General features: G+C 42.8%; 58 protein-coding genes (2 of these 58 cut by a window edge). 17 read left to right on the forward strand and 41 right to left on the reverse strand.

Going from position 1 to position 57671, the window contains the following annotated elements:
• The 3 genes from B9T34_RS15555 to thiM form a co-directional block, all read left to right on the forward strand.
• Window positions 1–70, forward strand: partial view of a hypothetical protein gene (locus B9T34_RS15555; protein ID WP_086214048.1) — the final stretch only. It extends 194 nt beyond the left edge of the window; the window shows 70 of its 264 coding nt (coding positions 195–264); its start codon lies beyond the left edge, outside the window; the stop codon is at window positions 68–70.
• A gap of 212 nt (window positions 71–282) precedes the next feature.
• Window positions 283–1449, forward strand: a complete 1167-nt coding sequence (locus B9T34_RS15560) for a hypothetical protein (RefSeq protein WP_086214049.1) — start codon at window positions 283–285, stop codon at window positions 1447–1449.
• A 56-nt stretch (window positions 1450–1505) separates the two neighbouring features.
• Window positions 1506–2387, forward strand: a complete 882-nt coding sequence (thiM, locus tag B9T34_RS15565) for a hydroxyethylthiazole kinase (protein ID WP_086214050.1) — start codon at window positions 1506–1508, stop codon at window positions 2385–2387.
• A 15-nt stretch (window positions 2388–2402) separates the two neighbouring features.
• Here thiM and B9T34_RS15570 read toward each other — a convergent pair whose 3' ends face one another.
• Both B9T34_RS15570 and B9T34_RS15575 read right to left on the reverse strand, forming a co-directional pair.
• On the reverse strand, window positions 2403–3134 hold the full coding sequence (locus B9T34_RS15570) for a hypothetical protein (protein ID WP_086214051.1): 732 nt from the start codon (window positions 3132–3134) through the stop codon (window positions 2403–2405).
• Between the two features lie 316 nt (window positions 3135–3450).
• Window positions 3451–4974, reverse strand: a complete 1524-nt coding sequence (locus tag B9T34_RS15575) for a TerC family protein (RefSeq protein WP_086214052.1) — start codon at window positions 4972–4974, stop codon at window positions 3451–3453.
• A gap of 474 nt (window positions 4975–5448) precedes the next feature.
• On the opposite strand from B9T34_RS15575, the gene B9T34_RS15580 reads away from it, so the two are divergent.
• Window positions 5449–5913, forward strand: a complete 465-nt coding sequence (locus B9T34_RS15580; protein ID WP_086214053.1) for a MarR family winged helix-turn-helix transcriptional regulator — start codon at window positions 5449–5451, stop codon at window positions 5911–5913.
• 13 nt (window positions 5914–5926) lie between these two features.
• Here the strand turns inward: B9T34_RS15580 and B9T34_RS15585 are convergent, their stop codons facing one another.
• The 5 genes from B9T34_RS15585 to B9T34_RS15605 form a co-directional block, all read right to left on the reverse strand.
• Window positions 5927–6586 (reverse strand): SOS response-associated peptidase family protein, encoded by a 660-nt coding sequence (locus B9T34_RS15585; RefSeq protein ID WP_086214054.1) that lies wholly within the window; start codon window positions 6584–6586, stop codon window positions 5927–5929.
• A 106-nt stretch (window positions 6587–6692) separates the two neighbouring features.
• A complete protein-coding gene (locus tag B9T34_RS15590; protein WP_086214055.1) occupies window positions 6693–7175 on the reverse strand; it encodes a hypothetical protein in 483 nt (160 codons plus the stop codon).
• Between the two features lie 74 nt (window positions 7176–7249).
• On the reverse strand, window positions 7250–9412 hold the full coding sequence (locus B9T34_RS15595; protein ID WP_086214056.1) for a malate synthase G: 2163 nt from the start codon (window positions 9410–9412) through the stop codon (window positions 7250–7252).
• A gap of 379 nt (window positions 9413–9791) precedes the next feature.
• Complete coding sequence (zapE, locus tag B9T34_RS15600; protein ID WP_086214057.1) at window positions 9792–10937, reverse strand: cell division protein ZapE; 1146 nt, start codon at window positions 10935–10937, stop codon at window positions 9792–9794.
• A gap of 83 nt (window positions 10938–11020) precedes the next feature.
• Window positions 11021–12028, reverse strand: coding sequence for a helix-turn-helix domain-containing protein (locus tag B9T34_RS15605; RefSeq protein WP_086214058.1), 1008 nt, complete (start codon window positions 12026–12028; stop codon window positions 11021–11023).
• A gap of 165 nt (window positions 12029–12193) precedes the next feature.
• On the opposite strand from B9T34_RS15605, the gene B9T34_RS15610 reads away from it, so the two are divergent.
• Together B9T34_RS15610 and B9T34_RS15615 are read left to right on the forward strand one after the other, a co-directional pair.
• Window positions 12194–13705 (forward strand): flavin-containing monooxygenase, encoded by a 1512-nt coding sequence (locus tag B9T34_RS15610; RefSeq protein ID WP_086214120.1) that lies wholly within the window; start codon window positions 12194–12196, stop codon window positions 13703–13705.
• Window positions 13706–13755: 50 nt separating this feature from the next.
• Window positions 13756–14664 carry a lysine exporter LysO family protein gene (locus tag B9T34_RS15615; RefSeq protein WP_086214059.1) on the forward strand — a complete coding sequence of 303 codons (909 nt, stop codon included), beginning with the start codon at window positions 13756–13758 and terminating at the stop codon, window positions 14662–14664.
• Window positions 14665–14746: 82 nt separating this feature from the next.
• Here B9T34_RS15615 and pyrF read toward each other — a convergent pair whose 3' ends face one another.
• The 28 genes from pyrF to B9T34_RS15755 all read right to left on the reverse strand — a co-directional run bounded on the left by pyrF (window position 14747) and on the right by B9T34_RS15755 (window position 36965).
• Complete coding sequence (gene pyrF, locus B9T34_RS15620) at window positions 14747–15427, reverse strand: orotidine-5'-phosphate decarboxylase (RefSeq protein ID WP_086214060.1); 681 nt, start codon at window positions 15425–15427, stop codon at window positions 14747–14749.
• 194 nt (window positions 15428–15621) lie between these two features.
• Complete coding sequence (locus B9T34_RS15625) at window positions 15622–15987, reverse strand: lipopolysaccharide assembly protein LapA domain-containing protein (protein WP_086214061.1); 366 nt, start codon at window positions 15985–15987, stop codon at window positions 15622–15624.
• A gap of 17 nt (window positions 15988–16004) precedes the next feature.
• A complete protein-coding gene (locus B9T34_RS15630; RefSeq protein ID WP_086214062.1) occupies window positions 16005–16310 on the reverse strand; it encodes an integration host factor subunit beta in 306 nt (101 codons plus the stop codon).
• Window positions 16311–16472: 162 nt separating this feature from the next.
• Window positions 16473–18149 (reverse strand): 30S ribosomal protein S1, encoded by a 1677-nt coding sequence (rpsA, locus tag B9T34_RS15635; protein WP_086214063.1) that lies wholly within the window; start codon window positions 18147–18149, stop codon window positions 16473–16475.
• 107 nt (window positions 18150–18256) lie between these two features.
• Window positions 18257–18940: a (d)CMP kinase gene (gene cmk, locus B9T34_RS15640; RefSeq protein WP_086214121.1), complete on the reverse strand. Its 684-nt coding sequence runs from the start codon at window positions 18938–18940 to the stop codon at window positions 18257–18259.
• 18 nt (window positions 18941–18958) lie between these two features.
• Window positions 18959–19390, reverse strand: a complete 432-nt coding sequence (locus tag B9T34_RS15645; RefSeq protein WP_086214064.1) for an SRPBCC family protein — start codon at window positions 19388–19390, stop codon at window positions 18959–18961.
• Window positions 19391–19445: 55 nt separating this feature from the next.
• Window positions 19446–19970, reverse strand: coding sequence for a tRNA adenosine(34) deaminase TadA (tadA, locus tag B9T34_RS15650; protein ID WP_086214065.1), 525 nt, complete (start codon window positions 19968–19970; stop codon window positions 19446–19448).
• A 15-nt stretch (window positions 19971–19985) separates the two neighbouring features.
• Window positions 19986–21110 (reverse strand): enoyl-CoA hydratase/isomerase family protein, encoded by a 1125-nt coding sequence (locus B9T34_RS15655; protein WP_086214066.1) that lies wholly within the window; start codon window positions 21108–21110, stop codon window positions 19986–19988.
• The gene (gene ung, locus B9T34_RS15660; protein ID WP_086214067.1) at window positions 21107–21820 is read right to left on the reverse strand and encodes a uracil-DNA glycosylase; all 714 of its coding nucleotides are present in this window, start codon (window positions 21818–21820) and stop codon (window positions 21107–21109) included. The genes B9T34_RS15655 and ung overlap by 4 nt, the downstream gene beginning before the upstream one ends.
• 45 nt (window positions 21821–21865) lie before the next feature.
• Window positions 21866–22462, reverse strand: coding sequence for a 6-pyruvoyl trahydropterin synthase family protein (locus tag B9T34_RS15665; protein ID WP_086214068.1), 597 nt, complete (start codon window positions 22460–22462; stop codon window positions 21866–21868).
• A gap of 121 nt (window positions 22463–22583) precedes the next feature.
• The gene (gene gspK, locus B9T34_RS15670; RefSeq protein WP_416202723.1) at window positions 22584–23549 is read right to left on the reverse strand and encodes a type II secretion system minor pseudopilin GspK; all 966 of its coding nucleotides are present in this window, start codon (window positions 23547–23549) and stop codon (window positions 22584–22586) included.
• A 5-nt stretch (window positions 23550–23554) separates the two neighbouring features.
• Window positions 23555–24247, reverse strand: coding sequence for a type II secretion system minor pseudopilin GspJ (gspJ, locus tag B9T34_RS15675; protein WP_171265227.1), 693 nt, complete (start codon window positions 24245–24247; stop codon window positions 23555–23557).
• Between the two features lie 110 nt (window positions 24248–24357).
• Window positions 24358–24828 (reverse strand): type II secretion system minor pseudopilin GspI, encoded by a 471-nt coding sequence (gene gspI, locus B9T34_RS15680; RefSeq protein ID WP_086214071.1) that lies wholly within the window; start codon window positions 24826–24828, stop codon window positions 24358–24360.
• Between the two features lie 31 nt (window positions 24829–24859).
• The gene (locus B9T34_RS15685) at window positions 24860–25420 is read right to left on the reverse strand and encodes a type II secretion system protein (protein ID WP_086214072.1); all 561 of its coding nucleotides are present in this window, start codon (window positions 25418–25420) and stop codon (window positions 24860–24862) included.
• Between the two features lie 12 nt (window positions 25421–25432).
• Entirely contained in the window at window positions 25433–26044 is a 612-nt protein-coding gene (locus B9T34_RS15690) for a TetR/AcrR family transcriptional regulator (protein ID WP_086214073.1), read from the reverse strand.
• A gap of 44 nt (window positions 26045–26088) precedes the next feature.
• Window positions 26089–26862, reverse strand: a complete 774-nt coding sequence (locus B9T34_RS15695) for a TatD family hydrolase (protein WP_086214074.1) — start codon at window positions 26860–26862, stop codon at window positions 26089–26091.
• Window positions 26863–26893: 31 nt separating this feature from the next.
• Window positions 26894–27235: a PilZ domain-containing protein gene (locus tag B9T34_RS15700; protein WP_086214075.1), complete on the reverse strand. Its 342-nt coding sequence runs from the start codon at window positions 27233–27235 to the stop codon at window positions 26894–26896.
• 12 nt (window positions 27236–27247) lie between these two features.
• Entirely contained in the window at window positions 27248–28231 is a 984-nt protein-coding gene (locus B9T34_RS15705) for a DNA polymerase III subunit delta' (protein WP_086214076.1), read from the reverse strand.
• A 12-nt stretch (window positions 28232–28243) separates the two neighbouring features.
• Entirely contained in the window at window positions 28244–29005 is a 762-nt protein-coding gene (gene kdsB, locus B9T34_RS15710) for a 3-deoxy-manno-octulosonate cytidylyltransferase (RefSeq protein WP_086214077.1), read from the reverse strand.
• Window positions 29005–30021, reverse strand: coding sequence for a tetraacyldisaccharide 4'-kinase (lpxK, locus tag B9T34_RS15715; RefSeq protein WP_086214078.1), 1017 nt, complete (start codon window positions 30019–30021; stop codon window positions 29005–29007). The genes kdsB and lpxK overlap by 1 nt, the downstream gene beginning before the upstream one ends.
• Before the next feature lie 3 nt (window positions 30022–30024).
• Window positions 30025–31749: a lipid A export permease/ATP-binding protein MsbA gene (gene msbA / locus B9T34_RS15720; RefSeq protein WP_086214079.1), complete on the reverse strand. Its 1725-nt coding sequence runs from the start codon at window positions 31747–31749 to the stop codon at window positions 30025–30027.
• Window positions 31749–32171, reverse strand: coding sequence for an ExbD/TolR family protein (locus B9T34_RS15725; protein ID WP_086214080.1), 423 nt, complete (start codon window positions 32169–32171; stop codon window positions 31749–31751). The genes msbA and B9T34_RS15725 overlap by 1 nt, the downstream gene beginning before the upstream one ends.
• A gap of 9 nt (window positions 32172–32180) precedes the next feature.
• The gene (locus B9T34_RS15730; RefSeq protein WP_086214081.1) at window positions 32181–32822 is read right to left on the reverse strand and encodes a MotA/TolQ/ExbB proton channel family protein; all 642 of its coding nucleotides are present in this window, start codon (window positions 32820–32822) and stop codon (window positions 32181–32183) included.
• Window positions 32823–32853: 31 nt separating this feature from the next.
• A complete protein-coding gene (locus tag B9T34_RS15735; RefSeq protein WP_086214082.1) occupies window positions 32854–33741 on the reverse strand; it encodes a ParB/RepB/Spo0J family partition protein in 888 nt (295 codons plus the stop codon).
• On the reverse strand, window positions 33738–34520 hold the full coding sequence (locus tag B9T34_RS15740; RefSeq protein WP_086214083.1) for a ParA family protein: 783 nt from the start codon (window positions 34518–34520) through the stop codon (window positions 33738–33740). Before B9T34_RS15740 ends, B9T34_RS15735 begins: the two co-directional genes overlap by 4 nt.
• Before the next feature lie 25 nt (window positions 34521–34545).
• On the reverse strand, window positions 34546–35178 hold the full coding sequence (gene rsmG, locus B9T34_RS15745) for a 16S rRNA (guanine(527)-N(7))-methyltransferase RsmG (RefSeq protein WP_086214084.1): 633 nt from the start codon (window positions 35176–35178) through the stop codon (window positions 34546–34548).
• Between the two features lie 84 nt (window positions 35179–35262).
• A complete protein-coding gene (gene murU / locus B9T34_RS15750; RefSeq protein WP_086214085.1) occupies window positions 35263–35952 on the reverse strand; it encodes an N-acetylmuramate alpha-1-phosphate uridylyltransferase MurU in 690 nt (229 codons plus the stop codon).
• Complete coding sequence (locus B9T34_RS15755; protein WP_086214086.1) at window positions 35952–36965, reverse strand: aminoglycoside phosphotransferase family protein; 1014 nt, start codon at window positions 36963–36965, stop codon at window positions 35952–35954. The genes murU and B9T34_RS15755 overlap by 1 nt, the downstream gene beginning before the upstream one ends.
• Window positions 36966–37085: 120 nt before the next feature.
• On the opposite strand from B9T34_RS15755, the gene B9T34_RS15760 reads away from it, so the two are divergent.
• Window positions 37086–39572, forward strand: coding sequence for an LPS-assembly protein LptD (locus B9T34_RS15760; RefSeq protein ID WP_086214087.1), 2487 nt, complete (start codon window positions 37086–37088; stop codon window positions 39570–39572).
• The gene (locus B9T34_RS15765) at window positions 39572–40885 is read left to right on the forward strand and encodes a peptidylprolyl isomerase (protein ID WP_086214088.1); all 1314 of its coding nucleotides are present in this window, start codon (window positions 39572–39574) and stop codon (window positions 40883–40885) included. The genes B9T34_RS15760 and B9T34_RS15765 overlap by 1 nt, the downstream gene beginning before the upstream one ends.
• A 109-nt stretch (window positions 40886–40994) precedes the next feature.
• Here the strand turns inward: B9T34_RS15765 and hfq are convergent, their stop codons facing one another.
• The 4 genes from hfq to tsaE form a co-directional block, all read right to left on the reverse strand.
• Complete coding sequence (hfq, locus tag B9T34_RS15770; protein WP_086214089.1) at window positions 40995–41525, reverse strand: RNA chaperone Hfq; 531 nt, start codon at window positions 41523–41525, stop codon at window positions 40995–40997.
• 92 nt (window positions 41526–41617) lie between these two features.
• Window positions 41618–42562, reverse strand: coding sequence for a tRNA (adenosine(37)-N6)-dimethylallyltransferase MiaA (miaA, locus tag B9T34_RS15775; RefSeq protein WP_086214090.1), 945 nt, complete (start codon window positions 42560–42562; stop codon window positions 41618–41620).
• 6 nt (window positions 42563–42568) lie between these two features.
• Window positions 42569–44563: a DNA mismatch repair endonuclease MutL gene (gene mutL / locus B9T34_RS15780; RefSeq protein WP_086214091.1), complete on the reverse strand. Its 1995-nt coding sequence runs from the start codon at window positions 44561–44563 to the stop codon at window positions 42569–42571.
• Window positions 44560–45030, reverse strand: coding sequence for a tRNA (adenosine(37)-N6)-threonylcarbamoyltransferase complex ATPase subunit type 1 TsaE (gene tsaE, locus B9T34_RS15785; RefSeq protein WP_086214092.1), 471 nt, complete (start codon window positions 45028–45030; stop codon window positions 44560–44562). Before tsaE ends, mutL begins: the two co-directional genes overlap by 4 nt.
• Before the next feature lie 135 nt (window positions 45031–45165).
• On the opposite strand from tsaE, the gene B9T34_RS15790 reads away from it, so the two are divergent.
• From B9T34_RS15790 to B9T34_RS15800, 3 genes are all read left to right on the forward strand, one after another.
• Window positions 45166–46071, forward strand: coding sequence for a pseudouridine synthase (locus B9T34_RS15790; protein WP_086214093.1), 906 nt, complete (start codon window positions 45166–45168; stop codon window positions 46069–46071).
• A gap of 123 nt (window positions 46072–46194) precedes the next feature.
• Window positions 46195–46545, forward strand: coding sequence for a type II toxin-antitoxin system RelB/DinJ family antitoxin (locus tag B9T34_RS15795; protein ID WP_086214094.1), 351 nt, complete (start codon window positions 46195–46197; stop codon window positions 46543–46545).
• Window positions 46546–46636: 91 nt separating this feature from the next.
• Window positions 46637–47080, forward strand: a complete 444-nt coding sequence (locus tag B9T34_RS15800; RefSeq protein WP_086214095.1) for a GNAT family N-acetyltransferase — start codon at window positions 46637–46639, stop codon at window positions 47078–47080.
• A gap of 72 nt (window positions 47081–47152) precedes the next feature.
• On the opposite strand, the gene B9T34_RS15805 is transcribed toward B9T34_RS15800, so the two are convergent.
• Window positions 47153–47869: a pseudouridine synthase gene (locus B9T34_RS15805; protein WP_086214096.1), complete on the reverse strand. Its 717-nt coding sequence runs from the start codon at window positions 47867–47869 to the stop codon at window positions 47153–47155.
• Window positions 47870–48039: 170 nt separating this feature from the next.
• On the opposite strand from B9T34_RS15805, the gene B9T34_RS15810 reads away from it, so the two are divergent.
• The gene (locus B9T34_RS15810) at window positions 48040–48501 is read left to right on the forward strand and encodes a DUF441 domain-containing protein (protein ID WP_086214097.1); all 462 of its coding nucleotides are present in this window, start codon (window positions 48040–48042) and stop codon (window positions 48499–48501) included.
• Window positions 48502–48682: 181 nt separating this feature from the next.
• Here B9T34_RS15810 and B9T34_RS15815 read toward each other — a convergent pair whose 3' ends face one another.
• The gene (locus B9T34_RS15815; RefSeq protein ID WP_086214098.1) at window positions 48683–50593 is read right to left on the reverse strand and encodes an FUSC family protein; all 1911 of its coding nucleotides are present in this window, start codon (window positions 50591–50593) and stop codon (window positions 48683–48685) included.
• 278 nt (window positions 50594–50871) lie between these two features.
• On the opposite strand from B9T34_RS15815, the gene B9T34_RS15820 reads away from it, so the two are divergent.
• The 5 genes from B9T34_RS15820 to phnD form a co-directional block, all read left to right on the forward strand.
• Window positions 50872–53028 carry a TonB-dependent siderophore receptor gene (locus B9T34_RS15820; RefSeq protein WP_086214099.1) on the forward strand — a complete coding sequence of 719 codons (2157 nt, stop codon included), beginning with the start codon at window positions 50872–50874 and terminating at the stop codon, window positions 53026–53028.
• Between the two features lie 66 nt (window positions 53029–53094).
• The gene (locus B9T34_RS15825; protein WP_086214100.1) at window positions 53095–53706 is read left to right on the forward strand and encodes a DUF4198 domain-containing protein; all 612 of its coding nucleotides are present in this window, start codon (window positions 53095–53097) and stop codon (window positions 53704–53706) included.
• 369 nt (window positions 53707–54075) lie between these two features.
• The gene (locus B9T34_RS15835; RefSeq protein WP_086214102.1) at window positions 54076–55629 is read left to right on the forward strand and encodes a PepSY-associated TM helix domain-containing protein; all 1554 of its coding nucleotides are present in this window, start codon (window positions 54076–54078) and stop codon (window positions 55627–55629) included.
• Window positions 55630–56314: 685 nt separating this feature from the next.
• Window positions 56315–57037 (forward strand): phosphonate metabolism transcriptional regulator PhnF, encoded by a 723-nt coding sequence (phnF, locus tag B9T34_RS15845; RefSeq protein WP_086214104.1) that lies wholly within the window; start codon window positions 56315–56317, stop codon window positions 57035–57037.
• Between the two features lie 36 nt (window positions 57038–57073).
• Window positions 57074–57671, forward strand: partial view of a phosphonate ABC transporter substrate-binding protein gene (gene phnD / locus B9T34_RS15850; protein WP_086214105.1) — the 5' portion only. It continues 275 nt past the right edge of the window; 598 of the gene's 873 nt are visible here — the first part of the coding sequence; its start codon is at window positions 57074–57076; its stop codon lies off the right edge, out of view.

The following is a 57671-nucleotide window of genomic DNA, read 5'->3' on the forward strand; positions in this document are numbered from 1 at the left end:
CCAAGCGCTCATTCATGCAAAACACATTGGACAGGAGGATGAATCACTGCCGTGCCCAGCGGCATACTGAAGCTTTAACATAAAACAATCCGTCTATTCAGATTGTTTGCCCATTTGTAGAAGTTGTCATTATTCATCCCAGACAGAGCTGAAACATTCAGCTCTTTTTTATTGTGCGGCATGAAACTGTACACGGCCTATATTTAAGCATTCAAACTGCTTTGCCGGCTGCATTGCTGTGTATAATGAAAACCCATTCAGCAAAAAGACACAGTCCTCCTTATGCTTCAAATACTGCAAAGAAATTTAGATGAAAGTACACACTGCCCACTGTGCCGTGCATCTATGTTTTGGGTAGAAGCAGAACAATATGGACAAGAGATTAACTACCATGAATGCAGCTACTGCGAACACAAAGTCTTTCTAGATAAAACATTGAACTGCCATTGCAGCGCCTGCCAAAACAACCGTAAAAAGCTGATTAAAGAAGCGCTGCATCAAGAAAACTACAAACAAAAAATGAAAGGGAAAGACAAGGACTTTATAGAAGTTGGACTTTCTCAAATCAGCTTTATTCAAAAATTATATTTATTGTCTATTTTGGATGATCAAGTTTTTGAAAACTCGCAGCATAATGAGTATATAGATTGGGAAAAAATAAAATACGCGCCTATTTCCCCCAATTACCTATACCAAAAAAGCCTGACAAAACGCCTGATTGATCAGCATGTGCTGAGTTTAAAAGATGATGCATCAGAATCTGGACAATACTATATTAATGTCCGTTTAGACGGCTATTCAGAACCTAGCTTATACAGTATTACGCATCGTTTGCGCTTATGGTTTTATGAAAATCTGTCACACGGCATTCCATTCAAAAGCTCAGATGAAGTCAAAGATGCAATTTATGAATTGCTGTATGAAAAAATTGTTCAATTCATTCAATTCTACTGCAAGCTCTGGCAAGTACAGATTTCCGGCAACAGCGGATTAAGGACGCTATGCTACCGTTTGCTGGACAGTCTCGCTGTAGGGCAAATTTTTTATTTAATGCAGACAGCTTTGGATTATTTGCATCAGCAAAAGCTGCTGCAGCCGCGCAATGAAAAATTCATCAATACCAATTTATTAAAAAAAACAGTGCAGCAATACCGTGAGCGCAGCATTGCTGAAAAATGGGTAACAACCACTCTACCGCATCCGCCGCAGCTGCAAATGTCTAAAATGATAGAGGTTTTATTCTTTAGATTTTTAAACTGCGACGAATCCGTCTTTGTGCAGCCCATTTGGAAAATTTGGGAAAAAGTTGAACCCCGTTTAAAGTTCTATGCCCTCAAACGCTGTATGCACTGCGGTTCAGATGAACTGGATGTAGACTTTGATGCAGACAATCATGTGTCCTTATTCTGCAGGAACTGCAAACAGCAAGACCACTATTTTACCCGCTAAAATTTTCACTTATTATAAATCTGTGCATCACTTCAATTGCGCAAGGAACACGCCCAATGAATCAACCTGAACAGCTGCAGAGCACTCTAGATCAAGAGACTAAAACTAAGCTGCATGATTTAACTGCCCCCCTATTGCAGCAAGTCATCGATGCATGGATAGAACTGCGCATTCAGCAGCCGCTAATTCACATCATAACCAATGGCGTAGCCAACAATTATGTGGCGAATGTATTGCTGGCTGCGGGCGCCTCCCCAGCCATGATTGACAATCCTTTTGAAGCTGAAGGCTTCGCCAGTATTGCAAGCGCCATTAATTTAAATTTAGGCATGCCCAGTTCAGAGCAGATGCAAGCCATGCAGATCGCAGCGCAAACAGCGCAAAGCCTTGGCAAAATTTGGGTGCTGGATCCCGTAGGCTATGGCCCCGTTTTAAAATGGCGCTCTGAAATGACTGACAGCCTTTTGCAGTACAAGCCCACCATTATCCGCGGCAATGCATCCGAAATAGCGGCCTTAGCTGGCAGTCAAATTCAATCTAAAGGCGTGGACAGCACCATCAGCAGTGAATCTATTTACTTGCAGGCACAGTCCCTCCTTGAGCATGCTGAATGCATTGCTATTTCAGGTGAATCTGACTTTATATTATCTAAAGAGCTGAAAGCCGTTATTCAAGTGAATGGCGGTTCATATTTACAGCCTAAAATAACAGCTTCAGGCTGTGCGCTTGGCGCCTTAACTGCAGCCTATTGCGCTGTCAGCAGTACGGTTACGGCTGGAAGCATGGCGGCACATATACATTTTGCTATCGCAGGCAAGAAGGCTTATGAACGCGCCAATACCGTAGGCAGCTTCAATGTCGCTTTTTTAGACGAAATCTATAGCCTCAATGAAGATGATTTCATTCAATACAGCGATTTCAGCATACTTCCGCTTTAGTACAGCGCTGCATAATTAGCGGACTTTTCTGCCTATAGCTAAATTAAAGATGGTTTCACATATTGTCACTATATCTAATTTAGATACACACATCAGGCCCATGCCATCAAAATAGTCTGGCACATGCTGCAGGAAAAATTGATTATGTGAATCTGCACGGTTACGCAAACGCACCAATTGTTCTGGAGTCACTTTAGGCATATCGCAGGCATGCACAAAAATGTTGTCACCGCGCACCTGTGCCTCTATACGATGATGCTGCATCATATACAGCACCTCAGCATGCTGTTTAGGCATAACCCTCCCTACCCGCGGATAAAAATGCATAGAGCGGGAAGCAAATAAGGTATATACCTTCGGCTGCATTAATGTCGTTACAAACCAGAGCGGCGTTGCTGGATGACGGAGCTTAAAACCCAATGCAATGCGTATTGCAGAATTCAGGCTCAAATTTCGCCTGCGGTATTCTGTCAAAAATCCAGCTCTAGAGCTGATGACAAATACAGGCTCTCCCTCTAATTGCAGTTTTAAAATTGGAATAATATTCTGACCGACCAACTTGCCGCGATGAAAATAATGCACGATTGGAATAGAAACAGCTGACACATCATAAATATAGCTATAGAGCTGTTCAATGGTTGAGTTTGGGAAAATCAGATGATCAAACTCCCATATTTTCTGGAATTGGATATGCTTTTCTGCTTGTGATAATTGGACAAAATCAATCACAGTTTCTGTAATTTTCATTAGAGAATTTCCAAATTTGTTATTGAGTGCATGATTTTCAAATTTATGCATCTTGTTTTAGTTCACTGCCGCGGTGCTCTATTGAGTATGAGCAATAAAAACACGCCCTGCGCAGACAGGTGAATTTGTTTATTTTTTAATCCAATGATTATATTCGTAATATCGAAAAATTTATACGCTACATAGAAGCAAAATGTAACAGCTTGGTTTACGCTAAATTATTTTTTTCAGTCAATGCAATTCATCAAGTCAAAAAAAACCAGCCTATATACATAAGCTGGTTTTTTTCAAATCATCAAATGATGAAATTTAAAAATTACACTTGGATATGTACCGTCTTAATCCGGTTGCCATCCATCTCAGTCACTTTGAATTGAACACCTTGGTAATTCAACTCCGTGCCAAGCTCAACATTGCCTTGCATCTTATCGAGAATCAAGCCAGATACGCTGATATAGCCAGCATCGTCTTCAACCAAATCCAGCATGCCTAATTCAAGTTCTAGCTGATAAACGTCCAGCATGCCTGAAGCCTGCCATTCGCCGTCTGCAATTTTGATCAGATCCAGCTGTTCGTCCGCATCTGGGAATTCACCCGCAATCGCTTCAAAAACATCCAGCGGAGAAATCAGACCCTGCACATTGCCAAACTCATCAGACACCATCACCAATGAACCTTTTGAAGTACGAAGTGTATTGATGGCGTCAATCACTTTCATTTTTTCAAAAATATAAATTGGGCGATGCTTTTTGATCAGATCTTTTAATTCAGCTTCATCATCCAATACATCCAGCAGCTCTTTTGCACGAACTATACTGATGACTTTATCCATACTGCCGCGGCAGACTGGAAATAAGCTGTGCGGTACAGACAGGACCTGCTCACGGATTTTCTCAGGTGAATCATTGAGATCGACCCAAGAAATCTGGCTGCGCGGTGTCATGATAGAAGCCACTGAACGCTCTGCTAGCGTCAATACACCGCCGATCATGTAGCGCTCTTCAGCAGCAAATGCTTCCTGCGCCTGCAATTGACCTGCATCGGCAGTTTCAGTTTCTACTTTGCCGCCCATCATTTTCAGAATACTGTCCGCTGTCCGGTGGCGCAGTGGAATTCTAGATTCATGCTTTGCAACATTACGCTGACCAAATTGGTTAAAGGCTTCAATCGCAATCGCCACACCAATACCTGAATAGATATAGCCTTTAGGAATATGGAAGCCAAAACCTTCTGCAATCAAGCTAATACCGATTAACAATAAGAAGCTTAAACACAAAATCACCACAGTTTGGTGACGGTTTACAAACGCAGTTAATGGTTTAGAAGCCAATAGCATTACAGCCATAGCAACAATCATCGCTGCCATCATAATGCGGATATCATCCACCATACCAATCGCGGTAATGACTGAATCTAAAGAGAATACTGCATCGAGCACGACAATTTGCGCGACAACGGCTGCAAAGCTCGCATAGACCACATTATTCGAAACTTTGACTTCCGGCTTACCTTCAATTTTTTCATGCAATTCAGTCACGGCTTTATACACGAGGAATAAACCACCGCCTAAAAGGATGAGGTCACGCCCAGAAAAACTATGATCAAATATATTAATGAGGGGTTCGGTCAGTGTGACTAACCAAGAGATAGCGAACAATAAACCTAATCGCATAAATAATGCGAGCGATAAGCCAAGTACACGGGCTTTATCACGCTGTTCAGGAGGGAGCTTTTCAGCCAAAATTGCAATAAAAACGAGGTTATCAATCCCCAATACAATTTCAAGAATAATTAAAGTAATTAAGCCAACCCATAAACCTGGGTCCATTAAAAATTCCATTATTGTTTATCTCCAAAGCTAAAAGTTGTGAAGCGCGCTTGAAGAAACTTAGACAGACCTACGCACGGCGAGGGATCCATAGATATAACCTATTCAACTGTAGATAAATTAATTATGCACAAAGTTTGAATTTTGTATCTAGTTTTTTGTAATGATTCTTTAAAAAATATCGATCTTGTCATCTTCAAGCTGTAATTGGCTACTATGCGACCAGCACAGCTGGTATTAGAAAAATACAATTTACAATCAAGTCATTATCCTGATCATTAAACATGCAGCATCAATAAGTAAATGCAGATTTTGTTACCCATTTTCTATGCATAAATCTTAAGACACAGCTCAAAGGCAGCTGAAGTCCAAGAACACTTAGCAATTCTTTAATATATTTGATAAAAATCTATTGATATTGCACCAATATTTTTCATAAAATGTCGACTCGTTAAAATAAAATTACAAAAAAATTGGGGACGTTTAATGACGAAAAAATATGCAAAGTTTTTGCCAAGTGGCGATGACTTCAATTTAGAAGACTTTCCATATTATTGGGTCACTCAAGTGCATGCTCAATATGTGTTAAATGTCGATCATGCTTTGAAAAAATATGGAGTTGATAATTCCCGGAGGCGTATTTTACTTGCGTTGAAGTCCAAACCAAATGCAAGTGTTTCTGATTTGTCCGAAATGGTGGTCTCTAAGATGTCTACCACCACTAAAATTGTATACCGCCTCAAAGATGAAGGTTTTGTAAATACCTATTCTTGTGAAGATGATGCACGCATAACCCGTGTCATCTTAACGGAGAAAGGGAATCAGATGACGCAAAAAATCAATGATTTAACGAATGTTGTTTTAGAGCAGTCATTCGAAGGCTTAACACCGCTGCAAATTGAAAAAACGATGGAAAGTTTGAAGCACATTTTCAAAAACCTTTCACGTTAATTCAAAGCAATAATTAATCGAAAAAATTCAGTTGGGGGCTGATTTTTTCGATTTTTATTTTAGGAACATGCGAGCATTCAAATTCTTCTACTGGAAAACCCGTAATAAAACTAGAAATATTCGGAGATTTCCAATTCAGCCATGTCTCAAGCTGCTCATGCGGAATAACAATGACTGAGCGCTTTACATTGCCGGGTTCATGAAATTCTTTCATCATTGGATGGTCTATCGCATCCATGGTCAGCATTGTGGATGATCGAATAATTTCTTGCCCTTTTTGGCAAATCTCATATAAAGCTGCTATATAAAACGCCTTGCCATCTTTGCGTCTTACACCCCATCGCTGCGGTTTATTGTCTATATATTTAGATTCATAAAATTCTGCAACTGGAATCACGCCAAATTTGCATTTATTAACCGCATTTTGAAAGGTCGGCTTTTGCTGTAAAGTCTCGCTTCTCGCATTGTAAGTTTTAAGCGCAATTGAGGTGTCATCGGCCCATTTCGGGATCATGCCAAAATGAACTTTGCGCCATTCCAGCCCTAGCGGCGATTGAAAAAGTAAAGGCAGTTCATAATTTGGATAAATTTCATCTGGACATTCAAACCCCAAGTCAGGCAAACCCAACTGATGCAGTTGGGCTAAAGTTAAGGGCTTGAAGTTTGCACACATGATTTAAAACATTCAAATTGTCTGACGAACATTATATCGCACAGGAGGAATCGTTCAAATTCAGCGGCATTTATAGTGCTAAATTTTAACTAGCAACCTGACCTGCTTAGGGAGCCAGCGGTTTATTGACCAGCTGCATTGCTTTATAAATCCGCCAATACACGATAAAAGAAAAAATAGGATCTAAAATTGTTTCTAAATATTGGTCAATATAATTTTTCACCTGACCGTCAATCAGATGTGCGCCCAAAGACCAAACGGCTGCAAACATCATTAACACGACCAAATACACTACAGCAATACGTAACACAATGGGGAAATACAGCGCCACAAATCGGTTTAAAAAGTTTTTGCCCTGCTCTGCGCCATTCGCTTTAAAAATGGCGTTGGTCCAGCTAATTAATAAACCGACATTAATCAAAAATACAGCAAAATTTATTCTTAAAGGCTGCTCTGGACTAACAATCACAGCAAAGAAAGAAAATAGAATTAATATACTGCTGGCAATATAGTAATTTTTATATTGGACCGCCGTTACTTTATTGAGCCTTAAGTCTTCTATCAGCTTTTGCAAGTTCCAGAAATACATCTATATAGCGTCCTGTTTTATGAATGAACAGCAATGAAAAAAAGCCTCCGAAGAGGCTTTTTTAGATTTACAGATTAGTCACCTGTATAACCTTTTAATTTCAAACGCGCTGCATGCAGAAGCGGCTCTGTATAACCCGATGGCTGCTCGCCGCCTTTGAATACCAAGTCATAAGCAGCTTGATATGCATAACCGTCAAAGCCTGGCGCCATTGGCGTGTAAAGCGGATCATTCGCATTTTGCTCATCCACAATTTTCGCCATGCGCTTGAATACTTCTTCTACTTGCTCAGCAGTCACAATACCGTGACGCAGCCAGTTCGCAACGTGCTGTGAAGAAATACGCAGTGTTGCGCGGTCTTCCATCAAACCTACGTTGTTGATGTCTGGCACTTTCGAACAGCCCACACCCAAGTCAACCCAGCGAACCACATAGCCCAAAATACCTTGCAGGTTATTTTCAAGCTCTTTAGTTTTCTCTTCTTCAGACCAGTTTGTATCTGTCGCTAAAGGCGGAGTTAACAAGTCATCTACAGACAACGCTTCAGTTTTTAGAAGTTCTTGCTGACGGTTAGATACGTTGCACTGATGGTAGTGAATCGCGTGAATTACAGCGCCAGATGGAGACGGAACCCAAGCACAGCTTGCGCCCGCTTCAGGATGCTCAATCTTGGTTTTGTACATATCAGCAAGCATATCTGGTTTTGGCCACATGCCTTTACCAATTTGCGCTTTGCCGCGTAAGCCCGCTTGAAGACCGATCATTACATTACGGTTTTCGTATGCTGGGAACCAGATTTGCGACTTCACTTCGCCTTTACGCACGAATGGGCCTGCTTCCATGAACGTATGGATTTCATCACCAGTACGGTCCATAAAGCCTGTATTAATGAAGATCGTACGATCTTTCGCTTGCGCGATACAGTTTTTCAAGTTCACAGATGTACGGCGCTCTTCATCCATGATCCCGATTTTAAGCGTTTTTTCAGGCAAGCCCAGCGCTTGTTCAGCACGTGAGAACAGTTCTACGGCAAATGCAACTTCTTCCGGACCATGCATTTTTGGCTTCACGATGTACATCGAACCTTTACGAGAGTTCTTAATCGTGTTTTCGCCTTTAATATCTGCAAAAGTCAGTAAAGGAGTAACCAATGCGTCCATAATGCCTTCGTAGATTTCAGCGCCGTCTACAAGGATCGCAGGGTTTGTCATCAAGTGACCCACGTTGCGAAGCAGCATCAATGAACGGCCATGAAGCTTCGTTTCACCGCCAATCAAGTTTTTGTGCGTACGGTCTTGGTTCAATGTACGAGTTACAGTTTTACCGTTTTTCTCGATTGATTCAGACAGTGTACCGCGCATTAAACCTAACCAGTTGCGGTAGCCTTCTACTTTTTCTTCTGCATCAACCGCTGCAATTGAGTCTTCTAAATCTTGAATCGTGGTTAGAGCAGCTTCGAGTACTAAATCTTTAACGCCAGCAGCATCAGTTTTACCGATTGGGCTGTTTGCATCAATTTCGATAACAACATGCAAGCCATTGTTCAGTAATACGATTTCTACAGGAGTGGCTTCATCACCATTAAAGCCAACAAACTGAGCTTCATGCGCTAAAGTTGTTACCGTACCGTCTTTCAGCGTTACTGCAAGCTTTTTGCCTTCTACCGCATATTGAGTCGCATCTGTATGAGAACCTGCAGCCAGCGGGAAAGTTTCATTTAAGAAATTTTTAGCAAACGCGATTACTTTGTCGCCGCGCACTGGGTTATAGCCCTTGCCTTTTTCTGCGCCGCCTTCTTCTGAAATGACGTCAAAGCCGTAAAGCGCATCATATAAAGAGCCCCAGCGAGCGTTTGCAGCGTTTAAGCAGTAACGTGCATTACGCACAGGTACTACAAGCTGCGAACCAGCCAATAATGCGATTTCTTCGTCTACATTTTCTGTGCTGATTTGGAAATCTTCTACTTCTGGTAATAAGTAGCCAATTTCGGTAAGGAAAGCTTTATAAGCTTCGAGTTCAAATTTGTTGTTGCGGTGCCATTCATCAATCTTCGCTTGAATGTCGTCACGCTTAGCCAATAGTGCTTTGTTCTTTGGGCTAAGATCGACAACGACTTGTTCAAAGTTTTTCCAGTAAGTTTCACTGTCCAAACCTGAACCTGGAAGTGCTTCATTTTCGATGAAATCGTAAAGTTCTTTAGCAATCGCTAACTTGCCTTTTTGAATACGTGCAGTCATTGTCTTTCCTGATATTGCTACTTTTTATAACAAGAGATTCCAGTATACCTATTTATACTTAGCTGAATAGCACTATCACATTACTAAATAACGATCATTTTTTAACAAATAAATACCCTCATTTACCTGCTAAAGATGATGTTGGGCAATGCAATATCACCAGCTTGAATGCTCTTTTACAGTTTATAAAGTTTTTGAAATGTCGAAATTAGACTTAAGTGCAGAGTTATGCTGTAAAACTGAGCAAACCTGATTATTTTATCTACTCGAAGCCTTGATTAAGCCATGAAATACAAGAAATGTCGATAAACTGTACGGCCTATTTTGCATAAAAAAAGCGCCTATTTTCAGCGCTTTTTCCCAAATTACTGACTAAAAATTACTCAGCAACCTCAGAAGCGCTGATTTGGCGATGTGCAGAATTTAAGTAATCATCTGACTGCATTTCCAGCAAACGTGAACGCGTGCGTTCAATTTCAAAGGCTAATTTTTCACCTTGATAGATATCAATAATTGTATCTTCAGAAGTTAACAGCAATTTCACACCTCGGTCGTAAAACTCATCGACCAGATAAATAAAGCGGCGTGTACCCTCAGATAAGTAGTCCGTCATATGCGGCACATTACTCACCAGAACCGTGTTATACACATTCGCGATTTCAATGAAGTCGGCTGGACTGCGCGGCTTTAAGCAAAGTTCTGAATATTCACACCACAGCACATCTTCAGTATGGCCTATTGTTTCAACAATACGTTTATTGATGATGATCGGCTCTTGTGACTGCACTTGAGTCTGCGTCAATGCGGTAAATCGCTGCGCCATCCAAAGCTTATTTTCATGGGTTAACGGCGATTTAAATAATTGCGCCTGTTTCAGTACACGCAGACGGTAATCCACCCCTGCATCTACATTCAGCACGACGCAGTTCTTTTTCACCATTTCAATGGTAGGCAGAAAACGGTCACGGTGAATGCCATTTTTATACAAGCCATCTGGCGCAATATTTGAGGTTGCTACCAAAGTTACGCCGCGGGTAAACAATTTTTGGAATAAATCGCTCAGAATCATCGCATCTGTTACGTTGGATACAAAGAATTCATCAAAACAGATCACCACAGCTTCTTTATAAATTTGATCTGCAACCATTTCTAAAGGATTGCGCTGACCCGAAAGCTTGTTTAATTCACGGTGTACATGCTGCATAAAATGATGAAAATGCATGCGGGTTTTGCGGCGGAACGGCACAGATTCATAGAACTGATCCATCAGCCAAGTTTTACCGCGGCCGACACCGCCCCACATATACACGCCGCGCGGTGATGTTTGACGGCGGAAACGGCGAAAGGCTTTTTTAGATGCTTTGAAACGCTGAATCAGTTCCTGCCAAACGCGGTCCAGTTCATGCACCGCAATTGCCTGTTCTTCATCTGGCAAAAATTGACCTGAAGCCAGCGCTTGCGCATAGCGCTCTGCGGGTGAAATGGGAGTAAAAGCCGTGCTGTGGTGAGTTTGAAAGTCAGACATATCTTTAATACTATTTAGGGCTATAGCAAGTATAGCGAAGATTGAACCGTAATATATAACACTTTGGGATGATCATACTTAGGCTATTTGGTGTATTTACGTGGACTTTGACCAAACCAGCGTTTGAAAGCGTGATTAAATGCCGCAGGCTCTGAATAGCCTAATAACTCTGCAATCATTTCAATTGAATACTCCTTGTACTCCATCAGCCTTAAAGCCTTGTCCTTAATAATATCTTCACGGATTTGCTTATAGCTGGTATTCAGCTGCTGCAATTGATGCCTTAAAGTCCTTTCTGGCACATTCAGCGCCTGCGCCGTTTCCGCCATGCTTGGCATTAAGCCTGTTTGCAGCTCGAGATAGTCCTGCACCCGCTGAATCAGCGATGGCGCATCCTCATCCGACATTAAACGCTCAAGCTCCGCAATGCATTTTGCTTCGTATAACCTGAATGTAATGATATCTGCCGAAGGAATTTTTACATCAAAGACTGATTCGTCAAACCAAAAACATGCGCTAGCCGCGCCAAATTTTACCTGAGTTCCATAATAATCATGGTATACCGCCAACTGTTCCGGATCTTGCGGCGCTTGGAATGGCAAATCGATCTGCACTTGAGGAGATGCCAAGCCCATCATTTTGTATAAATCCCGAATAAATTTATATGTTCCAGAAATTTCACACTGAGCCAGCAATAGACCTAATTCTATTTGGATATCCTGCGGCTGGTAGCATAAGGCCATTTTTGAATCTAAGACTTGCAAACTTAAATGACCTGTCAAATGGGTCAGCTGCTGAAAACGAATTCCCTGTTTCAGTACGGTATGAATGTCCGAGCTAGTGACCAAAAGCATCAGCAGCGGTCCATATCCTGCCAGCGCATAATGCTGCCCAATGAATAAACCTTTTTCAGGAGCAACATCTTCACCAATGACCTTAAGCACATCCCATTCAAGGCTAGGATGAATGATAGACGTCGCATCCAGCGCATCAATGCGCAGCCCAATAGTCTGAAGCTTTTCATCTACATCTATCCCAGCTTTGCGCATGCCTTGCACCAAATACATCAAGCTTAGGATTGATCGCTTCATTGGTTTATCAATTCAAGTTTAGGTATTTCATTTTTACTATAAATTTTCCTGCTTGCAAATTGCCGTTTTGATCAATTTTCATGTCATCCCAATCATAGTGACAAATAATCATTTTGATTTATGCTACGGACATAAGGAATAAAAAGAGCTTAAGGCATGGATCAAATGCAAGATCAAACGCTGCAGAAACTAAATGAACAAAAAATACAGGTCGCTATTATCGGTGGAGGCTTTGGCGGAATTGCCATGGCCATACGCCTGCTGCAAAGCGGTATACGGGATTTTATTATTCTAGAAAAATCCAATGATTTTGGCGGCACTTGGCGTGAAAACCGCTACCCCGGTGCTGCTTGTGACGTACAGTCACACATGTATTCCCTCTCATTTGCCCCAAAAACCGACTGGTCTAAGCGATATGCAGAAGCGCCGGAGATTTTTGACTACATCAAAAGCTTAATTACACAGTTTAATTTAGCGCAGTACACACAGCTGCAATGTGAAGTGCTTTCTGCCGAATATCAGGAACAGGAATGCCAATGGCAGCTGAGCCTGAATGACCAAAGCACGCTGATTGCGCAATACGTGGTTTTTGCTTCAGGTCCTTTACATGTACCGCAAATTCCGCACATTAAGGGCATTGAAAACTTTAAAGGGAAAGTATTTCATTCTTCGCAATGGGACCACAATTACAGCTTATACGGCAAAACCGTTGCCTCTATCGGTACTGGCGGCAGCGCCATTCAGTACATTCCAGAAATTGCGCCGCAAACTGAAAAGCTTTATGTATTCCAGCGCACAGCGGCATGGGTGATTCCTCGCGATGAACGGGTCTATAAAAGCTTAGAAAAGAAACTTTTTGCAAAATATGATTGGTTTAGAAAGCTGCATCGCGCCCGCTTGTATTGGTCAAATGAATCCCGCGTTGTGCCTATTGTGAAGCCTTTCACCATGAAATATGCGCAAAAACTTGCTGAGTTGTTTATCCGCCATCAAGTGAAAGACAAAGAAATTGCAAAAAAATTAATTCCAGACTACATCATGGGCTGTAAACGGATTTTAGTATCCAATAAATATTTCCCAGCCTTCAACCGTAAAAATGTCGAATTGGTGACTGAAGGCATTCAAGAACTCACCGCTGACAGCATCATTAGCAAAGATGGCCGCATTCGTAAAATTGACTGCCTGATTTATGGCACAGGTTTTATCACTGACCCTCGTATCTATCTTAAATCCTTTAATTGCAAAGGCTTAAATGGTTTAGAACTGAAAGATGCATGGCAAAATGGCGCGGAAAGTTTTTATGGCATCAGCACCAAAGGCTTTCCAAATCTATTTCAGCTATTAGGCCCAAATACCGTACTGGCGCATAACTCCGTCATTTTTATGATTGAGTCGCAAGTAGAATACATTCTGCAAATGATGGATTTGGTTAAGCGCTCACACAGCCAAGCCATTGTGGTTAAAGACCAAGTTCAGGATCAATTTAATCAAAATGTGCAAGACATGATGGATGGCACCGTTTGGCAATCTGGCTGTGTAAGCTGGTACCAGCAGGATGGCGGCAAAAACTTTGCCCTTTGGCCAACCTACACATGGAAATATTGGCTCAATACGAAAAAGCTGAATCCCGCGGACTATCTGCTTTACACAAAATCAGCGCAAAATCATGCAGCTTAAACATTAAAAGTTCATAATAGGCAGATGTTCACCATCTGCCTATTTATATTATGCAATCGCTTTGGCTGATCTTTCAGCTGTTATTCTGCCTGTTCTTAGGTTTTATACTTGCCCGCCGTTTGCCGGCAAAACTCGAACAATTCGGCTTTAAAATCTTACCGTACTTCACCTATATTCTATTAATTGCTATTGCGATTGAATTTTCTCAGACATTGCACAGTATCAGCAGTCCTGCGCAAATTCTCACAACCGCGGTCAGTATCGCATTCGCGACTTCATTTGGGGCATTCATCTGCTGTTATGTACTATTCAAAGCCATTGGCTATCAACCCATGCAAGGTAAAGTTTCTGCAGATCTGCTGCTGAGTTCTTTGCTGAATATCAGTTACGCATTTTTCGCGCTTGCTTTCGGCTATGGAATTGCGGAAGTCTTCAATTATTTTGATACTGCCCTGCATGTCAGCACATGGAATTTGCTGCTGATCTTTATGTTTTTAATTGGCCTTGATTTAGCATATTCACCATTAGACCGCTCATGGTTGAATTGGAAAATCTTATTGGTGCCTATCGCCTGCATTATTGGTTCTATTTTAGGGGCAATAGCCATTTCATTTATATTGAGCGACATGCACATCAAAGACCTGATCATGCTTTCACAAGGTTATGGCTTTTACTCAATGACTGGTATTGTCGTCACAGAATTGAAAAATGCGCATCTAGGCAGTATTGCCCTGATTAATGACCTATTTAGGGAAATTTTCTCTATTGTGTTTATGTATCTCATTGGCTGGCGCTATCCGCGCTCTGCAATATCCGCTGCCGGAGCAACTGCCATGGATGTCACTTTACCTATGGTTAAGCAAGCTTGCGGCAACGATTTTATTCCGCATGCCATGGTCAGCGGTTTTGTACTTTCGGTCCTAGCACCAATTGCGATCAGTGTATTAGCTGCCCTGTAAATAACCATGCCAATCTAATTCCTTAAATAAAAAAGCCTTTCGAATGAAAGGCTTTTTACTCTATTTCAGCAATCTCGTGTTATTACAGTGTTACTAAAATATCACTTAACATTTGACGTGGATTATCTGACTGAGTAATTGGACGGCCAATCACCAAATGTGTTGCACCATCCAGCATTGCTTGTTTTGGTGTCACAATACGCTTTTGATCATCTGCGCTTGAACCTTCAGGACGGATACCCGGAGTGACTAAAGAAAATTCATTTCCTAATGCTTCACGCAGCATTTTAGCTTCCTGAGCAGAACATACTACACCATCTAAACCGCTGTCTTTTGTTAAAGCTGCCAGTCGTTTCACATGTTCAAATGGCTCAGCATCTATACCAATATCGCGTAAATCTTCACGCCCCATAGAAGTCAAAACAGTTACAGCGATCAATTGCGTTTTATAATTGCCCGCTTTTAAACGCTCTACACAGGTTTCCATCATTTTACGGCCGCCAGATGCATGCACATTGACCATCCACACACCCAGATCTGATGCAGCGCATACAGCCTGTGCTGTTGTATTTGGAATATCATGAAATTTTAAATCAAGAAAAACTTCAAAACCCTGAGCATGCAGAGCTTTAACCACAGATGGGCCTTCATGGGTAAATAGCTCTTTACCAACCTTAACTCGACATAATTCAGGGTCTAACTGCTCTGCTATTTTTAACGCGTCAAATTGGCTTTTAGCATCTAATGCAACAATGATACTCAAGAGACTACCCTTTCAAACAGACAAAAAGAAAGCTCATTATAGTGGGTATCCCTGCGCACACAAAGAACAAAAAGCAAGTTCGTATGAATTGCTCTTACTTCGCGGCATAAAAAAACACTCTAAACTTTCATTTAGAGTGTTTAAATATAACTGCATTTAAAATCTGCGCTTAAACACAGATTAAAAAAACGAGATTATAATGAATTTGTTTTTTGTTCGTCTGGATGGATATCCAAGACTGTTTTTTCATGTCTTGTATGCGCCGCAGCTTCAGCAGCAGCCAATTGTGCTGATTGAATTTGCTCTTTACGCAAACGTTCGATATCTTTGCGTAAACGCTTAATTTCCCAACTGTTCTGAAAAACACGGAAGATTTGAACACCAAGCAGCAGCCCAAGCACAATACCCAAAGATAAAGTCAGCAAAAGCAATAAGCCTAAACGCATTGCAGGCACTTGTGTGAAAAGCAAATCGACCGAAAGTTCAGTTCCATTTTGAAGCACTAAAAATAATGCATAACCAAAAAGAACAATGAGCAATATAGTTAAGACGTAACGCATAAATACCCCTTAGAATCTTAGTTCGCTGCAGATTCATTCACTGCATCACGCAGTGCTTTACCTGGTTTGAAATGCGGTACAGCTTTAGCTGCAACTTCAACTGATCTGCCAGTCTTTGGATTGCGGCCTACGCGCGGCTCACGGTGATGCAGTGCAAAACTGCCAAAACCACGAATTTCGATACGGTTATCTGTTGATAGCGCTTCGATCATTTGATCAATCATAATCTTAACGGCTTCTTCAACCAGCGGCTCAGCTAAGTGCGGGTTTTTAAGAGAAATACGCTCTATTAAGTCTGACTTATTAAGTGCTTCCGTAGTCATCTGCGACCTCTTTAATTATCAAGCTACTTGGAATCTATTTCCAGATAATAACCTGTTTAAATACAAAACGGTAGCGTAATAATGACTTACTACGCTACCGTTTACAGTAATTGTGTAAAAAGTATTATTAACTTACATTAACAATACAATTCAAACACTTACTTAGTGGTTCATTTGAGCTTTGATCAAATCACCAATAGTCTTAGGACCATTTTCTTGACCAGCTGCTACTTGACGTAAGTTAGCTACAGCTTCTTTCTCTTCAGCTTCGTCTTTCGCTTTGATAGACAAGTTGATAGAGCGAGATTTACGGTCTACGTTGATGATTTTCGCTTCAACTTCTTGACCAACTTCTAAGAATTTAGTTGCATCTTCAACGCGGTCGCGGTTGATTTCAGATGCTTTCAAAGAAGCTTCAACTTCGTCAGCTAACTTAATAGTAGCGCCTTTAGCGTCAACTGCAGTTACTGTGCCTTTAACCAACGCACCGCGTTCGTTAGTAGCTAAGAAGTCATTGAACGGATCGCTGTTCAATTGCTTGATGCCAAGGCTGATACGGTTGCCTTCAGCGTCAACTGAAAGGATAACCGCTTCAACTGTATCACCTTTCTTGTAACGGCGGATAGCGTCTTCGCCTTGCTCGTTCCAAGAAATGTCAGACAAGTGAACTAGGCCGTCGATGCCGCCTGGTAAACCGATGAAGATACCGAAGTCAGTGATAGATTTGATCGTACCAGAAACTTTTTCGCCTTTGTCGTGGTCTTTAGCAAACTCTTCCCATGGGTTAGCACGAGTTTGTTTGATACCAAGAGAAATACGACGGCGTTCTTCGTCAACTTCAAGAACCATAACATCAACTTCGTCACCAATCTGAACAACTTTAGATGGGTGGATGTTTTTGTTAGTGTGATCCATTTCAGAAACGTGTACTAAACCTTCAACGCCTTCAGCGATTTCTGCGAAACAGCCGTAGTCAGTTAGGTTAGTTACGCGAGCTTTAACGATAGAACCTTTAGGGTAACGGTTCATGATCGCTAACCATGGATCTTCACCAAGTTGTTTAAGACCTAGTGATACACGGTTACGCTCTTTGTCAAATTTAAGTACTTTAACAGTAACTTCTTGACCAACTTCAACAACTTCAGATGGGTGCTTGATGCGTTTCCAAGCCATATCTGTGATGTGAAGAAGACCATCAATACCGCCAAGGTCAACAAATGCGCCGTAGTCAGTAAGGTTTTTGATTGTACCAGTAACTGTTTGACCTTCTTCAAGCTGAGCAAGAAGAGCTTCACGGTCAGCTGAAGATTCAGCTTCCATTACAGCGCGGCGAGAAACAACTACGTTGTTACGTTTAGCATCAAGTTTGATAACTTTGAATTCTAACTCTTTGCCTTCAAGGTGAGTTGTGTCACGGATAGGACGAGTGTCTACCAAAGAACCTGGCAAGAACGCACGTACTGGACCGATGTCAACAGTGAAACCGCCTTTAACTTTACCAGAGATAACACCAGTAACGATTTCGCCGTCTTCAAAGATTTTTTCAAGTTTAGTCCAAGTCTCAGCGCGTTTAGCTTTTTCGCGAGAAAGAACTGTTTGACCCATGCCGTTGTCAAGCGCTTCAACAACTACGTCTACAGTGTCGCCAACTTGAACTTCAAGTTCACGCTGTTCGTTAAGGAATTCAGCGCGGTCAACGATACCTTCAGATTTAAGGCCAGTGTCAACAGTAACCCAGTCAGAGTCGATGTTTACTACAACGCCTTGGATGACAGCACCCTTCTCAACGTTGAGGTTTAATTCGCTTTCTTCAAAGAGGGCTGCAAAAGATTCGGTCATGATATTTCCGATAAAGTCAGCGGTCTTGGATCAGACAAGGCCGGTTCAATTAAGCGTCTACATAGTCCATATAAAACTGATCAAGCTATGCTTCTGCTGATAAATATTTAGTTTGCTAATTGCTGTTCGATATATGCAGTCATCAGATTGAATACTTCATCAATGTTCAAGGATGAACTGTCAATGATGTAAGCACCTTCTGCCGGCTTGAGTGGAGCAACTGCTCGCTCCATGTCTCGCTTATCTCGAGCTTCAATATTAGCTAAAATGTCGTTTATTTTAGCATCTAGCCCCATACCCTGCAACTGCTTTACTCTGCGCTCAGCGCGCGACTGGGCAGAAGCTGTCAGGTAAATCTTCGCTTGAGCATGCGGAAAGATCGATGTAGCCATATCTCGGCCATCTGCAACCAATCCAGGCTCTTGCGCAAAAGCATGCTGACGGTCAATTAGCGCCGCTCTAAGTGCTGGAATTGCAGCCACTTTTGAAGCAAATTCACCCACACGCTCTGTACGGATGGTTTGCGTCACATCTTCACCATCCAGCTGAACAAGAATTCCTGTTTCAGTTGTAACAAATTTTATGTCTAAATTTGCTGCAATTTCGGCGCATTTTGTCAATTCCGAATCCAGCTTTTCCAGCAAATTTAGATTGTGCAATGACAAACCCAGCAAACGGTAAAGCGCGCCGGAATCCAAAAGATGGAATTGATAATGCGCTGCCAGTTTTGCCGCTAATGTGCCTTTACCTGAACCGCTTGGACCATCAATTGTAATAATTTTTACTGTCATTGCCTTTTCCGCCATTACCTATACAGTTTTTGCGAGTTTTGAAAAGCCCAGTTTAATCGCAGATTTAAGCTGTGCAAGCACTAATTTGCTGACAAATGGCGCTCTGGCCTGAAACTCGATGGTGTAAGTCACTAATGTTTTATTTTCAGCCTCTGGCTCAAATTCAATAATCCCCAAATGATGTTTCACCAGTGGATTTTTAATAATCTTATATTCAATGCGCTGATTCGGAATCAACACAGTAATTTCTTCTTGAATTGGCTTTACTGGGCCCAAACCTAAGCGGCGTACTGAACCCACCCCATCTGGGCGCTGTGGATCTGCAGAATCTTTTACGCGGACCACTTGAACAGGCGCAAATGCGACATTATAAGTTGCATGTTTAGACAGTAATTCGAAAACCTTTTCTACCGGTGCATTAAATTCTTTTTTGACTTGCATCGCGTTCATAAAAATAACCCTTAGTTATTTGACAATTGATATTGTCATTTTATTTTACCTGAAATTATTCAGACTGATCTGTATTTTTCGTTTTTTCCAGTAATTTCATCTGCTTTTTTTGATCACGCCGCATCTTAAAAAAAGCGCTAAGCTGTGCAGAACATTGCTCTTGCAGACAGCCCTGTTCAAATTCAAACACATGATTGTAGTAACCACTTTGTAGCAACTGACGGGTACTAACTAAGGAACCCGCTTTGGGCTCAATCGCGCCAAATACCACACGCTTAATACGCGCATGCACCAAAGCCCCTACACACATTGTGCAAGGCTCTAAAGTAACATATAGGGTTGCATCATCTGGAAGACGATAATTTTCAAGAGACTGGCAAGCTTGGCGAATGGCCTGAATTTCTGCATGTGCAGTAGGATCATTCAAGCGAATAGGCGCGTTATAGCCTGCGCCTATGATTTGATTATTACTGACAATAATGGCGCCAACAGGAATTTCGCCAAGTGACGCAGCAGATGCAGCCTGCTCAAAAGCCTGCTGCATCCAGTATTCATCGCTAAATTGTGTTTCTTCAAGCATGTATTTAATAATTGTTTAGTCAATCACTGAATATTGCTTTAACAGCGCATTCCAGCTTTCAATATTGGTCACAGGAGGATTGCTGCCTAAAATGCCTTTAAGCGACATATCAGCGCCTGCTTTCCACTCTGGCGATAAATCTTTATCCACTAAACGTGCACGGACACCTTCCACAAAATCAGGGTGGCGGATTTTCCAATCTGAAATTTGGGTTTCAAGTTCAAAAACTTCATTCCACGAATGAACTTTCTTACCCCACTGCCAGAGCAGCCATGTCAATGCAGCTGTCGCTGGAGAACCTTTCTGCAGGTTTTCACTTGCTTGGCGCAACCAATCACTGCGTGCATCGCTTAGCCCAATAATCGACTCATAATCATGCTCAAAATGTACGCCGCGGCACACGCTTTGAATCACATCAAGAGAGTTTTGCAGCGGTCCAGGCCCAACAGGACGGTGCATGCTGTTTAAGGTATCATCGATTGCTCGGAAATCGCCTGCTGGATAATGTTCCCAATCAATATTGATCACTTTATCTAAAACACTGTCACGCTGTGCATCACAAATATGCGTGGCCCAGCCAATACCGTAAGCGCCGGCAGCTGTCATAATTGAGCCCGTCAGCCCTGTAAACAGGCCAATTGCGCCACGGTCCGCCAAGAAGCGTGTAGCGCCGACATCTGGATAAAGGCCAATGTTAATTTCCGGCATAGCTAGACGTGAATATGGAGTCACCAAACGGAATGGCGCTGCCATGAACAGACCCAGACCGCCGCCCATCACATAACCCTCACCCCAGACTAAAACTGGCTTGGCGTAGTTATGAAGCAACAGATCTAAAGCATATTCCTGCTCAAAGAATTTATTGGCTGTTTCAACCTCGTCATTGATCACCAGCTGACGCAGCTTTCGTACATCACCGCCTGCGCAAAATGCTTTAGGGGTTGTTGAGTCCAGCCAAATGGCTTTTACGCTGTCATCGGTATGAAAGTCCTGAAAGACTTCCAAAAGTGCCGAAGCAATGGATTCATCCAGTGCATGTAAAGATTTAGGACGGTTCAGGCGAACAATGCGCCAGCCGTTTTTCGCTTCTTCTACAATCAAATCCGGATGATAGTGTTTAGAAATGGGAGAATATGTCATGCGTCCAGCTGCCAATCTATAGGCTCAATGCCATGTTGTTTAAGATAATTATTTGATTTTGAAAACACCTTGCAGCCAAAAAAACCGCCACGGTTGGCTGCCAATGGTGATGGATGAGCCGCTTTCAGCACCAAGTGCTTATTCGGATCAATCCGTTGCCCTTTACGCTGCGCATATGCACCCCAAAGGATAAATACAATATGCTCGCACTGCTCATTCAGTACATCAATCACTTGATCGGTAAAATCTTCCCAGCCTTTTTTCTGATGTGATGTCGGCTGGCCTGCTTCTACAGTTAAAACAGCATTCAGCAGCAAAACACCTTGTTCAGCCCAATGGGATAAATCACCATGTTTGGGAATCGCTAAACCCAGATCATTATGCAGTTCATGAAAAATATTACGTAAAGAAGGAGGCAATGCAACCCCTTTCTGTACGGAAAAACTTAAACCATGCGCTTGATTAGGTCCATGATACGGATCTTGACCTAAAATCACCACTTTCACGTTTGGAATAGGAGTAGTGTTGAGCGCATTAAAAATTAAAGAATTGGGCGGATAAATGACTTTATCTGCATTTTTTTCCTCTACAAGAAAGTCTTTAAGCTTATCCATAGTTGGACTAAGCAAAAATTCACTTAATCCATATTTCCAACTGGCCTCAAGCTGCACCTTTTCTAGTTGCGCCTGCTGCTGTTCTGTTAAAGACATACTTGCTACCTAATTCCTTTTCTAGCCTATCATTGCATTGCTGCGTTAAAGTTTCACTTGTAAATCCACTTCTGGATTTTGAAATTTAATGCCGCGGATTAATTTATCAAACATTTCAGGATCAGCCCACTCGGCTTTCACCTGCTCTGAAAATTCAATTTGATCTAAACTTAAGAGACCCATCTGTTCATTTTCAATATCTTCAGCAAAGCTTTGCGCATAGCCCGTATCGGTTTCATGCACAATAACTGAATAAACCTCTACATCGCCTTCACCATTTTGCGTTTCGGTCGATGCCATGACTTGCTGCGCCAAGTAAAAGAAAATTCTTGAAAATTGCTCTGCTGACGGAGACACAGGCAAAGCCACCCAGCGTGCGCTGAAGTTTTTGCAAGCCTGAATATATTCCGCATTGTCCTGCTGCCAGAAACAGATTGCATGATCAAAACTGTCAAAAAGGTCTTTAATGACACCTTTGAGCAGTCCAAAATCGTAAACCATTTGACCATGATCTAATTTCGAAGCTTTAAGCAATAGTTCAACTTTGTAACTGTGCCCATGAATTGAACGCTTACAGCGGTCTGACGTGCAGTTACGCACGATATGAGCATTTTCAAACTTAAATAACTTACGAATTATCATATGCCGTAATTCAATTAAAACCTGTGAATTTATCGGGATTATAAAGCAAAACGAAATCCTTGAGCATTAATTTTACAGTTCAATGCAATTGGTAAAATGCATGGCTTTTTTTATATACAGTTCAAAAAGGCGCCATACTGCGGTAAGCCACATAAACTTCTTTATCTTTTCTGACCAATTCTGAACTGAACTGCCGTTTACGCCCGCTGAGCTCAATCTCAATTTTGGCTTTGAAATAATTAGATTTCACACCCAATTGTTCCGCGGCAATGGCTTTATTTTCCACTGATACAGAACTGAAAGGCTCTATTTCCCATAACTCTGACACATTGTTAAATTGTTCTAAAGCCGCTTGCTTCTTATCCAGCACTTGCTGAACAGCTTCTGTATCGAGATGATCATCAATCGTGGCCAGTAAAAAAGCTGGCGCGGTATTTATATTTACTTTCGTATCATTGCTCGGCAAAGCGCTGACATAGGGTTCAATCAGCTGATATTTCCCCTCTTCAAAACCGCGGATCTGCTTAAGTTCTGCCGCGCTGTGAAACTTAGCATTTGGCGGCATGGAAGAGTTCTGCAAACCGCGGTAGAAACTCGATTCAGCTCCCATGGAGCCAGTTTGCTCATCATCTTCATCTTGCCAATCAATCACCGCTTCACTGAGCTGTGCAGGAAGCCCTGCTTTAACTAAAATTTTTTCAAACCATTTTTTAGCATTTTCATTAACCGCGCCTTCGGAAGTCAGCAAGCTATTTAAATTAAACTTGCCTGATTGATCTTCCAATATGCCAGACACATAGCCATCATCGACTGGAAATGCCGGCATAGGCTTAGCCCAATTTTCCTGCAAAGAATCCACATCACCAGCGTTTTTCGCATCATCTTTGAGCATTTCTGCAAAAAAAACTTCTGCGCTTTTGGCATACAGCAATGACTGGTTTTGGCGCATTAAATAGGCTGTGCCTTCTGCTGTATTACTTTGACGCTTAGCGATACTGGCTGCCAAAATCGTCGCCAATGCAACCATCACCAAGATCGTGAGTAAAGCGATTCCCTTTTGCTGTCGAATTCCAAGCGGCGCTTTCATTAAAATCATGGCGTTGCCCCTTGAGGCATACTTCCATTCGCAGAACCATCTGAACTGCCGCCATTCGCTCCATTAGAAACAGCCGTAGATTTTTCAAGAAAATCGGTATTTAACAGGCTAAACAGCCATTCATACTCTATATCATTTACTTTGAGCTTAACTTTCAGCCCGCGCGGAAGCCGCTGCTGTTCACTGGTTTGAGATAAATCTGCAGCTGGATCAGGCCAATTATTCAATTCATTTGGATTTAAGACCAAAATTTCAAATTGCTCAGTATTTTCCAGTAAAACACTGCTATCCGGCTGATCTGAACCCGTCTGATTTAAATTCTTATATTTATGCCGATATACTTTTTGCTCATCCGCACGAAATTCGTATTCAATCCGTTCATCTGGTGCTATGCCTTGATTTAATGGATCGGTTACACCAGTTTTACTAAAGCTTAAACGCCCATTTTGCAAAGACAAGGCTGTTTGAATATTGCCGTTGATATTGGCTGTCAGCGGTACAATCTGCACCGTGTCCCGCAGAATTTGCTGATAAGCTTCCTGCAGCTGAGACAGGCGCGCCTCATGCATGGTATTGCGTTCTTTTACTTTAGAAATATAGTCAAAAACCTTCCAGCCCAAAGCAGACAATACTGCAAAAATTGCGATTGCCACCAAAAGCTCCACCAAAGTAAAGCCTTTAGCACCTATGTTTTGAGCAATGCTTGCACGTGCATTAATATCGCATCTCTTTGTAGAATGACCAGAGACAAAATACTGTTCAGAAGATTGAGTTTTATTATTGTTATTTTCTGGCTGCATTAAACTTTGGCCTTATGATTAAAGAACACCAGACTGGCAACACCCGATTCAACCTTATTGGTATCCGCATTCATTAAACTGACCTGCACATCTACACGCTGCACATTAGGACTGACCGTCGCCTGCGCAGATTTATCAATCTGCCACTGTTCGCCTTGCTGCGTCACTTGCTTAGATGATGTGCCTGAGATCCACTCCCGATTAATTTCCATATTTGCAATTTCATTCAGCGCGACAAACTGCGCTTTTGTTCTTAAAATTGCATTGGACGTCGCCTGCGTATATTGCATCGCGACATTAGTTAAAGCCATGGCTGCCGTTGCAAAAATCGCAAGCGCAACCATCACTTCTAATAAAGTAAAACCTGAGTGAGGATGAACAAGACAACGTCTTGTCCGAGCGCAAGATGATGAACTCTGTTCAGAATGCACACGGCTAAGTCGAGTAATACTCACCTTAAACGGCTTCATTACACCAGACCCAGCGCTCTGCTTGAAATATCTAGATTTCATTGATTTTACCTAGATGGTCAATTTCAATTTCATTTCCAACTGGGCGCTCTTCAAAATAGAACTGAATACGCACAGGTTTAACTTCACCATTGCCCAGCCAAATTAATTTTGGCGCATTTTGATTAAGCAATTCACTCTTATTGGCGTTGTCATAACGGCGCTCTAAAGACTGAACACTAAAAGTGACCTGCGCAGGCAAAGTTCTAAGCGGAAAATCTTTATAATTTTGCCAGCTTTTATTTTGATTATTGGTCGAGTTTAAAAAGCTTTCATTATTTTTATTTGGCAAATATTCGGAAACATCGTAACGAAAATCTGCAACATCGGTCGCACTTTGTACATTCAGCGCTAAAATTCTGGATTGATCATTGGCTCCGCGCAGAATTTTCTGCGCATCCATAATAAACACTTCACGCGCCTGCATGGCTTTACGCTGATCTGTCCCGCCAATGTTCATCATGACCAATGAGGCCATAATGCCCATAATCACAATGACCACCATCAATTCGACTAAGGTGAAGCCCTGCATTGATGATGGCTTAAATGTCATAGCAAGCCTATATTAAGCAAATTGAGCAGCGCTGATCTGTTTTGGCAAAGCCAAAGCCTGATCAATATAAGCGACCCTTAAAGTATCTCGGGAACCTAAATAACGCTGATAGAAGCTTGAGTTTAAAATGGCAGCAGCACCATGCGTCAGCGACCAGATAGACGCTAAATAATCACGCACAGACATCGCGCTGCCAATAGACTCTAAATAGCTTTCAGTCATACGGATAATTAAACGCAGGCGCTGTTTGCGTACTTGATATAATTCGCTGAACAGCACCTGTATGCCGACACCCGTGGTCGCAAGACGCTCTTCAATTTGATGAAACAGTACCGTGCGCTCTGGATGATGCAAATGGTGAAGCATAAAAAACGCCAAGTGCTCTGGAAATTGCTTGTCTGTATCTTTAATCATTTCCAACAGCATGCGTTCATTGCGGATGATGAGCAGCATATACAGCTCATCTTTACTCTGAAAATGCTTATACAGGGTCCCTTTAGCCAGATCCAGCTCAGCAGCCAGTGCATCCAGCGTCATGCCAGACTCACCATTTTCTAGAAGAAGCTGCTCTGCAACTTGAAAAATCAACGCTTCCCTTGCTCGAAACTGAGCCTGACGATCCATCTTCACCCTATACTCTCTTCTGCTCTTATATCAATTCAACTGCTTTACTTTAAATTGAGAAGGTTTTCAAAGTTTTGCTTTGTTATTAAAGCCATCTCTTCTAGTGACTTATCATATACATCACTTAAGGCTTTGGCTACATAGGGAACATATTTAGGTTCATTAGACTTTCCTCTATAGGGCATAGGCGCCAAGTATGGACTGTCTGTTTCAATCAATACACGGTCTAATGGAACCTGTTTTACCACATCACGCAAATCCTGCGCATTTTTAAAGGACACAATCCCTGAAAAAGAAATGTAGTAACCGCAGTCCAGTACCGCTTTTGCTGTTTCCCAGTCTTCGGTAAAACAATGCAAAATCCCGTGTGTTGATTTTTCTGCACGAATAATATCAACCGTATCATGCTTGGCTGAACGGGTATGCACAACAACAGGTTTTTTGACTGCCTGCGACGCATGAATATGGCGTGCAAAACATTCTTTTTGTTCTGAAATAAAATCTGTGCTGTGATAGTAATCTAAGCCTGTTTCGCCCAGTGCCCAGACTTTTTCTGGCTGTGCCAGCTCAATCAAATAATCCGTTGTAGCACGCTGCATTGTGGCAACATCTTCACAAGGATGCACACCCACGGTATAGCCTACATCTGCATGGCGGGCTGCAATTTCAGATAATGCAATATGATCATCCAAATCTACAGAGATACTCATAAAGCGGGACACCCCAGCTTCACGGGCCTGCGCCAATGCTTGATCCAAATCGCCGCCATAGGGTGCAAGATCAAGCAGGGTTAAATGACAATGAGTATCTGTGAACACAATAAGTACCTATGTTGAGTAAGGTGTAACTCTACATAGTGTAACTTCTGCGGCCCTCAGTTTTAAGCCCCGTAAGTATACGTTCTGCTTCTGTTTTGAAATAAACGCCTTTTTCTCCAGCAAGCTGAATACCAAAACCCTGCGGCTTAATGCCATTTTGCTTTTGTGAAATCCAAATCACTTTACCTGTTAGTGGAACTTTTTGAGACTGATCCGGCAGAGTGGCTAAAATAAAGACTTCCTCACCCATTTTAACAGCCTGCTTAGATGGGACAAAAAGCCCGCCGCCTACCACATAAGGCATATAGCTGGCATATAGTGTTTCTTGATCAGGAATATTAGCCTGAATAATTCCGCCCATACGTGGCTGCATTGTCATTCCCCTTTAAATATTCATCAATTTAATGCACAGCTGATCCAGCACTAAGTTAGTTTGTACGTTTTGTTCGATAAACTTTTTGGATTGCTGCAGCTCTGCGTAAATACCAAATAATGATTCTAAATCATACTGATCCGGCAGATCATAAAGACTTAAATCAATATTTTTAATGGCTTGATTTAGCTTGACACAAATCAAATCAGACAACAAGTATTCAAACATTTGACTAAAATCACTAAAACTCAGCGCTTTATTCCACTTGGTCGCAATCGCCATGGGCATATTCTTTTGCTTAACCAATTTCAGCCAATCATTGATAAAATCCTGACGTAAATTCAACCATTCCTTTTGCGCCAGCTCAACAGCTTGCAGCGGCATATGATTTGATAAATTCATCAGCAGCTGCTGCATCCGCAAATCACTGTCAGGCAGATGTTCATGCATATAGGTTTCTGCTTGATTGGCGCTGATACGGTCTAACGCGAAATGCTGCAGACGGCTGCGAATGGTGGCTGGCAGTTTTAGATAATGATCCGCCAGCAGAATGATCACAATGCGGTCACCCGGTTCTTCCAGTGTCTTAAGCAGTGCATTTGCAGAAGCGGTATTAAGCGCTTCTGCTGGTTCAATAACAACAACACGCCAGCCGTCTACCGTTTGCTGCACAAATGGCTGCAGCTCTCGGATTTTTTCAATTTTAATTTTGGCATTTTGCTTTTTATTGTCATCATCTGTACTGATATGCACATAATTTGGATGCGTATCCGCCTTCAGCCACATGCAGCTGCCGCAAACACCGCAAGGCTGGTTTTTTTCATGACGGTTCTGACACATTATCCATGCCAAAAACTGTTGGGCAAATGCATGCTTGCCACAGCCTTTTTTGCCATAAAACAGCAAACCATGGCCCAGCTTAGGAAACCGCCCTGTGAGTGTATCCCAGACGTTTTGCTGCCAAGGATATACCTGCGCCTGCACTTCATTTGACATGGATGCCGTCCTTTATTCGAAGCAAGAAACGTCCATTTGATTTAAACGGTCTAAATCCGCCTGTGTGTCCACACCTGGCGGCAAGTTCGCTTCCGCCACTGCAATGGCAATACGATGGCCATTTTCAAGCACACGCAGCTGTTCCAGACTTTCTAATTTTTCCAGTACGCCCATATCCCAAGTGACATATTCCTGCAGCAGCTTCACACGGTAAGCGTAAAGACCTAAATGACGGAAGGACTGATCATGCAGTTTTGGTTCCGCAAGCTTAGCGCCATCACGGTCATAAGGAATCGTTGCACGGCTGAAGTACAGCGCCTGATTGTGCTTAGACATAACCACTTTTACGATACTGTCGCGCTGAAACTCATCTAAACTATGAATAGGCTCACAAAGCGTAGACATAGATGATGCAGGCTGATCTTCTAAAAGCTGTGCCACTTGTTTTACCAATAGTGCAGGCAACAAAGGCTCATCGCCCTGTACATTGACAATAATATCGTCTGCATTCCAGCCTTTAATACGAGCAACTTCACTTAAGCGGTCTGTGCCAGATGGATGATCTGCAGAGGTCAGGACTACATCAACACCTTCCGCACGGCAGACGTCTCCAATACGCTCATCATCTGTCGCAACACACAAATCATCAAAGCCTTGCACTTTTTTAGCTTGGTCAACAACGCGCAAAATCATTGGGCGGCCATGAATTTCCAGCAAGGGCTTGCCCGGCAAACGTGAACTGGAAAAACGTGCTGGAATAACAATATGTTTCATCAATTTATGCCTTCATCTAATGGAATACCCAATTGCTTCAGCTGCTGGTGCAATGTTTCATAACATGCCTCTGAAAGTACAGCATCGACTGGCACCACCCAAATTTCACGCTGAAAATCTGGATTTTGCTTGAGCAGCGGTAAAATTTTCACCGCATCCTTTTCTGTGGTAATGATTGGATTTGCATCTTCAAACTGCAAATCCGTAATTTCATATTCATAATGATCTGGAAATTCATGACACTGGAACTGATGAATTCCCATTTTTTCTAAGGTATTGTAAAAGCGCTGCGGAAAACCAATGCCCGCCACTGCATAAAAATCCACATCGGGATCAAATACTTTAACCAAATCTTCATTCAGCAAGTAAGGTGCAGCCTCTGCCAAATGCATATTCAGCGGCATATGAGGATGTGCAGCATGTTCAATCACCGTACCGCTTTTCAGACGCGCTTTAGGTTCCCGTAAATAACCCTCTGGCAGCACTTTTTCATTGCCTAAGCCGCGGTTATTGTCCAAAACAATCCATTCCAGCTGCCGTTCAAGCGCCCAATGCTGCAGGCCGTCATCACAAATGATCAAATCCAGAACATGCTTCGACAGCAAAAGCTCTATACTTTTTTGACGGTTCGGCCCCACAGCCATGGGCACACCGGTAGACTGCACAATCAGCACAGGCTCATCACCCGCCGTTTCAGCTTCAACATCTAGCCCGACATAAGCTGGAAATGGCCCTTTACCGCCATAACCTCGGCTAATGACGCCAATACGCACCTGCTTAGCCTGCAGATATTTAACCAAATGAATCAACAGCGGTGTTTTTCCGCTGCCGCCAACAGTGATATTGCCAATCACCATAACCGGTACAGGCGCTTTATAGCTTTGCTTTAAGCCTGCCTTATACAAACCTTTGTTCAGCAAAAAACCGCCACGATACAGCCATGATAGCGGCCGAAGCACAATGAGCCACTTCGCTTGGCTATTCCAAGCATCCTGAATCATTTGTGCAGCTGACATGGATTACTCCTCGAAATTACGCTGATGCAATTGGAAATATGCACCGCGTTTTTCAATAAGCTCGGCATGTGAGCCTTGCTCAACTATTTGACCTTTATCCATCACCACAATACGGTCTGCATTTTCAATGGTCGATAATCGATGCGCAATCACAATTGTTGTGCGATTACGCATGGCCGCATCAAAGGCCTGCTGAATAAAGTATTCAGATTCATTGTCCAGCGCACTGGTTGCTTCATCCAAAATTAAAATTGGCGCATCTTTTAAAATCGCACGCGCAATCGCAAGACGCTGACGCTGGCCGCCTGAGAGATTCAGACCTTGCGCACCCAAAGGCGTATCATAGCCTTGCGGCAAACGCATAATAAAATCATGCGCATACGCGGCTTTAGCGGCGGCGATGATTTGCTCATCTGTGGCATTTTCCAGCTGGCCGTAAGCAATATTTTCCCGTACTGTACGGTTAAATAATACAACCTGCTGATTCACCATTGAAATTTGCTGACGCAGGTTATTGATTTCAATATCCTGAATATCAATATTGTCCAGCTTCAAATGTCCGGAGCTGATTTCCTGATAGCGCAGCAGCAAATTCACTAGAGAGGTTTTACCCGCGCCGGAACGCCCGACCAAAGCGACTGTTTCGCCAGATTTCACTGAGAGATTAAAATCTTGCAGCGCCTGATAGCCATCTGAATACACAAGCCCGACATCTTTAAATTCGACATCACCTTTGAGTGCAGGCGTTAAAGTTCCCGTATTTTTCTCTTCTGGCATATCCAGCAATTCAAATACAGAATAAGCCGCTGCCATGCCGCGCTGAATTTTCTCATTCACATCAGTCAGCGCTTTGATTGGCTTGCTGAGCATGCCTGCCGCTGTAATATAAGCAACAAACTGTCCAGCAGAAGTGTCCTGCATAATTTCTGGACGCAGCGCAATATACATCACAATAGCCAACGGAATAGACATGATCAGCTGCACAATTGGACTGTTCAGCTGCTGCACCACCACCATTTTCATGCCGCGGCGCAGGTTTTCCATTGAGCTGTTATAAAAGCGTTTTTGTTCGTAATCTTGACCAGAGAAACCTTTCACTACAACATTGCCGTTAACGGTTTCCTGCACCACATGGTTGACATCACCCATGGTATCCTGCACTTGGCTGGAAAGCTTGCGCATGCGTTTTGACGCTTTGCGGATCAGCAAGCCAATGATTGGCGCAAATATAATGATGATCAGGGTCAAGCGCCAGTTGCTGTAAACCAGATAACCGATCAGCGCTAACGTAATTAAACCCTGCTGTACAATGGTACGCAGTGATTCCGTCGACGCTGCCGTCAGTTGCTCGACGTTATACATAATTTTGGCGGTTATATGTCCGCTGGAATTATCTAAATAATACTGAGAAGGCAAACGCATAAGTTTTGCGAAAACTTCTTGGCGGATATTAAAAATTAAATTTCGAGAAATAACCGCTGTAAAATATCCTCCCATGAACGTACCGAGTCCACGGAAGAACATTAATAGAATCACAAGGATAGGAAATAGCGATGTAAAACCCTGGTCACCGTGCTGAATTGCATTAATAATCTTTTCAAGCAATTTGGCTACAGAAACTTCCGTCGCCGCATTAATCGTAAAACCAATGACGACCAATATTGCCAAAGGCCAAAAAGGTTTTAAATAACTTAACAGGCGCAGATAAACTTTTACATCGTGCTTCACTAATAACCTCGGGACGGTACTTTCGTACTGATATTTACATTCACAAAGCCTAATTGGCCTGCTACATCCATCACTCGAATAACATCCTGATGGGTTGCTTTCGCATCAGCGGCAATAATAAACATTAAATCACGGCGATCATTCGCAATCTGTTTAATTGCCGTATTTAAATCAGATGCCTCTTTACTCGACAGCGACTGACCATTCACAGAGTAATGCCCAGTTGAATCTACAACAACCTCAATTTTATGATCGAATTGCTTAGGCGGTACACCCTGCGCGTCTGGTAAAGTCAGATTCATTCGGCTCATTTGGCTAAAGGTGGTTGAAAGAAGTAAAAATACCAAGATAAACAATAAGCAGTCGATCATTGGCGTTAAGTTAATATGAATATCTTCAACTTGCCTGCGCTTAAATTTCATTCGACTGTCTCAGCTTGCTTTTTGCAAATCTTCTGAATCTACATCCGTTTTGCTTCGATAAAAAAGCGATGCATGAAACAGTGTCGCCTGCTGCTCAAGTTCTGCAACATATTCCTGCACTAGGCGCTGGAAATAACGGTGCGCAAACAATGCAGGAATAGCAATAAACATACCTGCTGCAGTCGTAATCAGCGCCTTCGAAATACCCGGCATCATCAATACTGGATCACTATTGGTGCCAATATCAATCATCAAGAATGACTCGATAATACCAATGACCGTACCCAATAAACCCAACAGCGGCGCAACAGCACTGAGCGTCCCGAGGAAATTGATATTTTTTTCTAAATAACCAATTTCTTGAGATGCTGTAACTTCCATCTGCGCCAAAGCAAACTTTTCAGTTTTGTTTTTGTTGCGGTTACCTGCAGCAAAAATACGGCCCAAAGTACTGCGCTGCAAGTTTTGATCTTGCTTCAGCTCTTGAACTGCCTGCTCTGCTGTTTGATCTTGACTCATCAGCAAAGCTGTTGGCAGCACCATAGATTTCTTTAAGCGGATAAAACGCTCAATTGAAATAGCAATGGTAAAAATTGAACATAAAACCAGCGGCAGCATTAACCATCCGCCAGCTTTGACTAATTCCCACATTTGATTTTCCCCAATAAATCGAATTATAAAATTAATCAGCTAAACATATATTTAAAATACCATCTAACTCTTCGAGCGAATGGTAATTAATCACAAGTTTGCCTTTGCCTTGCTTGTTGTGATCTATTTTTACATCAGCGCCAAAGCGGTCTGAAAGACGCTGTGAAAGCTGTTGAATATCTGAAGCCACCGCCTGTTTTTCTTTGGCTTGTTTCGGCGTGCTTAAATCGCGGACAAACTGTTCGGTTTGACGCACAGAAAGGCTTTTCTCAATCACCAGTTCTGCTACTTTCATTTGATCTTTAGCTTTCAGTGTTAAAATTGCACGCGCATGCCCCATATCCAACAGGCCTTGCTGCATAAAATCTTTTACTTCTGATTCCAAGCTTAATAAACGCAATAAGTTGCTGACCGTGGTACGCGCCTTGCCGACGGTATCAGCAATTTCCTGATGGCTTAAGCCAAATTCTTCATGGAAACGCTGTAATGCCATCGCTTGATCTATAGGATTTAAATCCTGACGCTGAATGTTTTCAATCAATGCTAAAGCTATTGCAACCTGATCGCTCAAATCGCGGACAATCGCAGGAACTTCAGTCAGCCCAGCCAATTGCGCAGCGCGCCAGCGGCGTTCACCGGCAATAATTTCGTAGGGATGCTTTTCATCATCAATTGGGCGGATCACAATCGGCTGCATGACACCATGCTTTTCGATTGATGCCGCCAACTCTTGCAAGTCTTGCTCATTGATAAAGCGGCGCGGCTGATATTCTCCGCGCTGCAGCAAATGCACATCAATTTGCTTTAGCTGACCATGGTCTAAAGCTTGTGCTTCTAATTGTAGTTTTTCTTTTTGGATTGAACCAAGTAAGGCATCCAAACCACGGCCTTTTGCTAATCCGCGTTTTTTTGTGGTCATGCGTTACTTCCTTTCTTTACTTTGCTTTTTTTTAACATTTCAGCTGCTAAATTAAGATAGGCAACTGCACCCTTTGAACTTTTCTCAAAATAGATCACTGGCAAACCATGCGCTGGCGCTTCTGCAAGACGTACATTACGCGGAATCACCGTGTCATAAAGCTTCTTGCCAAAATACTGTTCCAGTTCTGCAGACACATCGCGTGTTAATGCATTGCGGCCATCAAACATTGTGCGCAGTACACCTATCACCTGCAATTCAGGGTTAAGCGCTTGCTGAATGCGGTCAATGGTTTGCGTTAAGTCTGCCAAACCTTCAAGCGCATAATATTCACATTGCATTGGAATCAGAACGCCATCTACAGCAGACAAAGCATTCACTGTAATTAAGCTCAAACTTGGCGCACAGTCCACAATGATGTAGTCGAATTTATCATCAATTTGCTTCAGTGCATCACGTAAAATAAATTCACGGCCTTCCTGTTCCGCAATCGCCAGTTCCACACCAGCCAAATCGCGGTTTGCACCTAAAACTTTATAACCTACTTCTGCACGGGTAATTGCAGACTCAATTGGCATTTCGCCCAATAGCACATCAGTAATAGAGTACAGCAATTCATTTTTTTGAATGCCGGAGCCCATCGTCGCATTGCCTTGTGAATCCATATCCACCAGCAACACACGCTTTTTCAGCACGGCCAAAGATGCAGCCAAATTTACTGCGGTTGTAGTTTTACCGACACCACCTTTTTGGTTCGCAATCGCAATAATCTGTGCCATGGTAAACCCCAGTCCTTAGAAATAATTAAATACGTTTCAATAAAAGCAAATGACGCTGCTCATCCAAGCGCGGCACTTTCAGCTCGACAATATTGCAGCTGAATTGATCCTTAAACGCTTCGACTTCATCACTAGGAATCAGCCCTTTCATTGAAGCAATAATGCTTTGCTCATGCATGAACGGAACAGATGCATTGATAAAGTCTGTTAAAGATGCAAATGCGCGGCTGGTAATGACATCAAATTTGCCCAGCTCATTAATGCTGTCTTCATTTTCGACACGTGTTTGTACAGCAATCACATTTTTTAATTTTAAGTCAGCAATAAACTGCTTCAAAAACCGGATTTTCTTGCCGTTAGAATCCAGCAAAACACATTCGCGTTCTGGCTGGCATAAAGCAATAATCATACCCGGCATACCGCCGCCTGTACCTATATCCAAAAGACGGCCCTGCGGCAAATCTTTTAAAATACTTAAGCTGTCCAAAAGGTGCTTGACCAGCATTTCTTTTGGATCGCGGATTGCAGTCAGGTTGAAGGCTTTATTCCACAGCACCAGTGCATCCTGATACTTGAGCAATAAATTTAATGCCTCGTCGCTCAGGTCTAAACCCAGCGCCTGACTGCCTTGCTTAAGTTCTTTAAAAAACGTGTGCATTACAATAACGTCTCGAAAAAGTTAGATGGAAGTATACCGATTTATCCTGCCTGTCACAGCAGGATGTGTTTAGCGAATATGCACTTAAGCGTACATCCCCTCACGAATCTGGAGATCTAGTGCGCTTAATCGCTCAGGAGTGCCAACATCCACCCAAGCAGCCTGCATTTTTTCTGCAGAAATTTTTCCCTGCAGCATGGCCTCTTTTAATAATGGCGCCAAAGGGCGCTTGCCCTGCGCAAGCCCGTCAAACATTTTTGGATGGAGAACAGCGACACCGCTATAGGTCAGCGCTTCACCATCATGTGCCTGCTCAAAGGTATAAGCGCGCCCTTTCTCTAAGGTGAAATCACCTTCTTGATGCTGCGGCGGATTGGACACAAAAACTAAATGCGCCAGATCATTTTCAAGCTGAATATCCAGCAGCGAGCTAAAATCAAAAGTCGTCCAGACGTCGCCATTGACCAAAATAAAGGGGTCCGTACCCAACAGCGGCAAAGCATTAATAATGCCGCCAGCAGTTTCCAGACCTTCTAACTCTCTCGTCCAGCGTATATTTACACCAAACTGTGAACCATCGCCCAATGCGCCAATCAGCACATCTGCCAGCCATGCAGAATTGATGACAATTTCAGTTACACCAATTTCTTGGAGTTTTTCGATATGCCAGACAATCAGCGGCTTACCGCCTACTTCAAGCAATGGCTTTGGCTTATACAATGTTAGCGGACGCATGCGATTGCCCAACCCTGCCGCTAAAATCATCGCTTTCATTATGCTGCAACCTCATAAGCGCCATATTTGGCTTCAAATTTTGGCAATACTTTAGCTTGAATAAACTGCATAAACGGTTGTAATTCTGCATACGGCTTGCTTTCTTCCAGCAAATACCACATCACGCGCGGCAAATCCTTCAAATAACCTGACTTGCCGTCACGCTCAAACAGACGCACAAAAATGCCTAAAATTTTAATATGGCGCTGAATCGCCATGAAATCCGCATCTTTTTTGAATTGCTCAAAATCACGGCCATCTTTGGCGGATGCAGGAAGTAAATTATAGAAGGTCTGGAACCAGCTGTAGACGCGTTCAGAATTCCACTGCACATAGGCATCACGGGTTATTGAAATCAGGTCATAGGTATCTGCGCCAATCACGGCATCCTGAAAATCAATCACACCCTGCTCTTGTTCATCTGCCAGCACCATTAAATTACGGCTATGGAAATCACGATGTACAATCACTTGCGGCTGCGCCAAGGCAGCGTTGGCTAAAATGGCAAAAGTACGTTTGATTAAAGCGCTTTCATCTGCTGTTGCTTCAATCTTTAGAGATGGAAGCAACCAATCTGTCAGCAATGCCATTTCAGACATCAGCTTTTCATACGAATATTCCGGAAAATGATTGACTCCATCAATTGACTGCAATTGACTCAATTGCGCAAAACTTTGCGCATAATGATTGTCTACTGTTTCATCAGTTAGCAGCGCCGAGAGCAAAACATCGCCAAAATCTTCTAACAAAAGAAAGCCTTGCTCTAAGTCTTTGGCAACAATATGCGGCACACGCACACCATTAGCATCAAAAAATTCGTCAATCGTCACAAAAGGCACACAATCTTCTTTTTCTGGTGGTGCATCCATGAGCATAAATGTTTTATTATTCAATTTGATTCGTGCATAACGACGGAAGCTTGCATCGCCTGCTAAAAAATGAGTTTCAAATTGATCCGAACCAAGTACAGATGCAATCCATGATTGTATCGATTGTTCACGTTGTGTAGTCATTTGCGATAAATTCTAATACAGGCTGAGTTTTTAAAGTGCTAAGTGTAGCTACTTATCAACTTTTTCTCTATGATGCGACAATAATTAATTGCGATAAAGCACTCTTGGTTAATGAGACAAATGAAGCATCAGTTTAAATTTAATCCTTTAGCGACTGCGATCTTAACCCTTCTTTGCGGCAGCTCAGTATCAAGCTATGCGGCATCGCCAGCTACTGCGGAAAATGACGCAGAGCAATTAAAACAAACGATTTCTGAAGCATACCCAGGTCAAAGTTTTTTTGAAAAATATTATGTAGACAAATCTGCGCCCGAAGCACAGCAGCGCCAAGGCCTGCATCCAAATGCCGCCTACTGCCAAGGCGCTTGGGTTACGCCAATTGCGCCAGACGCAGCTGCCGTTCCTGCGGATCAAGCAACCTCTACGGTCACTGCAGATTATGGCCACTTTGACCCGAATGGCGACTCCATTCTAGAAGGCAATGTGGTAATTGATCAGCAAGGCCGCCAAATCCGCGCCGATCAAATTCAAATTGATAAAACCCAAACTTTTGCAAAAGCATCAGGCAATGTGCAAATGGCGCAGTCTGGGTTGATTTCACAAAGTGATTCCATCAATTACAATTTAAAAACTCAGCAAGGCGATTTAAACAACAGCCTTTATATTTCTGAACAGTCAAATGCGCACGGTACAGCAGAAAAAATTGCGCGTACTTCTGGACAAACGGTTGAATTAGAAAATGCAACCTACAGCACATGTCCGCCTGGTGAAACACCTACTTGGAAAATTAAAGCCGATAAAATTAAGCTGAACCAAGAAACAGGCCGCGGCGAAACGACAGGCACTAAGCTGTATGTAAAAAATGTACCTGTGATGGCTGTGCCATACTTCAATTTCCCAATTGATGACCGCCGTACAACGGGGATTTTAAGCCCTAGTTTCGGCTTCACCAATGACGGCGGTGTTGAGCTGGCTGTACCAGTTTATCTCAACCTTGCGCCAAATTATGATGCAACCCTCACCCCGCGTTTTATTGGTGACCGCGGCCCAATGATGGAAGGCGAATTCCGCTTCCTGACTGAAAATTTTGGTGAAGGCATGGTCTGGGGCGGATATCTGCCTTCAGATAAAAAATATGACAAGCAAGACCGTAAAGATTTGCATGTGCTGCATAAATGGGATCTGAACGATCAATTCAGCACCAACTTGGATTTCAATTACGCATCGGACAAAGATTACTTTACCGACTTAAACAACAATCCAAACTCAAAAACAGATCTTAACCTGCGCCGCGCGTGGGAGCTGAATTATAAGAATGGCATTCCCGGCTTAAAAGCACAGTTAAAGGTCGAAGACTTCCAGACACTGGATAAAACGGTTCGAGACGAAGACCGCCCTTATGCGCGTCTGCCGCAGTTCCTGCTGAACTATAAACACGGCAATCCGATTGGCCTGCAATACGAATTTAACAACGATACTGCATATTTCAAAAAAGACATAACTGATTACAGCGCATATGCCAGCAATCAAAACCGAACTTTTGAACCAAGCGGCACGCGTATTTATAATGACTTCACAGTCCGCTACAACCACTTAACACCGTGGTCATTTGTGATACCGCAAGTATCTGTCCGCAACGTCAATACATTCTTTGACAAAAATACAGTTCAGTATTATCAGAATAATGGCGCAACAGACACGGCCTCAACTTCTTCTGATGAAACTAAGTCCATCGTCGTACCGCAATTCACATTAGATGCTGGCTTAATCTTTGAAAAGCAAGGTAAATACCTGCAAACTCTGACACCGCGCGCATTCTATGCATATGCACCTTACCGCGATCAGAGCAGTCATCCAAACTTTGATTCAACAACTGCATCGATTAGTTATGATCAGCTGTTTAGCCCATACCGCTTTTACGGCCATGACCGCTTAGAAGACAATAACTTCGCATCTTTCGGCTTAAGCTATAGCCTATTTGATGAAATTGGTTTAGAGCGTTTAAAAGCCAGTGTAGGTCAAAGCTATTACTTTGAAGACCGCCGCGTGACGCTAAACAACGCTGCAGATGAGTTTGACCGCGAACGCCATACAGGCCCTGTGATCAATTTATCAAGTCAGCTGTCTGAGAACTTCAGAGTCAGCGCAAACGGCGCTTGGATGGCAAATGGCGATAACGCACAGCGTGATGTGCAAATGTATTACACAGGTGAAAAAGGCAACCTTTATAATTTAGGCTACTTTAACCGCCGCTATCTTGCCAACCGTCAAGACAGCTATGATCAAGTTGTTGCATCCTTCATTCAGCCAGTCCACAACAATTGGCGCTTAGTCGGCCATGCTCAATATGATTTGGACAATAACGTTGCGCGTGAATACTTGCTCGGCGTGAACTATGAATCATGCTGCTGGGGTGTTTCAGTTTACGGCCGCTCGTACTTTAACGATTTAGACAACGTCAATGATGACAGCGTAAAGCCTAAACGCGCAATTATGGCTGAATTTACCCTGAAGGGCTTAGGCGGTTTCAATAATAAGCTTTCCTCATTATTGGAAAATCGTGTTTTAGGCTTTAATAATATCAATCAAAATTGGACAGAACGTTAATGAAGACACTACAGTTAAAACGCGTTTTTAAAGCGACAGCACTTGCTATTTGCCTTTCTGCATCCGTACCAACCTTTGCTGCTCAGCCTAAAGATGAAGTTGTTGCTGTTGTGGACAATAGCGTAATTCTACGCAGTGATTTAGAACAAAGCATTGCTCAAGTTAAGCATCAACTCGAAGCACAAAAGAAAACTATTCCACCTGAGCAATATTTGCAGCAGCAAGCGCTTGAACAATTGATTATCCGCCAGGCGCAGCTAGAGCAAGTAAAACGCTATAATATTAAGCCAGATGAAAAGAGCTTAAATGAAGCCGTTTTAAAGGTAGCAAAAGACTCTGGTTCGCCAAGCCTCGAAGCTTTCCAGCAAAAACTGGATAAAATTGCGCCAAACACCTATGCATCACTGCGCGGACGTATTGCTGAAGATTTATCTCTCAGCCGTCTGCGTCAGCAAATCGTCACTTCACGCATTCAAATTAGTGAAGCAGATGTTAAGAACTTCCTGAACTCACCGCAAGGTCAAGCGTCTATGGGGAATCAAGCGCATGTATTGCATGTACGCATATCTGGTGATGAAGCAGCCGTACAAAAAATTGCTAAAGACGTTAAAGTTGAATTGGCTAAAAGCAATGATGTCGAAGCGATCGGCAAGAAGTTTTCAACTGCAAACGTAAAAGTTGAAGGCGCTGATATGGGCTTTCGCAGCTTATCAGACATTCCTTCTGAGTTAGCAGCACGTGTTAGTCCACTTCAAGAAGGTCAAACCACTGAGCTGATCCCAGTGCGTGACGGCATTCATGTATTAAAGCTGATTGAGCGTAAAGGCGGTGAACAAAAAGCGCTGGTTGCTCAATACCAAACTCGTCATATTTTGATTCAGCCCTCTGAAGTAGTCAGTCCTGAAAATGCCAAACAAATGGCTGACAGCCTGTATAGCCGTTTGAAAAAAGGGGAAGATTTTGCTGTATTGGCATCCACCTATTCAAATGACCCAGGCTCGGCACGTGATGGCGGCAGCTTAGGCTGGGTAACACCTGGTGTCATGGTGCCAGAATTTGAAGAACGCATGAAAAATACACCTAAAGGTGAAATCAGCGAGCCATTCCAATCACAGTTTGGCTGGCACATTCTTCAGGTCACAGACACACGTCAGCAAGATATGACCAAAGAGTATCAAGAGCGTATGGCGCGTCAAATATTAGGTGAACGTCAGTTTGATGCCGAACTTGACAGCTGGCTGCGTGAAATCCGCAATAACGCCTTTGTTGATATTAAAGATCCAAGCTTAGACCGTAAAAAGAATAAATCTTAATCAATGCATAAAATAAAAAAACCAGCCTCAGTGCTGGTTTTTTTTACATGTTTCAAAAATTTCACGTAAAAAAAAGCCTCTTAAAAGGGGCTTTTTTTTAGATCTTCAATTAACGATTGTTTTCGTCGTCTTGAGAATCTTCAAATTTAGTTTCGCCATCGAAACCAGTAGATTGACCGCCGAAGCCGCCTTGACCGCCGAAGCCGCCGCCTTGACCGCCAAAGCCGCCTTGACCGCCGAAGCCGCCTTGACCGCCGAAGCCGCCTTGACCGCCGAAGCCGCCTTGAGCGCCACCGAAGCCGCCTTGAGCGCCGCCGAAGCCGCCTTGAGCGCCGCCGAAGCCGCCTTGACCTTGAGCGCCGCCGAAGCCGCCTTGACCTTGAGCGCCGCCGAAGCCGCCTGCACCTTGTGCACCAGCAGGAGCGCCAGCAGGACGAGGATTACGCGCTGGAACAACAGTTGAAATTGCATGCTTGTAAACCATTTGGCTTACTGTATTTTTTAACAAAACCACATACTGGTCAAAAGATTCGATATGACCCTGTAATTTAATACCGTTTACAAGGAAGATAGAAACTGGAATACGTTCTTTACGGAGAGAATTTAAGAACGGATCTTGTAAAGTTTGACCTTTAGACATGTTATAACTCCAAAAAAATTTAAAAATCAGCGCAAAAACTACCTTTATTTTTCAATTAAAAATTATAAAAAAGGCAGTACCTAAATTTTGCTTTATCCGTGGCAGTTTCGCAAGTCTTCTTGTGCCTGCTCAATACTAAAAAATGTAGTAAATTTATGCTTTTCTTGCAACGATCTTAACCATGTGTATTGACGTTTAGCAAGTTGTCGTGTCGCAAAAAGCGCCCTATCCTCCATTTCAACTCTTTTTATGTCACTTTGATCACTATTTTGCAAAAATTCCATTGCTTGACGGTATCCAACAGATCGCATTGAAGGAAGATTCTCATCTAAATCGTATTTTTTCATCAAGATTTTCACTTCATTCAAAAAACCGATATCCCACATAATTTCTAATCTTTTTTCTATGCGCTTATGCAATTCTAATCGATCTGGCATCAAAGCATAATTATGAAAATTGTAGGCATATGGTAAGTTTTTAGGCTGTTCTGCCTGTAATTTGGTAATTGGCACACCTGTCAGCTTAAAGACTTCTAAAGCACGGATAATGCGCTGTTTATCACTGACATTAAAACGCTGACCAGCCAATGGATCGACTTGGCATAATTCTGCATATACAGCTTCCCAGCCTTCGGATTCGCCTTTGGCCTCAATTTCAGCTCGCACGGCATAATCAGCGCTTGGTAAATTACTGGATAACCCTTCTAGCAATGCTTTGAAATACAGCATTGTTCCGCCAACCAAAATCGGTGTTTTTCCGCGTGAATGCATATCGTCAATCAGTCTGCTGGCATCTTCAACAAATTGCGCAGCCGAGTAAACTTCCAAGGGGCTGATAATATCAATCAGATGATGCGGATAAAGCGCCTGCTCCTCCTTGGTCGGCTTAGCCGTACCAATGTCCATATCTTTAAAAACCAACGCAGAATCGACGGAAATCAGCTCAAAATTACCTTGTTCATAAAGCTGGCATGCCAAAGCTGTTTTTCCGCTTGCAGTAGGCCCCATTAAGTTGATGACCGGCAGTTGATTTGACATTGAAGCTTACTCTCCCCGAGCAAATAATTTATCGAGCTGCGCCAAAGGAAATGCACGCCATGTTGGGCGCCCGTGATTGCATTGGCTGGCAAATTCAGTTTGCTCCATCTGGCGGAGCAAAGCATTCATTTCAGATAGGCTTAACAGGCGGTGTGCGCGCACAGCGCCATGGCAAGCCATACCTGCTAAAATTTCATCGCGCTTTTGCAATATGCCTTGCGCCTGATCATTCGGATCCAGATCATTCAGCAACTCTGGAATTAAGGCATCGAAGTCTGCCTTATGCAAAATGGCAGGCACACCGCGCACAATGACTTGCTCATCGCCATATTGATCAATTTCCAGCCCTAAACGCTCCAGCTGTTCTTTCAAATCATCAATACGTGCCGCCTGCATACGGCTGATCGGCACAACTTTAGGAATCAGCAATTGCTGCGACATCCAAAATTCAGGCTTGTCCCAGGCTGCTTTCATCTGCTGCAGCACAATGCGTTCATGCGCCGCATGCATATCCACAATAATCAGCCCTTCAGTGTTTTGGGCCAAAATGTAAATGCCATGCAGCTGAGCAATGGCAATACCTAAGGGATGCTCATCAACTTTAGCGGCAATATGATTTTCAAGTGAAGCTGTTAGATCCGTGTCTGCAGGCGCATCACGTACTGGTGCCAAATAGCTCTGCAAAGCATTATTCAGCTTTTGCGAGCCAGCGTATTGAGATGAATAGCCAGAGGCGTAACCTGTAGATGAATTGTTTTGTGCAGGCTGCACATAAGAGACAGACTGCGGCTGTACAGAATCAAAATCTGTTAAACCATCAGATTGATAAGATGATTTCTGTGTTTGCATAGCGCCAACATCAACTGATGGCTTATGTAGCTGGAACTGTTCCTGATAGCGCGGCTGAGACTGAAATGGCTCTGTTGCAGGCGCATGCTCATCCTGTTTCATTGCAGAGGATAAGTCCGCGGAAGCCGTTTGAAATTGCGATAAAGTAGCTTTGGCATAATGGCGCACAAACTCATGCACTTCACGCTGATTTAAAAACCGTATTTCATGTTTTGTCGGATGTACATTGACATCAATATTTTCTGGATCAACTTCCAAAAACAGCAAATAAGAAGAATGCTGATGTCCATGCAAAATACCGTCATAAGCCATACGCAGTGCATGTGAAATGGTCTTGTCTTTCACAATACGGCCATTCACATAAACATACTGCAAATCGGCCTGCGCACGCGCATCAGACGGATGCCCGAGCCAGCCGCTTAAACGCATACTGACGCTGTCTGCATCCATCCAGTAGGCATTTTCTGTAAATTGCCGTCCCAACAGCTGCTGCACGCGCTGAAAGCGTAATTCACCGCTATCAGCAATAGGTAAATTCAACTTGATGCTATTGTTATGTTCTAAGACAAAACGAATATCAAAATGTGTTAAGGCCAAACGGCGGACAATTTCTTCAATATGGCCAAATTCTGTACCTGGCTTTTTTAGAAATTTACGGCGGGCAGGTACATTAAAAAATAAATCCTGCACGCGGATTTGCGTGCCTCTAGCCGAAGCAACCGCTTGAATTTCTTGATGATCAAATGCAGTACCGTTGACTTCAACCTGATAGCCCACGCCATCATCATCTTGCGAACTGGTTAAAGTTAAGCGTGAAACTGCTGCAATCGAAGCAAGCGCCTCGCCTCGGAAGCCCAAGCTTACTATGGCCTGCAAATCATCTGCAGTTTGAATTTTACTGGTGGCGTGTCGCATAACAGCCAAAGGTAAATCTTCTGGGTGTATGCCTCGGCCATTATCAATAATTTCTATTAGCGTACTGCCGCCTTGCTCCACCCGAATCGTTAATTCGGTTGAACCTGCATCAATTGCATTTTCCAGTAATTCTTTCACTACGGATGAAGGGCGTTCAATCACTTCCCCTGCCGCAATCTGGTTGGCTAAGGCGGGAGCAAGTGTGTGGATACGGCGGGCGCTAATGTCATTCATCATGCAAAACGTTTCTCTAATGCCTGCTGCAAAGACTCAGAAGATGAACTTAATGTTGCAATACGGGTTAAATCGTCTTCAGATTTTTCGATGTTAATCACTAAATCGGCCTGCGGAATTTCGTCACCGCCTTTAGACGGCCATTCAAATAAAAACAGCGCATTCGGCGTTTCCAAATAGTCGCGGATACCCATCAGTTCCAGTTCATACGGATCGTTTAGTCGGTATAAATCGAAATGAAAAATATCTTTATTTTGAATATTGTAAGGCTCCACCAAAGTGTAAGTTGGGCTTTTTACCGCGCCTTTATGCCCCATTGCCTGCAGCCAATAGCGCGTGAGTGTGGTTTTGCCTGCACCTAAATCGCCGATTAAATAAATGACGCCCGCATTAAAATGAGCCGCTAAAACCGCTGCCAGATTTTGCGTATCTTCTTCATTATTTAAAGCCAGATTAAATGAATGCTGCATACCGCTCACACATGTACTTAAAGAGCAAATATGATAGCATCGCACAGCTTAAAAAGCCTATTTCTCAATGCTGGATTGTATATTTTTTATATTCCAGCTGTTTAAACTCCTGCCTAAAGTGAACTGCTGACCACCATGAGCTCTGCCGAATTTACCCCGCCCATGCTGCACGGCGTCAGCGCCAGCAAAGTATTTCTAAAGCCTTCGGCGGCATCTATCTGCAGTATTTATGATTATTTATGCGTTCAATTCCCGCATATAGACGCTGCCGAATGGCAGCAGCGTTTTAGGGATGGATTGATTTATGACGCTAATGGCACAAAACTGCTGTCAGACAGTCTCTTTCAGGCCAACAGCCATGTATTTTATTACCGCTTTTTAAAGCATGAAATTCATGTACCTTTTGAGCATGAAATCTTATTTGAAAATGATGACTTGATTGTTGTAGATAAGCCGCATTTCCTGACCATGAGCCCTACTGGCCAATATGTACAGGAGACCTTACTGGTAAGGCTCAAAAACCAAACAGGTATCGAGCAGCTAACACCTATTCATAGACTGGATCGTGAAACTGCGGGCGTGGTGCTTGTTTCAAAACGGCCTGAAACACGCGGGATTTATCAGCAAATGTTTGCAGAGCGCAAAGTGCAAAAAACATATCATGCGATTGCGCCCTATACATCAGACATTCAATTTCCGTTGACCCTGCGGCTGCATATGGACAAAGGCGAGCCATTTTACACCATGCAAGTAAAAGAAGCGGAAGCCAACACTGAAACTGAAATACACCTGCTCGCGCATAATGATCAATGGGCAAAATACTTATTAAAACCGCATACAGGCAAACAGCACCAATTGCGTGTTCATCTCAATCATCTTGGCCTTCCTATTCAGAATGATGCCTTTTACCCCTGCGTTGCTCATAAAGCAGATAATGATTTCTCTTCACCTCTACAGCTGCTGGCCAAGCAAATTGAATTTATAGACCCTGTACTTTTAAAGCCGATGAATTTCAGCTCAAAACAGGAACTGAATCTCTAAATTACGATGTAATACCCTTGTCATTACATTTTTTTTTGCTTTTCTGTGTTTAACTGTTGAAATTCGATGGTTTTTGATTAGAATAAATGCGAAAAGTTACGTAATTAAAAGCTTTCTAAAAATATGAGAAAAACCGAAGTTTATCAAATCCGTCTGGACTCCCAAGAGAAAAAGCAAGCCTTTGCTGTTTTTAAGCAATTAGGCATTACGCCAGCTCAAGCAGTTCGCCTTTTTTTTAAGCAAGTGGTGCTCACCAAGTCCATCCCCTTCTCTATAGAAAATCAAAATATAAATTTAGAGCAGCTGATTCGCCTGCGTAAATTAAAACAGCAGGATGCTAAATCCGTTCAGCCTGATTTAATCGGAGCGGAAGAACTGACCGATATGTCAGAAAATGATTTAGTGATCGATGATGAACACATCGATTTATTTGAAGAGCTGAATGCAATTTTAGGCGAAAGTGACAAAAGTTAACACTGTCGCATTTCCAAACAATTTAAAAATCATTCACTTCTGAATATTCGTTATTCTTCATACAAGGACTCAAAAATGTATGGAGATAATGATGATTGTCCGACGCGCCCAAGAACAAGACCTGCAGCAGCTCGCGGTACTTTTTGATGAATATCGTCAATTTTATGGCGCTTCCTGCAATTTAGACTTGTCTTTTAAATTCTTAAAACAGCGTTTTGACAATCAGCAAAGTGTATTTTTTATTCATATTAAAGACGATATCTTTACAGGCTTTGTCCTGCTGTATTTAGGCTTTTCTTCTGTTGCCTGCTCAACTTACTATATTTTAGATGACGTTTATGTCAGCCCAGTTTACCGCCGTCAGGGTTCCGCCAAGCAGCTGATTGATACTGCTATTTTGTTTGCACGTCATGAAAATGCACTGCGCATTACGCTAGAGACTCAAAAAAATAATCACCAGTCACATCAGCTTTATGAAGCCATGGGCTTTGTTAAAGATGATGAATTTCAGACCTACCATTGTTTCCTCAAATAAGCGCAAAATGCTCAAAAAAAAACGCGCTAAGCGCGTTTCAACTGGTATTTAAAAACAGCAGCATTCCAGATTTTATTTCTCTCTAAACTTCGCCAGCTCAATCTGGTCAAGCGACAAGTACATCCACTCACCTTCATTTAAACCCGATAAATCGTTTAAATTCAGTTTTCCAATTTGCGTACGGTGCAGCTGTTCCACTTTATTGCCTACAGCCGCCAGCATACGCTTGACTTGGTGGTATACCCCTTGATGCACGGTCATTTGCAGCTGATGGTCTGCTAGAATCTCTACATCTGTCGCTGCAAAAATACCGCTCTCATTACGCAGCTCTACACCTTGTGCTAGCTGAGCAGCCTGTTCAGATGTCACAGGATCTGCTGTATGCATTTGATAGACCTTTGCTACATGCTTTTTCGGATGAGTAAGCGCCTGCAAAAACTGGCCGTCATCAGTCAGCAGCAGCAAACCTGTGGTGTCCTGATCTAAACGCCCGACACACTGCAAGCCACGATTAAGCAATAGCTCATCAAACAGTTCAAACACACTGAAATGATGCGTCGCCTGATGAGAGCATTCATAGCCTTGCGGTTTATTCAGTGCGATATAAACTTTTTCACGATAAGCATAATTTTCACCATGCACAGAAAATTCCAAATCTTTAAGATCTGCTTTGTATTTTAAATTGTCGATAACTTCGCCCTGTATCTGCACAGCACCATTTTTAATCAGCTGCTGGCAATATTTACGTGAGCCAAAGCCCTGCGACTGCAGCATTTTTTCCAACAACATAAAATACATCTCAAAAAATTACACCGCATTCTAATCCATCAAGCGATGAAACCCAAACATAGCGTCTTGAAGCTAAAATAGATCATTCGCTATATCTGCACGGTAAATACACAAAACAGCAGTGCCTAAAAATCCGTTATAATTCCATCAAAAGTTAATTTTAGAAATTCATGACATTTTCCAGTCTAGATTTAAATCTTATTGTTTTAATCGTGCTTTTGGCCTGCGGTGTATTCAGCCACAATACTGCTATTACCGTTGCAGCCGGCGTGCTGATTGTATTTCGCATTACACCGCTCAGTGAGTTTTTTCCATATTTGCAGCAGCACGGATTGAATATCGGGATTATCATTTTAACCATTGGCGTACTGACGCCTATTGCCAGCGGGAAAATCCCTGGTGACGCCATCCTGAAATCTTTCCTCAGCTGGAAGTCATTATTGGCAATCGCTATTGGCCTTTTAGTTGCCTGGCTAGGCGGACGTGGTGTCAAGTTGATGTCCAATCAGCCGGATATTGTTGCAGGTTTACTCATTGGCACAGTCGCTGGTGTTGCGCTGCTGCGCGGTGTACCCGTTGGGCCATTAATTGCGGCAGGCATCTTATCCATCTTGATTGGAATTGGGCAGTAAACCTCATTCTTCAAATAGGCTTGAATATCTGTTTGCATATATTCAATTGCATTTGCATCTGTTCAGCGCTATAGCGCTTGTCAGAGATTTAACACACCTATATCCTAATTTTGATCACTCATATTGTTATTGCCAATAGGTTTAAAGCTGAATCATGGCAGAACCTAAAAGCCGCTGCCGCTTAAATCATATCGCGCTGCATCATTGCTGATTGCACCCGCTTCAATTGATTTCCCACTAAAGGAAATTGCGGTGTCTCAGGCACTTGAATATCTTGAATCGACTGCTGCAGTTCCAGCGCGGCGCTCCATTGCTCGTAAATCAGCAGCAAATCTGAGAGTTCTTTTTTAGACAGGCTCTGCCTTTTTGTTGAAAAAGTCACCCGCTCCAGCAAATAACTGAGCTGTTTCAGCTCATACAGCAGTTCCCAGTTTTTCTGCAGTATTTTCTCGGGTTTTGGCACCTCGCCTAACGCAGTCTGATGAATAATATTTAAGTTATTCCAACGCATTTTCATCGGATAATAATGCGATTTTCTCAGCTGTTCCTCATGCCACGTATTGCTATTAAACAAGACATAGCTCAGTTTTGACTGCGCGCGAATCAGTTCAGCCATGGTATGTTCCAGCCTTTTTGATGCAGCATCACGGCTGATTAGCAATATGCCAGCAACCCCAATTGCAGTTCCCAGCAGCACATCCAAAATTCTAACCTCAGCAAAATAAGCTGCGGCATCCATCATACCGCTGCTGGCAACGGCAATGATCAGCGCGCTTGGGGTAAAAAATAAAGCCGTCAGCCCATAATTTTTAACAATGAAAATTTCACCCATCATGCAAAAAAAGAAAATATAAAAGATAAACAGATATTCATTAGGCGATAAAGCCAGCAGTCCGGCAGCAATGAAAATCCCTAATATTGTACCCGCAGCACGCTGTAGCGAACGGTGCAGCGTCGCCACAATGGTCATGCCGGATAATACAGAAACCGTCGATAGCGGCACCCAAAAACTTCGCGGCAGCTCAAAAGAATAAGCAATGCATGCAGAAATAAATGTAATCAGCGCAAAACGCGATGCCGAGATAAACACAATAGAATGCCGGTTCAATGATTGAATCAATATCTGCGAAATTGGCAATTTCAGCGCCATGACCGCAATATCAGGCTGATCTTTCTGCTGAAGAATACCTAAAATGCGCTGAAACTGCTCCTCCAGCCGGCTTTCTGCCAAGGAGTGGGCACATTGAATAAGCTGAATTTTTGATGGGTTCTGCAAGGACTGTTCAATCACTTGAAAATTCTGAAGCAAACCTGCAGATAAAGGCTGCTCTGCTTCTAAACATTCCTCACCTAGAATCAGCCAAATACGGTTTGCGCGCTGATTCAGAAGATACAGCTTTTTAAATTCGGCCGACTGCTTCCAGCCGCTCTGACTGGCCTGAAGCATCTGGCTGCTGTCATTCAAATACTGAATAAACATGCTATGCCGCTGCTTAAATTCAGCCGTTCCTACAGCTTGCAGCAGCAGATTCAATTGACCATACAGCACGGATGTCATTTCACGTTCCGGCTTATACGGATCTGCAAACCAGCCCATCAATGCGAAAAATAAAGACAGCAAACCTCCCGCTGCAATCAGCCCAGCCCGTTCGGCCGCTTCGAGCCAATCGGTCTGCGGCATGGCGGAAGTCATAGCAAAAACCAGAACCATAAAAATTGCAGATGGTCCTGCAATATTCAAAGCGCCAAAGCAAAATACCATTACAGCGGCAATTGCCGCCATCATCAGCGCTAAAGCAAAGGGATAGCCGCCCAAAAGGCTGCCTAAAAAAGCGCAAAGGCTTAAACCGAATATTACCGCGCTAATTTTTTTAGCTCTATGCGCATAAGGCATTCGGAACACATATAAAAAAGCAAAACCGCCAAGACTTGCAATCAGGCCGTTATTGAAATTGCCCAAAAGCAGTCCCGCCAATACAGGCAGCGCCGCAGCTAGGCCAGCAATAAACGCTTTAAAATATGGAACAGGACGGTTATTCAGCTGAACTGCCTGATAGCAGGTTTGTAAAAATGCCGCGGTCCACTCTCCCATGATTTTTCCCTCGCGTTTGTTTTTATTTACTATCCTGTCTGCATTTATCTTATGCCTAAGAACAATGAAATAAAATGCTCATTCAGCTCATTAAATTTCAACACAACCCTTCGGCTCAACAGCATCCGTTTGGCCATAAATTGCTGAATACAGCCGAATATAAAGCACTAAACCAATCATAGGTTCATATTTCATTCACATTTCCTATTAAATCTAGGTTGTAATGCAACTAATTAAACAATAATCTTACTGATAATTATTTTCATTATCATTAATAAATGTCATTCCATCATACCCCAGCGTTTAAATTATCCCTCATCAGCCTCGCAATCATCATCAGCAATCAAAGCTATGCTGAAAATGCTCAACAGCTTCCAACCATTACCGTCGCTGTAGAGCAGTTGCAAGCAGAAGAAAGTTCTGAACAAACCAAAGCCTATATCATTCAAAATTCATCTACAGCTTCTAGATTGAATATTGCGCTGAAAGAAACCCCGCAAACGGTCAATGTTGTCACCCGACAGCAGCTGGATGATTTTGCGCTGAATAATACTCGTGATGTGCTGCGCAACACACCAGGCATTATTGTGGGCAATCAGGAAACCGAACGCTCTTCCTATTTAGCGCGCGGTTTTGAAATCTCAAATATTATGCTCGACGGTGTCGGATTTCCGCTGAGCAGCTACAATTACAATAATGATAATCCAGACAGTTTCTTATTTGACCGTGTGGAAGTGGTTAAAGGTTCTGATTCATTAAACAACGGTATTGGCGATCCCGGCGCCAGTATCAATATGATTCGAAAAAGGCCTGCTCAGGACCTTCAAGCTTCTGTAAACGCCAGCTATGGCTCATGGGATACTCAACGTTATGAAGCGGATGTCTCCTCTCCCCTGAATCAAGATGGCACTGTCCGCGCGCGGGTATTTGGTTTTGAGCAAAAAGGCGGCAGTTATTTAGACCACTATGAATTAGAGAAAAGTGGCTTTGGCGCAGTGTTTGCTGCTGATCTTACAGACAGCACAACATTAACTGCCGGATACACCGAAACCAACCATAAACCGAATGGCAATAACTGGGGAGCAAATCCGCTAATCACGACCGAGGGTAAGCAGCTCGATTTTCCACGCAGTTACAATTACACCCCAGACTGGACTTATTGGAATACCAATGTCAAAAATTACTTCGCCGAAATTGAACAGAAGCTGGGCGGCGACTGGAAAGCCAAACTGGCTTATGATGAAAAGCAGGCCACTCGCGACTCAAAACTTCTATATTTATTAGGCAATCCAAGCGCTGATGGCACATCAGGTGTTTATTTATGGCCAGGCATGTACGCAGACGATGATAAAGAACGTCAAGCCAGCCTCAATATCAGCGGGACCTATCCTTTATGGGGTCAGCGCCATGAAGCCTCTTTTGGCTATTCGTGGGCAGACAATAATATGAATGAAATTGCGCATGGCGGCAGTTATGCCAACCCAATAACATCTGACTTAGCCAGTTTGACACCAGATGAACCTGATTGGGATATGTCTACAATTACGGGCGAAACGCATACCAAGCAAAAAAACCGCAGCGCATATGCCGCAACCCGCCTGCATTTAAATGATGATCTGAAGCTGCTTTTAGGCGCCAATTACGTTCAAGCGCAAAGCAAAGGCAACAGTTACGGCACAGACATGTTTTATGATGAAAGCAAAGTATTGCCATATGCAGGTTTGACCTACAACTTTACGCCTGAATATACAGGCTACATGAGCTACACCTCCATTTTCCGCCCGCAAACAACAAAAGCACTCGATGGCAGCATCAATAAACCGATTGAAGGCGAAAGCTATGAAATAGGGCTTAAGAGTTCATGGCTGGATGATAAGTTAACTGCAACTATGGCCGTTTTCCTTACCGAAGAAAGCAACTACCCGCTTCGCAACTCAGATGGCATCCCGACTTTACGTAAAACTCAGGTCAGCGATCTGCGCTCGCAAGGCTATGAATTTGGCTTGGCTGGGCAGCTCACAGATCATTTAAATCTCAGTTTCGGCTATACCCAATTTAGCCTTAAAGATTTAATTAATGGCGGTGATGCCCGCACCTTTAACCCGACGCAAGCTATTAATTTATTAACAACCTATCAAGTGCCGAAGCTGCCAAAATTAAAACTCGGATTCGGCCTGCAATGGCAGGACAAGAGCTATTTAGATGTTCCTGAAGCAAGTGCGAATGGCGTTATTACACAAAAAGCGGGTGTGATTAAGCAGGATGCTTATGCCCTGCTGAATGCCATGGTCAGCTATGAGGTGAATGATCATCTGACTGTCCAAGCAAATGGCAACAACCTGACCAATGAAAAATATCTCTACAGCTTTCCTGACCAGCAAGGTTTTTACGGCGCGCCAGCAAATTACAGTGTAGCTCTCAGAGTTAAATATTAATTCCATACAGGCCTTAAGTATTTGCCTTAAGGCCGTTCACAGATTTTCAAAATTATAGGTTGACCCATGAAAAAAATCATTGCGCTTTGCGCTGGTCTCACATTCACACTCTCTGCACAAGCGCATATGCTTTGGCTGGAACGCGGTGCAGATAATCAAACCCGCGCCTACTTTGGCGAATACAGCGAACAGGTGAAAGAAACACAAGACACGGCGCTCAAATCATTTAATTCAGCCGTGGCAGAGCAAAATAAACAGAAGCTCAAGGCCAAGGTTCAGCCCGATCATCTGGCCTATGCCTCCAAAGGCGCGGCTGATGTAAAACTCAGCAGTGAACTGATGTATGGTGAAGCACTGCTCTCTTACCATGCGAAAGCAGGAAGATCAGATTTAAAAGCGGTTTCTGACCTGGATATTGTTCCAGTTCAAGCCAACAGCAATACATTCGCTGTATTTTATCAAGGCAAACCTGCAGCTGGACTGGAACTGACTGTATTTTCCCCTCAATTTTGGCAAAAGAAATATACTGCCAATCCTCAAGGTCAAATCACCATAGATACGCCTTGGAAAGGCCAATATGTAATTGAAGCCAGCAAAGAGTCTGACAAAGCAGGAAAATTTAATCAGCAGAATTACAGCAAGCAGTATTTGGTCACAACCCTAAGTTTTGTTCAGTAAGTTCGGCCAATAATTGCCTGATTGATCCTCTCGTTTGGCTTGCAGGATCAATCTGTTTTCACATCAAGTAAATTAAAACGACTCAGCATGATCTCTGTTCTCCAGCCACTCCTCCTTCTTTACCGGCTATTGCTGACCTTTGGCATAGGCTTCTTGTGCTGTGCTTTAGTCGCGCTGAATTTAACCCAATTGTTCAGCACATTTTGGCCCAAGGCTGAATCTGTTTTTCTGGCAGGTTTTTGCGCATTAATTTTTTATACCTGCTTCGTCATCTGTGCATTTTGTACGCCGCATATCAAACGCTTTTCTGTTATCAGCTTCGCGCTTTTATTCGGGCTATTTCTACTTGAACAATCCATAGGCTAATTCATGCATAAATCTGTACGTCAATCGATGGCATGGCTTCATTCATGGATTGGACTGCTCTTTGGCTGGCTGTTATTTGCGATTTTTTTAACAGGATCCGTCACCTATTACCGCCAAGAAATCAGCCTCTGGATGCAGCCGCAATTTGCAAGCATGCAAGTCAATCAGCAAACCGCGGTTGAATCTGCAGTCAGCTATCTGCAAAAAAATGCGCCTGATGCTAAAAGCTGGTACATCGGCGTAGCAAATCAAAGCATGCCCGTAAATAAAATTTACTGGCAAAAGGCCGATGGCGCTTATGACAGTAAAACGCTCGATGCTGCCACAGGCAAAGAGTTCGCTTTATCAGCCACTCAAGGCGGAGATTTCTTTTACAGTTTTCACTTTCAGCTGTACGGCGTGCCCTATTACATCGGCAGGCTCATTGCCACCATAGCGGCTTTTATTATGCTGATTACGCTCATCTCAGGAGTGATAACGCATAAAAAAATATTTACCGATTTTTTTACTTTAAGAGCCTTTAAAGGGCAGCGCTCCTATTTAGATTTTCACAATGTCTCAGCTGTCATAGCCCTGCCTTTTTTTCTGACAGTAACTTTTACTGGTTTGGCTATTTTTTTCTATATTCTGCTGCCGTCTGGCATGAAAAAAATATATCCAGACAATCCTTTCCAATATTTTGAAGAAATACGTACTACAGTAACATTACCAAAAAGCCCAAGCTTAGAAAAAACAGAAATGCTGCCTGCACAATATTTTTTAACAGCGGCGCAGCGCGAATGGGGAAATCACAGCATTGACAATATCAGTGTCAATCTGCCCAATACCGCTGACGCACGGTTCACAATAACCGAACTGAAAGATCAATCGATTACTCGAAATAATGCGCAAATCCGCTTTAGTGCAGCCGATGGAAAAGTGCTGGGCTCTACACGTAATAACAGCGCTATTGCCACCTTAAATGCAGGTGTTTATGGATTGCATATGGCAAAGTTTGCTCAGCCGCTATTGCGTTTAGGATTCTTTTTTTCAGGCATTCTAGGCTGCGCCATGATTGCTTCAGGCTTATTACTGTGGAGTTTAAAGCGGCAAATGCAGAGGAAATCTGAAAGTTTTCATCTAGGCCACTATACCGTGAATAGGCTCAATATTGCCGCTATTTGGGGCCTTCCCTGTGCAATGCTGGGCTACTTATATGCGAACCGTCTTTTTGAAGTTCAAATCAACTCCGTCAATTATGAAGTTTATGCTTTTTTTGGTGTTTGGCTTTTCAGTTTAATTTCGGGTTTATTTACGCCGCAACGCCTGCTGTGGAAAATGCAGCTGAAAGTTTTTATCCTCGGCGCGCTGTTGCTGCCTATTGTTAATATTTACTATTTAACAGCGCACAGCTACATCCATTCATGGACTCAATATTGGATCTTTTTGCGGGTGGATCTGATGATTTTGTGTTTTGGACTGTTAGCCTTGTTTTTACATCAAAATATAGTTCCCATCCAGCAAAAAGCCGTGCATAAAATTCGACTTAAGCAAAAGAATAGTTTGGAGAATAGCTGATGCATGTGTTCTTTGCTTTTACATTGATTTGTACTGCCATATTCATTTTTTATCTGCTCAGCTCAAAGAAAATTAATCAAACACGGCAATCAAGATTTTCGTTTCTCGCCTCACATTCAAAAACAACGAAAATAGCCGCTTATGTAAGCTTGCTGATGTCGCTTTTCCTTCTTACCCGGCAAATGGGAAACAGCATCGGCTTGGTTGCTCTCTGCATTTTTGCTGCCCCACTTTTATTTATATTTATTCTGAAGGTAAATGACTTCAACCGAAAACCAAGCTTTAGATCACTGCAGCAGGATTGAAAAAATCCGCAAGCTTTTAATTTAGACAGCTGAGAAAACAGCTATCCATACGCATAGCTGCCCTAGCGAGCAGTGGATCATTGATTTTTGTTTTTCAATGATCCATGGGTCTCCACATTCCATTTAAAAACAAATATAGTATTGATTAATAAAATATAATTTATAAACAAACCAAACATTATAGAAATTCCAGTTTATGCCGCATAGATGAATTCATATTTATTATCTAAAGATGAAACCAAATCCAACACATTTTGGCAGAAATACAGCCCATCAATACACCTGTATTTTAATTCATAGAACTTAAATATTTCATTAACCCTCCCGTCATAAAGACGCTGTACCTTAAGTTCCAACAGTGTACAGATGTCTAGACAACCATGACCGTATTGCAAAGAAACAGTACTGAAACAATCTACAGTCAGATTGCGAAATTATTAAAAAAAGAAATTTCTGTATTGTTCAAGCCTGGTGAGTTTTTACCTTCTGAACATGAGCTCGCTGGCCGTTTTAATGTGAATCGGCATACGATTCGACGCGCAGTCGATGACTTAATTCAGCAAGGATTGCTGGAGCGCCGCCATGGCAAAGGCACCTGCGTATTAAACAAGCAAATAGATTATACGCTAGGTTCGCAAACCCGCTTTACAGAAACCTTTGAGACTTTAGGTAAAACAACCAGCTTACGGGTATTGAATAAAGCCCGCATTCCTGCAAGCGCCAATATTGCAGGCAAGCTGAATGTTCAAGAACACACTTCTGTTTATTGGATTGAAACTTTACGGCTGGCAGATGAGGAACCAATCTGCGTGATTTCGCATTATTTGCCAGCACAGCATTTTCCAGACCTGCTGAATCAGTATACCGCTGGTTCGCTGCACGAATTTATCACTCAGCACTACAAATTTAAATTAACGCGCATTGAAAGTTTAGTGAGCGCATCACTCCCGCAAGGTGACGATGCCTCACTGCTGCTTATGCCGCACAACAAGCCTGTACTGCGAGTCAAAAGCATTAATGTCAACGAGCAGGATGGTACCCCGCTCGAATATGCCTTAACTCGATTTCGTTCAGACAGCATCCAACTGCGCATCAACCTTTGAGCGTTCAATCGATCACCTTCCGAGAGTATCTTTAAAATGTATTTGAAATACACCCTTGCAGCAAGCGCTCTAACACTGAGCTTAGTATCTGCCAGTTCTACAGTCATGGCTAAAGACATTGTGATGGGACTCATCCCAGCTGAAAACAATGAAGAAATGATTCAAGAATTTGAGCCTATGCGGGCGCTGTTAGAGAAAAAACTGGGCAAACGCGTGAAAGTGTTCACAGCAACCGATTATGCAGGTGTCATTGAAGCCATGCGTAAAAAACGCGTAGATATCGCATGGTTCGGCCCTCTTTCTTATTATTTGGCAGAACAGGAAGCTGGCGCTGAAGCTTTTGCAGTCGGTGTGCGCCAAGGAAGTAAATCCCATACTTATAAAACCGTTTTTGTGACTCCCTGCAATTCCGGCATTAAATCTATTCAGGACATGAAAGGCAAAAGCGCCGCATTTGTAGACCCAGCTTCAACGTCTGGCGGGCTGATGCCGACGTATATGATTAAAAAGGCCACTGGCAAAATGCCTGAACAGTATTTTGGCAAATTCACTTATGCCGGATCACATGATGCTGCGCAATTGGCGGTTAAAAATAAAATTGTCAATGTCGCCGCAGACAGTGACATCACTTACA

This window comes from Acinetobacter sp. ANC 3813 (assembly GCF_002135435.1).
Classification (GTDB): domain Bacteria; phylum Pseudomonadota; class Gammaproteobacteria; order Pseudomonadales; family Moraxellaceae; genus Acinetobacter.

Excerpts from the sequence above, each read along its gene's own strand:
- B9T34_RS15595 (WP_086214056.1), bottom strand. The coding sequence starts at position 9,412 with ATGACTGCACGTATTCAAAAAGGCAAGTTAGCGATTGCTAAAGAACTT.
- B9T34_RS15690 (WP_086214073.1), bottom strand. The coding sequence starts at position 26,044 with ATGGATCGTCAGGCTCAGTTTCGAGCAAGGGAAGCGTTGATTTTTCAA.
- thiM (WP_086214050.1), top strand. The coding sequence starts at position 1,506 with ATGAATCAACCTGAACAGCTGCAGAGCACTCTAGATCAAGAGACTAAA.
- B9T34_RS15725 (WP_086214080.1), bottom strand. The coding sequence starts at position 32,171 with ATGAAATTTAAGCGCAGGCAAGTTGAAGATATTCATATTAACTTAACG.
- lpxK (WP_086214078.1), bottom strand. The coding sequence starts at position 30,021 with ATGTCAGCTGCACAAATGATTCAGGATGCTTGGAATAGCCAAGCGAAG.
- B9T34_RS15755 (WP_086214086.1), bottom strand. The coding sequence starts at position 36,965 with ATGACTACACAACGTGAACAATCGATACAATCATGGATTGCATCTGTA.
- zapE (WP_086214057.1), bottom strand. The coding sequence starts at position 10,937 with ATGTCTGACTTTCAAACTCACCACAGCACGGCTTTTACTCCCATTTCA.
- B9T34_RS15705 (WP_086214076.1), bottom strand. The coding sequence starts at position 28,231 with ATGTCAAATGAAGTGCAGGCGCAGGTATATCCTTGGCAGCAAAACGTC.
- rsmG (WP_086214084.1), bottom strand. The coding sequence starts at position 35,178 with ATGCACACGTTTTTTAAAGAACTTAAGCAAGGCAGTCAGGCGCTGGGT.
- B9T34_RS15820 (WP_086214099.1), top strand. The coding sequence starts at position 50,872 with ATGTCATTCCATCATACCCCAGCGTTTAAATTATCCCTCATCAGCCTC.
- B9T34_RS15790 (WP_086214093.1), top strand. The coding sequence starts at position 45,166 with ATGAGCTCTGCCGAATTTACCCCGCCCATGCTGCACGGCGTCAGCGCC.
- gspI (WP_086214071.1), bottom strand. The coding sequence starts at position 24,828 with ATGAAGCCGTTTAAGGTGAGTATTACTCGACTTAGCCGTGTGCATTCT.
- mutL (WP_086214091.1), bottom strand. The coding sequence starts at position 44,563 with ATGATGAATGACATTAGCGCCCGCCGTATCCACACACTTGCTCCCGCC.
- rpsA (WP_086214063.1), bottom strand. The coding sequence starts at position 18,149 with ATGACCGAATCTTTTGCAGCCCTCTTTGAAGAAAGCGAATTAAACCTC.
- B9T34_RS15730 (WP_086214081.1), bottom strand. The coding sequence starts at position 32,822 with ATGTGGGAATTAGTCAAAGCTGGCGGATGGTTAATGCTGCCGCTGGTT.
- cmk (WP_086214121.1), bottom strand. The coding sequence starts at position 18,940 with ATGACAGTAAAAATTATTACAATTGATGGTCCAAGCGGTTCAGGTAAA.
- B9T34_RS15800 (WP_086214095.1), top strand. The coding sequence starts at position 46,637 with ATGATTGTCCGACGCGCCCAAGAACAAGACCTGCAGCAGCTCGCGGTA.
- B9T34_RS15795 (WP_086214094.1), top strand. The coding sequence starts at position 46,195 with ATGAGAAAAACCGAAGTTTATCAAATCCGTCTGGACTCCCAAGAGAAA.
- B9T34_RS15760 (WP_086214087.1), top strand. The coding sequence starts at position 37,086 with ATGAAGCATCAGTTTAAATTTAATCCTTTAGCGACTGCGATCTTAACC.
- B9T34_RS15630 (WP_086214062.1), bottom strand. The coding sequence starts at position 16,310 with ATGACTACGGAAGCACTTAATAAGTCAGACTTAATAGAGCGTATTTCT.
- B9T34_RS15735 (WP_086214082.1), bottom strand. The coding sequence starts at position 33,741 with ATGACCACAAAAAAACGCGGATTAGCAAAAGGCCGTGGTTTGGATGCC.
- gspK (WP_416202723.1), bottom strand. The coding sequence starts at position 23,549 with ATGAAAGCGCCGCTTGGAATTCGACAGCAAAAGGGAATCGCTTTACTC.
- B9T34_RS15575 (WP_086214052.1), bottom strand. The coding sequence starts at position 4,974 with ATGGAATTTTTAATGGACCCAGGTTTATGGGTTGGCTTAATTACTTTA.
- B9T34_RS15765 (WP_086214088.1), top strand. The coding sequence starts at position 39,572 with ATGAAGACACTACAGTTAAAACGCGTTTTTAAAGCGACAGCACTTGCT.
- B9T34_RS15580 (WP_086214053.1), top strand. The coding sequence starts at position 5,449 with ATGACGAAAAAATATGCAAAGTTTTTGCCAAGTGGCGATGACTTCAAT.
- B9T34_RS15810 (WP_086214097.1), top strand. The coding sequence starts at position 48,040 with ATGACATTTTCCAGTCTAGATTTAAATCTTATTGTTTTAATCGTGCTT.
- B9T34_RS15700 (WP_086214075.1), bottom strand. The coding sequence starts at position 27,235 with ATGCAGCCACGTATGGGCGGAATTATTCAGGCTAATATTCCTGATCAA.
- B9T34_RS15590 (WP_086214055.1), bottom strand. The coding sequence starts at position 7,175 with ATGTATTTCTGGAACTTGCAAAAGCTGATAGAAGACTTAAGGCTCAAT.
- B9T34_RS15605 (WP_086214058.1), bottom strand. The coding sequence starts at position 12,028 with ATGAAGCGATCAATCCTAAGCTTGATGTATTTGGTGCAAGGCATGCGC.
- phnF (WP_086214104.1), top strand. The coding sequence starts at position 56,315 with ATGACCGTATTGCAAAGAAACAGTACTGAAACAATCTACAGTCAGATT.
- B9T34_RS15815 (WP_086214098.1), bottom strand. The coding sequence starts at position 50,593 with ATGGGAGAGTGGACCGCGGCATTTTTACAAACCTGCTATCAGGCAGTT.
- B9T34_RS15615 (WP_086214059.1), top strand. The coding sequence starts at position 13,756 with ATGCAATCGCTTTGGCTGATCTTTCAGCTGTTATTCTGCCTGTTCTTA.
- B9T34_RS15645 (WP_086214064.1), bottom strand. The coding sequence starts at position 19,390 with ATGAACGCGATGCAAGTCAAAAAAGAATTTAATGCACCGGTAGAAAAG.
- murU (WP_086214085.1), bottom strand. The coding sequence starts at position 35,952 with ATGAAAGCGATGATTTTAGCGGCAGGGTTGGGCAATCGCATGCGTCCG.
- hfq (WP_086214089.1), bottom strand. The coding sequence starts at position 41,525 with ATGTCTAAAGGTCAAACTTTACAAGATCCGTTCTTAAATTCTCTCCGT.
- B9T34_RS15835 (WP_086214102.1), top strand. The coding sequence starts at position 54,076 with ATGCATAAATCTGTACGTCAATCGATGGCATGGCTTCATTCATGGATT.
- B9T34_RS15610 (WP_086214120.1), top strand. The coding sequence starts at position 12,194 with ATGCAAGATCAAACGCTGCAGAAACTAAATGAACAAAAAATACAGGTC.
- B9T34_RS15805 (WP_086214096.1), bottom strand. The coding sequence starts at position 47,869 with ATGTTGTTGGAAAAAATGCTGCAGTCGCAGGGCTTTGGCTCACGTAAA.
- tadA (WP_086214065.1), bottom strand. The coding sequence starts at position 19,970 with ATGCTTGAAGAAACACAATTTAGCGATGAATACTGGATGCAGCAGGCT.
- B9T34_RS15665 (WP_086214068.1), bottom strand. The coding sequence starts at position 22,462 with ATGATAATTCGTAAGTTATTTAAGTTTGAAAATGCTCATATCGTGCGT.
- B9T34_RS15570 (WP_086214051.1), bottom strand. The coding sequence starts at position 3,134 with ATGAAAATTACAGAAACTGTGATTGATTTTGTCCAATTATCACAAGCA.
- B9T34_RS15685 (WP_086214072.1), bottom strand. The coding sequence starts at position 25,420 with ATGACATTTAAGCCATCATCAATGCAGGGCTTCACCTTAGTCGAATTG.
- B9T34_RS15585 (WP_086214054.1), bottom strand. The coding sequence starts at position 6,586 with ATGTGTGCAAACTTCAAGCCCTTAACTTTAGCCCAACTGCATCAGTTG.
- B9T34_RS15625 (WP_086214061.1), bottom strand. The coding sequence starts at position 15,987 with ATGCGTTACGTCTTAACTATATTGCTCATTGTTCTTTTTGGTTATGCA.
- ung (WP_086214067.1), bottom strand. The coding sequence starts at position 21,820 with ATGTCTTTAACAGAACAGCAGCAGGCGCAACTAGAAAAGGTGCAGCTT.
- miaA (WP_086214090.1), bottom strand. The coding sequence starts at position 42,562 with ATGTCAAATCAACTGCCGGTCATCAACTTAATGGGGCCTACTGCAAGC.
- kdsB (WP_086214077.1), bottom strand. The coding sequence starts at position 29,005 with ATGAAACATATTGTTATTCCAGCACGTTTTTCCAGTTCACGTTTGCCG.
- B9T34_RS15740 (WP_086214083.1), bottom strand. The coding sequence starts at position 34,520 with ATGGCACAGATTATTGCGATTGCGAACCAAAAAGGTGGTGTCGGTAAA.
- B9T34_RS15560 (WP_086214049.1), top strand. The coding sequence starts at position 283 with ATGCTTCAAATACTGCAAAGAAATTTAGATGAAAGTACACACTGCCCA.
- B9T34_RS15655 (WP_086214066.1), bottom strand. The coding sequence starts at position 21,110 with ATGACATATTCTCCCATTTCTAAACACTATCATCCGGATTTGATTGTA.
- B9T34_RS15825 (WP_086214100.1), top strand. The coding sequence starts at position 53,095 with ATGAAAAAAATCATTGCGCTTTGCGCTGGTCTCACATTCACACTCTCT.
- tsaE (WP_086214092.1), bottom strand. The coding sequence starts at position 45,030 with ATGCAGCATTCATTTAATCTGGCTTTAAATAATGAAGAAGATACGCAA.